Below are 54553 nucleotides of genomic sequence, written 5' to 3'. Positions count from 1 at the left end.
CTTGATCTCGGACAGCGGGAGCTGGCGCAGGTAGTTGAGCGAGGAGTAGCCGGTGCCGAAATCGTCGATGGAAATGACGAACCCCATGTCGGCCAGGGTGTTCAGGGTTTCGAACACGCGCGGCGGGTTGGACATCATGGCGGTCTCGGTGACCTCGAGGCACAGGCGGTGGGTGCGGGCGTCGGAGTTTTCGGCGCGGTAGCGCTCGACGTGGCGGATCAGCTGGTCGTTCTCGAGGTCGTGCATGGACAGATTGACGGCGATGCCGAGCTCGATCCCGTCCAGTTCCCAGGCGTACATCTGGCGCATCGCCTCCTCGATCACCCAGGCGGTGAGCACACCGGTGATGCCGTAGCGCTCGGCGATCGCGATGAACTCGGCCGGCGGGATCGACCCGCGCTCGGGGTGATTCCAGCGCAGCAACGCCTCCACGCCGGTAACGCAATGGGTGCGGAGGTCCACCTTGGGTTGATAGTGCAGCATCAGCTGGTCGGTGCCGATCGCCCGGCGCAGGTCTCCCAGCAGCTTGAGCGCCTGCGCGTTCTGCTCGTCCTGTTCCGGGCTGTAAAAGTCGTAGCCGATGCGGCGGCGCTTGGCCGCGTACATGGCGGTGTCCGCGCACTGCAGGAGATTGACATCGTCCCGTCCATGGGTCGGATAGAGCGCGATTCCGATGCTGGCCCCGATGGTGTACGTGTGCTCCTCCAGTTTGAACGGCTCCTCCAGTGACTGGTTGATACGCTCCGCGATCCGGGCCGCGGACTCGGCGTCGGAACGGGGCAGCACGAGGGCGAATTCATCGCCGCCCAGGCGTGCTACCGTATCCGAGGCGCGCATCAGCGGAGGCAGGCGGGCCGCCACTTGCTGCAGCAGCAGGTCGCCCTGCAGGTGCCCGAGGGTGTCGTTGATTTCCTTGAAGCGGTTGAGGTCCATGATCATCAGCGCCAGCGGTTCCCCGCTGCGGTCGGCGGCGCGGATCGCCTGGCGCAGGCGGTCCGACAGCAGGGCGCGGTTGGGCAGGTCGGTGAGCGGGTCGTGCAGCGCCTGATGCTCGATCGTGGCGAGCTGGGCCTTGCGTTCCGTGATGTCGCGCACGACCGCGATGAGGCGGCGCTTGTCTTCCAGCCGGTAGGCATTGAGGCTGACCTCCACCGGCGGACGCGTCCCGTCACGGCGCAGCGCCGTCGATTCCCAGCGCTGCCCCGGCCACGCGCGTGACGCCGTATTTCCCTGTGCGTCAGCAGAATCGGCAGGGTAACGTTTTGCGATGTCCGGAATCAGCAGGGCGATATTCTGTCCGATCAGATGCTCCGGCGTATCACCGAACATTATCCCGGCGGCGCGATTGGCCGTGATGATGCGGCCCTGTTCATTGCACGTCAGCAGGGCGTCGGGCACGTTGTCGGTGACCGCCAGCAATTGCCCCTGCAGGCGATTGAAGGCGCAGGCCACCTGTCCCACCTCGTCCTCGCGGGCGATGTCGAGGCGCGCCGCCTGGCGGTTTTCTCCGATATCGACGATGGCCTTCCTCAGTCTCGCCAGCGGTGTCAGCACGGTCCATTGCACGGCGCCCGTCAGGACGAGGCTCGAAAACAGCAGCAGGACGATAATTCCCGTGGTCGCGCGGCGCTGCAGTTGCGCCGCCCATTGCTCGATGTCCGCGGTGGAGAGCCCGAGCCGAAGCACGCCGCGCAGGGATGCCGGATCGTATCCGTGGCAGCCCAGGCATTCCTCCCGCGTGGGGATCGGCAGGTAGAGCGTCATGCGCCCGGGGATGGACCAGTCGATGCCATTCTCGCCCCGCAGTGCCTGTTCGAAGGCGGGCGGGTGCAGCGGTTCACCGCGGTGGTGGCCCTCGACCGGCTCGCGCTCGAAGCGCAGGGCGCCGAGATAGCCGTTGACGGCGGAGACGGTGGCGAGATCGGTGAAGGCCTCCTTGCCGTCCTGGCGGAGCACCTCGATGTCGAGGATGCCGGCGATGCCGTGCATCCGGTTGATCCAGTCGCGGGCGAGCGTCCCCTCCCCGTTGAGCATCAGGGTCTGCAGGGTCGACAACAGGGTGTTGGCATGCGTCCTGGCCTGACGCGCCTCCCACTGGCGGACCATCTCGTCGAGACGGTCGTTGAGCCATTGGCTGCCGCCGAGCAGGAGAATGGCCAGCAGGCCGGTCATCAGCAGGGTGATGCGGGTGCCAATGTGTCGCCGGAGTGCGCGCATTGCCTTCCTATATTTATTACGGGTGCCCATCGACCGGCGTTGAGCCGGGGTTGTGTGGGCTCTTACTTCATGGCTTCTTATGTAACGTCTGCGCGGGATGATTTCTTAAGAAATATATCCCTAATAAGTTAAGACTTATTCCGAGTGTTCCGGGCCGCCCATTCCTGATTGATTTACTCAGGTATTGGGGCGAAGATGGATGCCTTGTCGGGGCAGGATGTCCGGTCGTGTTCACGAGGGCGTGCGCTCATGAATGAAGATTTCATCAGCTGCTGGAACGAGATCCTGGTCCCCAAATGGTTCCGGTTCCGCCACCTGCTGGCGGGCAACGGCGCGATCCACAGCGCGATCGCCTATCCCTGGTATGCCTTCCGTCCCGGTGAGCGCGTCCTCGACATCGGCTGTGGCTGCGGCGAGACCTGTCTGGATATCGCGCGTCAGGTGACGCCGTCCGGTGAAGTGGTCGGTCTGGATTGCACCGAGGCCTTCGTGCGCACCGCGCGCGAGGACGCGGTCCGGGACGGTTGCGCGCACGTGCGCTATGAGCAGGGCGACGCGCAGACCCACCCGCTTCCGCCGGAGTACTTCGACGCCGTGTTCTCGCGCTTCGGCGTGATGTTCTTCGAGAGCGTGGTGATGGCGTTGCGCAACGCGCGCCGCGCCCTGAAGCCGGACGGGCGGCTGTGTCTCATCGTGTGGCGCACGATACAGGACAACCCCTGCTGGGGCAGCGCCAAGGAGATCGCGCTCCGACACTTGCCGCCACCCGGAGATCAGGCCAGGACCTGCGGGCCGGGACCGTTTTCGATGGCGGACGAGGAGACCGATCGCGCGATGCTGACGGCCGCGGGTTTCGACCGTGTCGAGATGTTCCGGCGCGTCGACGCCGAGATCTGCATCGGCACCGACGTCGAGGAGGCGATCGATTACCAGATGCTCGTCGGCCCCGCCGGCGAGATCGTGCGCGAGGCGGGCGAGGAAGGCAGCCGCAAGCTGGAGCGGATCCGCGCCGATCTGGGCGCTATGCTGGCGGAGTTCCAGCGCGCCGACGGGAGTGTCTGGATGCCGTCCAGCACCTGGGCCATCATGGCGCGCAAGACCCAGGGCTAAGGGCTAAGGGCTAAGGGCTAAGGGCTAAGGGCTAAGGGCTAAGGGCTAAGGACTAAGGACTAAGGACTAAGGACTAAGGACTAAGGACTAAGGACGGGGAGGGTACTGGTGACCTGGTAAATTACTGATTCAAAAAAGCGACGGCAAATTTATAGATTTTCCTTCTTATCCCATCCGCCCGGATTTTTGTCTTTACTCAGTCCTAAGTCCTCAGTCCTTAGTCCTGGTTTTCCTCTAGAGCAAACCGGACAGCAGGGTCGCGATGCCGAGGAAGGTGAGGAACCCGATGATGTCCGTGATCGTGGTCAGGATGATGGAGGAGGATTGCGCGGGATCCTGTCCGGCGGCGGACAGCAGGATCGGCACGATCACCCCGGAAAATCCCGCCGCGACCATGGAGATCACCATCGAGGTGCCGATCACCAGCGCGAGTCCTCCGGATCCGCTCCACACCATCACCCCGATCGAGGTGACCACCGCGACGGCGACGCCGTTGATGAAGCCGGCGCCGATTTCCTTGCGCGCGACGCGCAACCAGTGGCTGATGCTGATCTCGCGCAGCGCCAGGCCGCGCATGGTGACGGCGAGCGCCTGCGCGCCGGTGTTGCCCGCCTGACCCGCCACTACCGGCAGCAGCACGGCGAGGGCGGTGAACTGCGCGATGGTGGATTCGAACAGGCCGACGACCGCGGCGGCGAGAAAGGCGGTGAGCAGGTTGATCTGCAGCCAGGGCAGCCGCTTGCGGACGACGAAGCCGATCTTCGACAAGGCGCGTTCTTCGCGGCTCGCGCCCACCATGGTCAGCAGGTCCGCACTGCTGTCCTCACGCACCGCGCTTACCAGCGCGTCGTAATGTATCACCCCGACGAGTTCTCCGTGGACGTCGGTCACCGGCAGCTCCGCCAGCTTGTGGCGGTCGAACTGTTCGACGATATCCTCCTGGTTCGCGGTCGGCGTGACCGCGGTCGGCGCCGGCCGGGCGAGGTCGATCAGGCGGCTGCGCGGATCCGCGAAGGCAAGCTCCTGGATCTCGAGCAGGTAGAGCCGCGGCGGCTCGTCCTCGCTGGTGATATAGAACTGCTGCGCGGAACGGCTGCGGCGCCGGCGCAGACGGGTGAGCGCCTCGCGCGCGCTCATCGCGGGGGTGAGCAGGGGGAAATTGGTATCCATGAGCGCCCCGGCGCTGTTGGCCGGAAAGTGCATCAGGCGCTCGAATTCGCGCAGGCGGGAGGCGGTGATCCGCTCGTGCAGGCGCTCGCGTCGTGCCTCGCGCAGGCGTGCGTAGGCGCGCGCCGACCTCACCGCATCGGCGCGGTTCAGCAGCCGGCTCGCCAGTTCGTCGTCGAGACGGTGCAGGGTCTCGGCCGCGAGATCGAGCGGCAACTGCTGCCACACGGCGATCGCGCGCATCACCGGCTGGGCCGCCAGCAGTTCGGCGATATCGTCCGGGTGCATGTCCGCCACCGCGCGCGCGGCCTCGGCGGGATAACGCCGGAGATAGTCCTCGTTCAGCGCGGTGACCGCGTGCCTGACGTCGTACGCCATGCCCGTCCCGTCGCGTTATTTCCCGCCCCGGGTGCCGTGGGCGCGGAGGGTGGCGAGGTTATGGAGGAGTTCGGCCAGCGCAGTCCAGAAGATCTGGGCCAGGTTGAGCACGCTGTCGACGAAATCGGCGTTCGCGGGCGGATGGGCGCCGATCAGTTGCGTGGCTTCGATCACGGTCCGGTAACTGATCGCGCCGGCAAGGACGCCATCGCCCTCGATGACCGGGAGCAGGCGCTGGTTCTGCCATGCCGGATGCGCGCGCGTCATCGTGAGGGTGGTGCGCACCGACAGGCGCGCGGGCACGGGCCGGACCAGGGTCTGCAGCGGCGTGCGCCCGTCACCCCGGATCAGGGCAACGCTGTCGACGATGCCAACCAGCCGCTGATTGCGATCGACCACGAAGATCTCGTTGGCGGCCGGTGTAAAGGCTCGCACCCGCCGCAGCGCCTCGCCGATGCTGAGATCGGAGGCGAGCGTGAACGGCACGGTTTCCATATGGGAGCCGACGGTGTCGAGCGGGTAGTACAGCAGGCGTTCGATGTGCATCCGGTCGCGCAGCCGCAGTCGCGCCAGCAGCGTGCGCGTCTGTTCCGGCGGCACGACCTTGAGGATGTGCGCCATGGCGACGGGCGGGACGGCGTGCTGGATGCGCGTGCCGAGGAATTCCGGGATCTCGTGCAGGCAGGCGCCCGCGGTCTTGGGCGACATCGCCGCGAGCAGGCGGGCGGCCAGTTCGGACGGGATCGCCTCGAGCAGGCGCGCGCTGGTCGGCGCCGGCAGTCGCTCGAGGGTGTGCGCGGCGTCGAGCGGGTGGGATTCGAGGTAACTCAGCGTGAGATGGTTATTGGGCTTCACGATCCGTCCGCTCGGGCAGCTCCGCCACCGCCTCCTCGAACAGCCTGGCGGGGATGATCACCCGTCCCCTGTCCGTTCCCAGGATCACCTTGGTGGAGGAAAGTTCGATGATGGTGCCTTCGACGCCGCCGATGCGCAGGCGGTCGCCGATGTGGTAGATCTGTTTGAGCTGGTGCCCGGCGATGACGTTGCTCATGTAGGTCTGCGCACCGATACCGAAGGCCAGCGCCACGCTGCCGAAGGTGGCGGCGAGCGCGATGCCGACGATGATGGACAGGAAGGAGATGTTGATTCCGATCTGGTCGACGCCGATCGCGGTCGCCGTCAGCAGGACGGCGATCTGGGCCAGGCGGCCGAGCAGATCGCTGCGCTGGATCCCCGCGCGCTCCGCGCCCGATACGACCAGCTCGCGCAGCAGGCTGCTCAGGATGATGCCGGCGATGATGATGAGCAGGCCGGTCAGCAGGATCGGGATATAGGTCGTCAGCTTGGAGATCCAGGCGACGAAGGTGCCGAGCCCGAGTATCGACGCGGCGCCGGCCATGAAGAACAGGACGACGAACCAGAACAGGAATTCGCCCGCGATGCGCGCCGGCGGCAGGCGCGGCTGCAGCCGCTCCAGTCCCTTGTGGGAGACGAGCCGCTGCCAGAGCAGGTCGAGCCCCAGCAGCAGGCGCACGCTGAGCGCGCGCACCAGTCGCGCGACCAGCCAGCCGAGCACCATGACGGCGATGGCGAGCAGCAGCCGCGGCAGATAGGTCGCCACCTGGAAGAAGAGATCGGTGAATTCGGTGCGGAACGCCTTGAGCCAGGCCGTCGTGTCCATGAAAAATCCGTTCCCGCAGGGTTGTCCATGCCCCGTGCTTGCGGGGGAGCAGGTTGCTGGCGCATAAGGTAACGCGAATCGGTGGCGAAGTCATTACGCCGCGCGCCGCTATTGACCGGGCTGGGGCGGAATCCCAAGATAGAGCCTGCGACCGCGCGTGGAACATGCGGCTGACCGCATGCGTCGCGGCGCTGTGGAGCGAAGATGGAACGGCAGGCAAACGAAACCTCGGGAATCGCCTGCGCGGCGCGCGCCTTGCTGGCCGCGGGCGCGCTGGCGGCGGCGCTGGCGGTGATCATGGGCGCCTTCGGGGCCCATGCCCTGAAGGGTCGGCTCGGTATGGAACTGGGGGCGGTCTACCGCACCGCGGTCGACTACCATTTTTATCACGCGCTCGGCCTGCTCGCGGCGGGCCTGCTGGCGGCCCGGCTGCCGGAGGCACGGATCCTGCGCTGGGCCGGCGTGCTGCTGGGCGCGGGCATCGTGCTGTTCTCGGGCAGTCTCTATCTGCTCAGCCTCGGCGGGCCGGGCTGGCTCGGCGCGGTGACGCCCTTCGGCGGACTGGCCTTCATCGGCGGCTGGGTGCTGCTGGCCTGGGGAGCGCTGCGCGGCGGCGCGCGCGGGTAGGGCGCCATGTCCGGGCGAGACCGTGCGTATCCGCGGAGACCGCGCGCCGTCCTGTTCGCGTCGATCTGCGTCCTGGCGCTGTGCGCGGGTTGCGCCGGCGGGCCGCAGCTCTCGGCGACGGTGCATCATCACACGCTCGGCCTCGATGCCGGCGCGCTGGAGGCGGGCGGGCTCGCCTTCGTTACGCCGTCCGTCGCCCTGGGCAAGGAAGAGGACAAGCAGGTCGTCGCGCTCATCTTCAGCGAGGCGCTGGTCGCGCGGCGGCCGGGGATCGCCGTCGTCACCTTGCCGGAAACGCTCGGCATGATCAACAGCAACGGCTACGCCGACGATTACCGGCGCATGTACGAGGACTATCACGATACCGGCATCTTCCGTCGTGACTACCTGGCCCAGGTCGGGCGGCTCACCGGAGTACGTTACGTGGCGCAGCTCAACCTGGCCGCGTTCTCCCAGGACTCGGTCGGACGCCTGAGCCTGCTGGGCCTGCGCCTGCTGGAGACCAAGCGGGCGAGCGCGCGGCTGTTTTTCCAGATCTGGGACAGTGAGAGCGGCAAGATCGCGTGGGAGGGTGTGCAGGAAATGAACTATGCCTACGATACCTCCAAGGAAACGCCGGTGACCTTTCGCAGCGTCATCGAGGCCTCGGCGCTGAGGCTGATCGAGGCCCTGCCGCCGCCGGAGGGCGCATGAGGGCGCCGGCGCGTCACCGCCTGTTCTGTTACGGCACGCTGGAATTCCCGCCCATTATGGAGGCCGTCGCGGGCCGGCGTTTTCCGGGCCGGGCGGCGGTCCTGCCCGGTTATCGCCGGCGCGCCGTCAAGGGGCAGGTTTTTCCCGGCATCGTCGCGCAGGCCGGCGCCGAGGTCGGCGGAACGGTGTACCGGGGTTTGAGCAACGCGCATCTGCGCCGGCTCGATGCCTACGAGAACGCGTTCTACCGCCGCCGGCCGCTGCGCGTGCGCGACGCCGCCGGCGGTCGCTCGCGTCTGGCGTGGACCTACGTCGTGCCGGCGCTGTACCGGCACCGGCTGGCGGCGGCGGACTGGGATCCGGCGGTTTTTTTGCGGCGCCATTACGCGCGCTATCTGCGGCGCCTGCGGCGGTGACCGCGCAGGGCATGGTGCCTGGACGGCATCTGGGATAAATTTGTCACCAATTCAGATCAGTCGCCGCCGAGGAGGGAGCCGTGGAAGATTACGAGGATATACGTCGCGATCTCGTGAACAAGCGCGAAGAGATGCTGGGCCGCTTGACCGCCATTACGCGGGACCTGGGGCATCAAAGCCAGCCGCTCGATCCTGATTTCGAAGAGCAGGCGGTGGAGCGCCAGAATGAGGAAGTGCTGGATGCGCTGGATGCGGCGGCGCGCAAGGAGCTGGCCCAGATCGAGCGCGCGCTGGAGCGCATGGAGCGGGGCGAATATGCCGTCTGCGTGCTGTGCGGCGAGACCATCCCGCGCGCGCGCCTGCGCGCGGTGCCCTACACCGATCGTTGCGTGGACTGCGCCGAACTCGAGCCGGCGTGAAGCCGCGGCCGCCGGCTAGGAATTCGCATCGGCCTTCAGTTCGGGTTCATCCCGCCGCGCCGGGTCGGGTTGTTCCCGGCTCAGGCGGGAGTTGAGCGGCATTACCGCGGGCATGCGTTCGCTCAATTTGCGCGGCGGCAGTTCCAGTCGGATGTCGTAGATGGATGCGAAGTAGATCACGTTCTGGACATAGCCGCGCGTTTCCGCGAACGGCAGGGTTTCCGCCCACTGATCCGACCCCGCGACGGCATCTTGCGGCAGCCAGCGGTCGACGCGGCTGACGCCGGCGTTGTAGGCCGCCACGGCCACCAGTGCGTTGTTGTAGCGGTCGATGAGCTGGCGCAGGTGCGCGATACCGAAGCGCAGATTGGTGGAGACGTTGAGCAGGTCCGCGTGTCCCGGTTCGGGCAGGCGGAGGTAGCCGGCCATCTTGCGCGCGGTCTGCGGCAGCAACTGCATCAGGCCCAGCGCGCCGGCCGGTGAGCGCGCGTCCACCGCGAAGGCGCTCTCCTGGCGTATCACCGCGAAGGCGAGCGCGGGATCGACACCCCGTGCGCGCGCCTCGGACAGCACCTCTTCACGGTGGACGACAGGGAAGCGCAGCTCCATGTCGTCGAGCCGCGAGGTGCGGCCCATGGTGACAATGGCGCGATCGTACCACCCCCGGCGCTGCGCCAGCAGCGCGGCCGACTGGAGCTGCCAGTCCGTCATTTCCCGGGTGGTGTAATACCATTCGCGCCGCGCATCGACCAGGCGGTCGAGCGCGAACAGTTCCAGCGCCCGTGCCACGCCCGGATAGGTCTCCGCGCTGACGCTGTGTGTCGTGGCCGCGTCGAGCGGGTCGTGATTCATCTGATAGGGGCGCCCCAGTCGGTCCGCGGCCAGAAAGCCGTAATAGCCCCGATTCAGCGCCAGGCCCAGAAAGATCTCGTCGGCCTGCTGGCGCTGGGCGAGCCCGTCCAGCGCGCGCGCCTGCCAGTAGCGCCAGCGCGCCGCCGCCTGTTCCTGTTCGGGCATCTGGTAGATCGCCGCGAGCACGGCGCGCCAGTCCTGCTGGCTGACCGCGGCCCGTGCGCGCCATTCGCGCAGCGTGGTGTCGGTGTTTCCCGCCTCGACCTGGGAAAGCCAGGCGAGGGATTCCTTGCGTCCGCGCAGGGCCAGGGTCATGCCCAGGCTGCGCTGAACCTCCGCGGTTTCCTCCGGGGTGAATTCGTGGCGCGTGCTGAGTGTTTCCGTCCACACCGCGATCGCCCGGTCGATATCTTTGCGCGCGAGGCGTTTGATTCCGTGGATCAGGATGCTGGCGGACACCGGCCGTCCGCCGCGCGGCAACGACAGGATGAGCGCGGGATCGGCGTGGACGCGCAGCCACAGTTCCGCGTCTTCCCGGTATTCGCCGTCCAGCTGGCGCGCGAGATAGCGCGCCAGCTGGACCTCGTTGTTGTTCATCGCGAGCGCGAAGCGGCGCCAGACCAGCTCCGGTTCAAGCCCCCCCGCGCTGCGCCAGAGCGCGAAGACGCGGTCGCAGGCGGCGGGCTGGGAGCGATCCACCAGCCACAGCCGTTCCATCCCGGCCAGGGCGGAGGCTGTATCGCCAGCCCGATGCAGGGCCCAGCGGCGCTGGCAATCCAGTTCCACATCACCGCTGTCGGCGGGGGCATGCCGCAGCAAGGTCTGCCAGCGGCCGCTGCGGGCGAGACTGTCGAGCCAGGCGCTCTGCAGGCGGACGGCCAGCGGGCTGTCCGCGTAGCGCCGGATGAATTCCGTTATCTCATCCTCGCCCGTCGACTGCAGACGCGGGAGCAGATACTGAAAGCGCAGATACGGGTAGAGCGGGTAGTCGCCCAGTCCCGCGAGCAGTGCGCGGTAACGGGCGAGATCGCCGCCGCGCAGGGCGCCCTCCGCCGCCAGGAAATCGGCGCGCAGGCGGCGAAGCTCCGCCGCTTCGTCCGCCGCGGCGGCGTTTCCCGGGAGGCAGAACGCCGGCAGCAGGCAGAGCAGGAACAGGATGCGTGTCATGCCGTCTCTAATGAAAAAATCGTACCAGGCCGTGATGCATGGCGGGCTGGCCGGAGGCGGCGGTCATGGAGGCGGCGGGTGGTTGAATGCGGGACGGGGGATATCAGGGCGGAATATTCGGAAACGCGGGGCGGGAAACTCCCGCCCCGTGTTGCACTGCCTTACGGCCGCGCGTGCGCCCGGCGCGACGCCGGGCGCACGCGCATGCGCAATCAGGCCATGTCCTTCAGCGACTTCAACGCCTGGATCTTGACCACGTTCCGCGCGGGCTTGGCCTTGAACATCATCTCCTGGCCGGTGAACGGGTTGACGCCTTTGCGGGCCTTGGTGGCCGGCTTGCGCGTGACCTTGACCTTGAACAGGCCGGGCAGGGTGAAGATCTTGCCCGCCTTCACGTGCGCTTCGACCACCGCCTTCAGGCTGTCGATCACGGTGGAGACGTCCTTCTTGGTGATGCCGGTGCTATCGGCGATATGGGACAGGGTCGAGGAACGGGTGAAGGAACTGGAAACCTTGGGGCGGGCGATTGCTTTCTTGGCAGCGACTTTCTTGGTGGCCGCTTTTTTCTTGGTTCCCGCTTTCTTTTTTGCAACCATGGAATTCTCCTTGCTGTTGGTTGGCTGTTGGTTGGTCGAGGTAAAAAACTGTATTTCCCGCTTGTATTACAGTACGCGCAGCATAGCAACGTATTTTCCGCCGTGCAATCCATTTCTTGTTAAAATCGGTCACCATGAGCGCACCCCGGTTTTTGCCGGGCGCGGCGCGTATCGCGGCAATTTTTTCACGACCAGGCGAGAGCGGCATGCAAGGCGCAAAACCCTATTACCAGCGGCATCCGCTGCGTTTTCGCTGTACCGGATGCGGCGCGTGCTGCAGCGGCGGCGGCGATTACCATGTCTTCGTCGGGCGCGCGGAGGCCAGGAGGATCTGCGCGCACCTCGGCCTGAGCTGGCCGTGGTTCCGGCGGCGCTATCTGGCGCGCACCGCGCAGGGCGCGCGCGTGCTGCGGCTGGAGCGCGACGGCCGCTGCACGTTCCTCGGTGTCGACGGGCGCTGCAGGGTGTACGCCGCGCGCCCGCGCCAGTGCGTGAGTTATCCGTTCTGGCCCGAGGTGATCGGCAGCCGGACGGCGTGGCTGCGCGAGGCGCGTCGCTGCGAAGGCATCGGTGACGGGGTCAGGATACCGTTGGGCCGGATCGAGCGCATGCTGAAGTACGGCGAAAGCGGAGGCGATGATGACTGAGGCGGGAGAGGTCACCTTCGTGCTGAACATTTCGTCGGACGAGTACCTGCGTTACTACCAGGGCGCCGCGCGTCATGTGGTCGTGCGCGGGCGTGACGGACGCACGATCCAGTTTCCCGCCGGCCTGCTGCGCCGTTTCGTCACCCGCGACGGCGTGCATGGCGAGTTCCGGCTGTGTTTCGACGCCGGCAACAAGCTGGTCAGTCTGGACCGCATCGGGCAGGCGCGGCAGGAGGGACCGTGAACGGAGTGGATGAGCTGCTCGAGATCATGCGCCGCCTGCGCGCCGAGGAAAGCGGCTGCCCGTGGGATCGCGCCCAGACTTTCCGCTCCCTGTTGCCGCACACCCTGGAGGAGGCCTACGAGGTCGCGGATGCGATCGAGCGCGGCGACGATGCCGGACTGCGCGACGAACTGGGCGACCTGCTGTTCCAGATCGTGTTCTACGCCCGCATCGCCGAGGAGCAGGGCCTGTTCGGTTTCCGCGAGGTGGCGGAGGGGATCGCGGCCAAGCTGGTCCGGCGCCACCCGCATGTGTTCGGCGCCGGGCGCGGCGCCGATGCCCGGGACCAGGCCGCGGACTGGGAAGGACACAAGGCGCGCGAGCGCGACGAAAGCGGCCTGCGCGGCACGCTGGCGGGCGTTGCGCATGCCCTGCCCGCCCTGACGCGGGCGGTGAAGCTGCAGAACCGCGCCGCGCGCGACGGGTTCGACTGGCCCGACGTCGAGCGCGTGTTCGACAAGATCGCGGAAGAGATCGCGGAGTTGCGCGCCGAGCTCGGCACCCCGGCGGGCTCGCCGCAGCGGGTGCACGAGGTCGGCGACCTGCTGCTCGCGGTGAGCAACCTGGCCCGGCACCTCGGCGTCGATCCCGAGGCGGCGCTGCGGCAGGCCAACCGGCGCTTCGAGCGGCGCTACGCCCGCATGGAGGCGATCGCCGCGGACGGCGGGCGCCGTTTCGGCGATCTCGCACTGGACGAGCAGGAGGCGCTGTGGCGGCAGGCCAAGGCGGACGAGTCCGCCGGGTGAGCCGCGCGCACGCCATATTTCGGTGCGTCGGGTGGCGCGGATTCCCGGTCGCCGGGCCTCCGCGCGGGCCGGGTTTCAATGTTGACAAGGCACGGATACACCAGCAAAATAGGCGGCTTGCTTTGGGAGGGGTTCCCGAGCGGCCAAAGGGATCAGACTGTAAATCTGACGGCTCTGCCTTCGGAGGTTCGAATCCTCCCCCCTCCACCAGGAATCGCCGTTGTAGAGCGGACGTGATGAGGGACCGGGCATCTGCCGGGTCTATAGCTGAGCAGGCGGGTGTAGTTCAATGGTAGAACCTCAGCCTTCCAAGCTGATGGTGTGGGTTCGATTCCCATCACCCGCTCCAGAAGATCCTAGGCCCATATAGCTCAGGCGGTAGAGCACTTCCTTGGTAAGGAAGAGGTCACCGGTTCAAATCCGGTTATGGGCTCCACCTCAGGCATCTGGCGCAGGTCCTGGGGTCTTCGGGGATTTTAGGGAATGAGCGCTCCGGCGTGTTAGGCAACCAGAATTTTTGGGAGACAGTCCAATGTCCAAGGGAAAATTTGAGCGTACGAAGCCGCACGTGAACGTGGGAACGATCGGTCACGTGGACCACGGTAAGACGACGTTGACGGCGGCGCTGACGAAGGTGCTGGCGGAGAAATTTGGCGGCGAGGTGCTGAACTACGACCAGATCGACAAGGCACCGGAAGAGAAGGCGCGCGGTATTACGATTTCGACGTCGCACGTGGAGTACGAGTCGACGGCGCGGCACTACGCGCACGTGGACTGCCCGGGACACGCGGACTACGTGAAGAACATGATTACGGGCGCGGCGCAGATGGACGGCGCGATCCTGGTGGTGTCGGCGGCGGACGGCCCGATGCCGCAGACGCGCGAGCACATTCTGCTGGCGCGGCAGGTGGGCGTGCCGTACATCGTGGTGTTCCTGAACAAGGCGGACATGGTGGACGATCCGGAGCTGCTGGAGCTGGTGGAGATGGAAGTCCGCGAGCTGCTGACGACGTACAAGTTCCCGGGGGACGACACGCCGATCGTGACGGGCTCGGCGCTGAAGGCGCTGGAGGGCGACAGCTCGCCGATCGGGATGCCGGCGGTGATCAAGCTGGTGGAAGAGATGGACCGGTACATACCGGTGCCGGAGCGTCCGAAGGACAAGCCGTTCCTGATGCCGATCGAGGACGTGTTCTCGATCTCGGGCCGCGGCACGGTGGTGACGGGCCGCATCGAGCGCGGCCTGGTGAAGGTGGGCGACGAAATCGAGATCGTGGGCATCAAGCCGACGACGAAGACGACGTGCACGGGCGTGGAGATGTTCCGCAAGCTGCTGGACCAGGGCGAGGCGGGGGACAACGTGGGCGTGCTGCTGCGCGGCACGAAGCGCGAGGAAGTGGAGCGCGGCCAGGTGCTGTGCAAGCCGGGTTCGATCACGCCGCACACGAAGTTCGAGTGCGAGGTGTACATTCTGGGCAAGGAAGAGGGCGGCCGTCACACGCCGTTCTTCAACGGCTACCGCCCGCAGTTCTACTTCCGGACGACGGACGTGACGGGCGCGTGCGACCTGCCGTCGGGTGTTGAGATGGTGATGCCGGGCGACAACGTGAAGATGACGGTGTCGCTGATCAACCCGATCGCGATGGAAGAAGGCCTGCGCTTCGCGATCCGCGAAGGCGGCCGCACCGTCGGCGCCGGCGTGGTGTCGAAAGTACTCGAGTAAATGCAGAGCGGGGACGGACTGAAGTCCGTCCCCGGATTTAATTTAAAGTTTAGGGCCAGTAGCTCAATTGGCAGAGCGGCGGTCTCCAAAACCGCAGGTTGGGGGTTCGATTCCCTCCTGGCCTGCCAATTGAACGGGTGGGAAGTGGGGGAGTCACGGATTGTCGGACTCCTGATTTTTTCACTTCATACATTTTGGTGTTTGAGGTTATGGGCGACAAGATCAAGTTCCTGTTGGCCGCGCTGATCGTGGCGGGGGCGCTCGGGGCTTTCTATTATTACGGGGAGGACACCTCCCTGCTGCTGCGGGTGCTGGGCCTGCTGGTGGCGATCGGCGTCGCCAGTGCCGTGTTCTTTCAGACCGCGGCCGGCCAGCACACCTGGGCCTTCATCGGCGAGGCCCGCACCGAGGTGCGCAAGGTCGTCTGGCCCACGCGCAAGGAAACCATCCAGACCACGCTGGTGGTCATGGGGATGGTGTTGGTGACGGCGGTCATCCTGTGGATCTTCGATTCGTTCCTGACGTGGTTGGTAAAGCTATTTACGGGCCAAGGGGGCTGATGGCACATGGCTAAGCGGTGGTACGTGGTGCATGTCTATTCCGGCTTCGAACAGCAGGCGGTGCGCTCCCTGAAGGAACGCATTTCGCACAGCGGCGTGGCCGAGCTGTTCGGCGATATCCTGGTCCCCACCGAGGAAGTCATCGAGATGCGCGGCGGCCAGAAGCGCAAGAGCGACCGCAAGTTCTTCCCCGGCTACGTGCTGATCCAGATGGAGATGAACGACACCACCTGGCACCTGGTGAAGGAAGTGCCCAAGGTCATGGGTTTCATCGGCGGCACTTCCGACCGGCCGGCGCCGATCTCCGACAAGGAGGCGCAGCAGATCATCGACCGCATCCAGGAAGGCGTCGAGAAGCCGAAGCCGAAGGTGCTGTTCGAGCCCGGCGAGGTCGTGCGCGTCATCGAGGGTCCGTTCGCGGACTTCAGCGGCGTCGTCGAAGAGGTCAATTACGAGAAGAGCCGCCTGCGCGTGGCGGTGACCATCTTCGGCCGTTCCACCCCGCTGGAGCTGGAATTCGGGCAGGTGGAGAAGGGATAAGGACTAAGGACTAAGGACTAAGGATGATCTGGACGACGGGGTTGTGGGTTTGACTCAGTCCTTAGTCCTAAGTCCTTAGTCCTGGAGTTTTATTAATAGAGCGGGGAGCCGCGAGGCGCTTGCACCCGGGAGTGAGCAATGGCAAAGAAAGTCGACAAGTACATCAAGCTGCAGGTGGCCGCCGGGCAGGCCAATCCGAGCCCGCCGGTCGGTCCGGCGCTCGGCCAGGCCGGCGTCAACATCATGGAGTTCTGCAAGGCGTTCAACGCCCAGACCCAGAAGATGGAGCAGGGCATGCCCCTGCCGGTGGTGATCACCGTTTACAGTGATCGCAGCTTCACCTTCGTCATCAAGACCCCGCCGGCCTCGGTGCTGCTGAAGAAGGCCGTCGGCATCGCCTCGGGCAGCGCCACGCCGAACACCGTCAAGGTGGGCAAGGTGACGCGCGCGCAGCTCGAGGAGATCGCCAAGACCAAGATGCCCGACCTGACCGCCGCGGATCTGGATGCCGCCGTGCGCACCATCGCCGGCAGCGCGCGCAGCATGGGCCTCGACTCGGAGGGGGTGTGACATGGCGCTGTCCAAACGCAACAAACTGATCCGCGGGAAGACCGTGCCCGGCAAGCAGTACCCGCTCGATGAGGCGCTCGCGCTGTTGAAGGAACTGGCGACCGCGAAGTTCGATGAGACGGTCGACGTCGCCGTGAATCTCGGCGTCGATACCCGCAAGTCGGACCAGATGGTGCGCGGCTCGACCGTGCTGCCGAACGGCACGGGCAAGTCGATGCGCGTCGCGGTGTTCGCCCAGGGCGAGAAGGCCGAGGCCGCCAAGGCGGCGGGCGCCGACATCGTCGGGTTCGACGACCTCGCCGCGTCCATCAAGGCCGGGAACCTGGATTTCGATGTGGCGATCGCCACCCCCGACGCGATGCGCGTCGTCGGCCAGCTGGGCCAGATCCTCGGTCCCCGCGGCCTGATGCCGAACCCCAAGGTGGGGACGGTGACGCCCGATGTGGTCACGGCGGTGAAGAATGCGAAGGCGGGTCAGGTGCAGTACCGCACCGACAAGGCCGGCATCGTGCACTGCGTGATCGGCAAGGCGAGCTTCACCGTGCCGGCGCTGCGCGAGAACCTGTCCGCGCTGCTGGGCGCGCTCAACAAGGCCAAGCCGGGCACCGCCAAGGGCATCTACATGAAGAAGATCTCGGTCTCGAGCACCATGGGGCCGGGCCTGATCATCGATCAATCGACCCTGGCCGAATAGGCCTGGGTCGCGCGACAGACTTTGGGCATCCCCGCCGGGCCAACGGCCGCGGGCGGAGGACGTCGAAGACCGCAGGCGCCGCGCCGCATCCCTGACAGGGGGGCGTGGACGGCCTAAGCTGAATCCCCGGGGAACCGGGTCTTCTGCCTGCGTAGACGGTGAGACCCGCACAGGATTTCCTCCTGCAAGGTCGCCGTGGGTGGGCGTGCGCAGTGTGCGCGCCCGTGGCGTAAACGACGCCATGCGGACCCGGAACGGGAGGGCATGGCGAACTGGGAGGTGAACGCTTGTTATCGCTTGAAGACAAGAAGGCAATCGTCGCCGACGTGGCCCGTGAGGCCAGCACTGCGCAATCCGCCATCGCGGCGGAATACAGCGGTCTCACGGTCGAGGCTTTGACCGATCTGCGGCGCAAGGCCCGTCAGTCCGGTGTCTACCTGCGCGTGGTCAAGAACACGCTCGCGCGCAAGGCGGTCTCGGAGACGGAATTCGCGTGCATGCAGGAGGGCTTCGTCGGGCCGCTGATCCTCGCCTTATCGAAGGAAGATCCGGCCGCCGCCGCGCGGGTCCTGACCGACTTCGCGAAGACGAACGAGAAGCTCATCATCAAGGTCGTGGCATTGCGCGGCAAGCTGCTGGCGCCGGAAGACGCCAAAAGATTGGCGCAGATGCCGACCAAGAGCGAGGCGATCAGCCAGCTGATGGCCGTGATGAAGGCGCCGATCGGGAAGTTTGTGCGTACGCTGGCCGAGCCGGCGAACAAACTGGCCCGTACCGTGGCCGCCGTCCGCGATCAGAAACAGGCCGCGGCCTGAGTGCCGCCGGGCTTACTTATCAACTGATTACATTCAAGATTTAGGAGCATAGACCATGTCAGTCAGCACCAACGATATTCTGGATGCCATTTCCAAGATGACGGTCCTCGAGGTCGTCGACCTGATCAAGGCGATGGAAGACAAGTTCGGCGTCTCCGCCGCGGCCGCGACCGTGGCCGTTGCCGCGCCCGCCGCCGGTGGTGCCGCCGCCGCCGAGGAGAAGACCGAATTTACTGTCATTTTGAAGGCTTTCGGTGATAATAAGGTCAACGTCATCAAGGTCATCCGCGCCATAACCGGCCTGGGTCTGAAAGAGGCCAAGGATCTGGTCGAGGGCGCGCCGTCCCCGGTCAAGGAAGGCGTGTCGAAGGCGGATGCGGACAGCATCAAAAAGCAGCTTGAGGAGGCCGGCGCGACGGTTGAAATCAAGTAAGCGAACTTCCCGCTGTACGGAAAGTCCCAAGAAGACCTTTGCCCCGCATTCGCCTCCGGCGGATGCGGGGTACGGGTTTTCTTTTCTTTTCCGTCCGGCATGCGTTCGCCCGGCAAGTGCAGTTATGAAGACCGCTGATTGAATATCTATTCTCGAGGAACTCCGATGCCATACTCGTATACAGAGAAGAAATGCATCCGCAAGGATTTTGGCAAGCGCCCCAGCGTCCTGAAGGTTCCGTATCTGCTCGCGACCCAGATCGATTCCTATCAGACCTTCCTGCAGGCGGAGGCGGCGCCGGACCAGCGCGCCAACCTGGGCCTGGAGGCGGCGTTCCGTTCGGTGTTCCCCATCCTCAGCTACTCGGGCAACGCGGCCCTTGATTACGTGAGCTATGAGCTCGGCACGCCGGTATTCGACGTCAAGGAATGCCAGATGCGCGGCGTCACCTACTCGGCGCCGCTCAAGGTGAAGGTGCGCCTGGTGATCTACGACAAGGACGCGCCGGCGAACGCGCGTTCCGTCAAGGACATCAAGGAACAGGAGGTCTACATGGGCGAGATCCCGCTCATGACCTCCAACGGCACCTTCGTCATCAACGGCACCGAGCGTGTGGTGGTGTCCCAGCTGCACCGTTCGCCCGGTGTGTTCTACGATCACGACAAGGGCAAGACGCACTCCTCAGGCAAGGTGCTCTACTCCGCCCGCATCATCCCCTACCGCGGTTCCTGGCTCGATTTCGAATTCGATCCGATGGACTGCGTGTTCGTGCGCATCGACCGCCGCCGCAAGCTGCCGGCGACCGTGCTGCTGCGCGCGCTCGGTTACAGCAGCCAGCAGATCCTCGAGCTGTTCTTCGACGTCAACACCTTCCGCATCGCCAAAGACGGCATCAAGCTCGACCTGGTGCCCGACCGCCTGCGCGGCGAGACCCTGCTGTTCGATCTGAAGGGTCCCAAGGGCAAGGTCATCGTCGAGGCCGGCCGCCGCATCACCGCGCGTCACGTGCGCGAGATGGAGAGCCAGCAGCTCAGCGCCATCCCGGTGCCGAAGGAGTACCTGATCGGCAAGACGCTGGCGCACGATGTCGTCGACGAGCTGACCGGCGAGGTGCTGGCCGAGGCCAACACCGTGCTCACCGCCGAGCAGATCGACAAATTCGTCGACGCCGGCCTGAAGGAACTGCGCACGCTCTACACCAACGAACTCGACCGCGGTCCCTACATGTCCGACACGCTGCGCATCGACCAGACGCGCACGCAGCTCGAGGCGCTGGTGGACATCTACCGCATGATGCGCCCGGGTGAGCCGCCGACGAAGGAAGCGGCCGAAGTGCTGTTCCGCAACCTGTTCTTCAATTCCGACCGTTACGACCTGTCGGCGGTCGGCCGCATGAAGTTCAACCGCCGGGTGCAGAACGACACCATCGTCGGCCCGGGCATCCTGATCGACAACGTCTATTTTGCCAGCCTGCTGGAAGATACCCTGAAGCCGAAGGGCGACGGCGACGCGGTTTCGCTCGCGCAGCTCAAGCTGTTCGAGTCGTCCCTGCTCGACCTGCCGGAGCTGCACGGCAAGGGCGAGAACGACAAGGCCACCTGGGGCGACCTGCGGTCGGCCCTGGATAACTGGGGTTCGGACATCATCGACAGCCTGCGCGTGCTGGTCGACATCAAGAACGGCAAGGGCGCGGTGGACGACATCGACCACCTCGGCAACCGCCGCATCCGCTGCGTCGGCGAGATGGTGGAGAACCAGTTCCGCGTCGGCCTGGTGCGCGTCGAGCGCGCCGTGCGCGAGCGCCTGGCGCTGGCCGAGTCCGAGGGCCTGATGCCGCAGGAGATGATCAACGCCAAGCCGGTGACGGCCGTGATCAAGGAATTCTTCGGCTCCAGCCAGCTGTCGCAGTTCATGGACCAGAACAACCCGCTCTCCGAGGTGACGCACAAGCGTCGCGTCTCGGCCCTGGGGCCGGGCGGCCTGACGCGCGAGCGCGCGGGCTTCGAGGTGCGCGACGTGCATCCGACCCATTACGGCCGCGTGTGCCCGATCGAGACGCCGGAAGGCCCGAACATCGGCCTGATCAACTCGATGTCGGTCTACGCCCGCACCAACGAATACGGCTTCCTCGAGACGCCGTACCGCAAGGTGGTGGACGGCCGCGTCACCGACGAGATCGAATACCTGTCGGCCATCGAGGAAGGCCAGTATGTGATCGCCCAGGCCGGCGCCGGCCTGGACAAGAGCGGAAAGCTCACCGAGGAGCTGATCTCGTGCCGGCACGAGAACGAGTTCACGATGATGACGCCGGATCGCGCCCAGTACATGGACGTGTCGCCCAAGCAGATCGTCTCGGTGGCCGCCTCGCTGATCCCGTTCCTCGAGCACGATGACGCCAACCGCGCGCTGATGGGTTCCAACATGCAGCGCCAGGCGGTGCCCTCGCTGCGCGCCGAGAAGCCCCTGGTGGGCACCGGCATGGAGCGCACCGTGGCGATCGACTCCGGCACCGCGGTGGTGTCGCAGCGCGGCGGCGTGGTGGACCTGGTGGATGCCGGCCGTATCGTGGTGCGGGTGCACGACGAGGAGACCGCCACCGGCGAGCCCGGCGTCGACATCTACAACATGACCAAGTACACGCGTTCCAACCAGAACACCTGTATCAACCAGAAGCCGCTGGTCAACCCGGGCGACGTGATCGCCAAGGGCGACGTGCTGGCCGACGGCTCCTCCACCGAGACCGGCGAGCTGGCGCTGGGGCAGAACCTGCTGGTGGCGTTCATGCCCTGGAACGGCTACAACTTCGAGGACTCGATCCTGATCTCCGAGCGCGTGGTGGAGGAGGACCGCTACACCTCGATCCACATCGAGGAGATCACCTGCGTTGCGCGCGACACCAAGCTCGGACCGGAAGAGATCACCTGCGACATCCCCAATGTCGGCGAGACCGCGCTGGCGAAGCTCGACGAGTCCGGCATCGTCTACATCGGCGCCGAGGTCGGCCCGGGCGACATCCTGGTCGGCAAGGTGACGCCGAAGGGCGAGACCCAGCTGACGCCGGAAGAGAAGCTGCTGCGCGCGATCTTCGGCGAGAAGGCCTCGGACGTGAAGGACACCTCGGCGCGCGTGCCCTCGGGCATGGCGGGCACCGTCATCGACGTGCGCGTGTTCACGCGCGACGGCGTCGAGAAGGACAAGCGCGCGCTGCAGATCGAGAAGACCGAGCTCGAGCGCATCAAGAAGGACCTCAACGACGAGTACCGCATCCTGGAGGAGGACATCTACCTGCGCGTCGAGAAGCTGCTCGTCGGCAAGACCTCCGAGGGCGGCCCCAAGGCGCTCAAGAGCGGCGTCAAGATCACCAAGGCGTTGCTGGACGAAGTGCCGCGCGAGAAGTGGTTCGAGGTGCGGCTCAAGAACGAGGCCAACGTCAAGGAGCTCGAGGGCCTGAACGCCCAGCGCGCGCGCCTGCGGAAGGCCTTCGACGACAAGTTCGAGCATCAGCGCGGCAAGCTGAGCCAGGGCGATGACCTCGCCCCGGGCGTGCTGAAGATGGTGAAGGTCTACCTCGCGGTCAAGCGCCGCGTGCAGCCGGGCGACAAGATGGCCGGCCGCCACGGTAACAAGGGCGTGATCTCGATGATCGTGCCGGTGGAGGACATGCCCTACATGGCCGACGGCACCCCGGTCGACATCGTGCTGAATCCGCTCGGCGTGCCCTCGCGTATGAACGTCGGCCAGGTGCTCGAGACGCACCTGGGCTGGGCCGCCAAGGGCGTGGGCAAGCGCATCGGCGAGATGCTCGACGCGCAGCGCAAGGCCGCCGACGTGCGCGGCCTGCTCAACAAGATCTACAACACCAGCGGCAAGAAAGAGGACCTCACCACGCTCAGCGACGACGAGGTGATGGCGCTTGCCGAGAACCTCCGCGGCGGCGTGCCGATGGCGACGCCGGTGTTCGACGGCGCCACCGAGGGTGAGATCAAGGGCATGCTGGAACTGGCCGGCCTGCCGACCTCGGGCCAGACCACGCTGTACGACGGCCGCACCGGCAACGCCTTCGAGCGCCAGGTCACGGTGGGCTATATGTACATGCTGAAGCTGAACCACCTGGTCGACGACAAGATGCACGCGCGCTCGACGGGCCCGTACTCGCTCGTCACCCAGCAGCCGCTGGGCGGCAAGGCCCAGTTTGGCGGCCAGCGTTTCGGCGAGATGGAAGTGTGGGCGCTGGAGGCCTACGGCGCGGCCTACACGCTGCAGGAGATGCTGACGGTGAAGTCCGACGACGTCCACGGGCGCACGGCGATGTACAAGAACATCGTCGATGGCGACCATCACATGGAGCCGGGCATGCCGGAGTCGTTCAATGTGTTGCTGAAGGAAATCCGCGCGCTCGGCATCGACGTCGAGCTGGAGTAAGGCGGGATTGCACAGCGGGCGGACGCGCGGCGTCCGCCGGGTTACAAGCGAATCTGATCGGGAGAGACGGCTTTGAAAAACCTACTCAACATGTTCAAGCAGCAGGGGCAGATCGACGAATTCGACGCCATCCGCATCGGGCTGGCCTCGCCGGCGAAGATCCGGTCCTGGTCCTTCGGCGAGGTGAAGAAGCCCGAGACGATCAACTACCGTACCTTCAAGCCGGAGCGCGACGGCCTGTTCTGCGCCAAGATCTTCGGCCCGGTGAAGGACTATGAGTGCCTGTGCGGCAAGTACAAGCGCCTCAAGCACCGCGGCGTCATCTGCGAGAAGTGCGGCGTCGAGGTCACCGTGACCAAGGTGCGGCGCGAGCGCATGGGCCACATCGAGCTGGCCAGCCCGGTGGCGCACATCTGGTTCCTCAAGTCGCTGCCCTCGCGCATGGGCCTGCTGCTCGACATGACGCTGCGCGACATCGAGCGCGTGCTGTATTTCGAGGCCTTCGTCGTCATCGATCCGGGCATGACCCAGCTCGAGCGCGGCCAGCTGCTGACGGACGAGGCCTACCTCGACGCCATCGAGGAGCACGGCGACGAGTTCGACGCCCGCATGGGCGCCGAGGCCATCCAGGAGCTGCTCTCCACGCTGGACATGAAGGCCGAGGTGGAGAAGCTGCGCGAGGAGATCGCCAGCACCAACTCCGACACCAAGCTGAAGAAGCTGTCCAAGCGGCTCAAGCTGATCGAGGCCTTCCTGGACTCCGGCAACCGCCCGGAATGGATGGTCATGTCGGTGCTGCCGGTGCTGCCGCCGGAGCTGCGCCCGCTGGTGCCGCTCGACGGCGGCCGCTTCGCGACCTCGGACCTGAACGACCTCTACCGCCGGGTGATCAACCGCAACAACCGCCTGAAGCGCCTGCTCGACCTCAACGCGCCGGATATCATCGTGCGCAATGAGAAGCGCATGCTGCAGGAGGCGGTCGACGCGCTGCTCGACAACGGCCGCCGCGGCAAGGCCATCACCGGCACCAGCAAGCGCCCGCTGAAGTCGCTCGCCGACATGATCAAGGGCAAGCAGGGCCGCTTCCGCCAGAACCTGCTCGGCAAGCGCGTCGACTACTCCGGCCGCTCCGTCATCGTGGTCGGTCCGGCGCTGCGCCTGCATCAGTGCGGCCTGCCGAAGAAGATGGCGCTGGAACTGTTCAAGCCGTTCATCTTCAGCAAGATCGAGCGCCGCGGCCTCGCCACCACCATCAAGGCGGCCAAGAAGATGGTCGAGCGCGAGGGCCCGGAGGTGTGGGACATCCTCGAGGAGGTCATCCGCGAGCATCCCATCCTGCTCAACCGCGCGCCCACGCTGCACCGCCTCGGCATCCAGGCCTTCGAGCCGACGCTGATCGAGGGCAAGGCGATCCAGCTGCATCCGCTCGTCTGCACCGCCTTCAACGCCGACTTCGACGGCGACCAGATGGCCGTGCACGTGCCGCTGTCGCTGGAGGCCCAGCTCGAGGCGCGCGCGCTGATGATGTCGTCGAACAACATCCTGTCGCCCGCCAACGGCGAGCCGATCATCGTGCCGTCGCAGGACGTCGTGCTCGGCCTCTATTACATGACGCGCGAGAAGGTGAACGTGCCCGGCGAGGGTATGGTGTTCGCCGACCTCACCGAGGTGCATCGCGCCCATGAGACGCGCCAGGTCGACATCCACGCCCGCATCAAGGTGCGCATCGATGAGGTGCTGTTCGACGAGGACGGCACGCGGCGCGAGGTCCGGCGCCTGGTGTCGACCACCGTCGGCCGCGCGCTGCTGTTCGAGATCGTGCCCGAGGGCATGTCGTTCGATCTCATCAACCGCGACATGAACAAGAAGGCGATCTCCAGCCTGGTCAACATCTGCTACCGCCGCGTCGGCCTCAAGGAGACCGTGATCTTCGCCGACCGCCTGATGTACACCGGCTTCAGCTACGCCACCCGCGCCGGCGTCTCCATCGGCGTCGACGACATGGTGATCCCGCAGGAAAAGACCGGCATCATCGAGGCCGCCGAGCAGGAGGTGAAGGACATCGAGGCGCAGTACACCTCGGGTCTGGTCACCAACGGCGAGCGCTACAACAAGGTGGTCGACATCTGGTCGCACACCAACGACAAGGTCGCCAAGGCGATGATGGAGAAGCTCGGCACCGACGTCACCATCGACAGCGAGGGCAAGCAGATCCGCCAGCCTTCGTTCAACTCGATCTTCATGATGGCCGATTCGGGCGCGCGCGGTTCGGCCGCCCAGATCCGCCAGCTCGCCGGCATGCGCGGCCTGATGGCGAAGCCGGATGGCTCGATCATCGAGACCCCGATCACGGCGAACTTCCGCGAAGGCCTCGACGTGCTGCAGTACTTCATCTCGACCCACGGCGCCCGCAAGGGTCTGGCCGATACCGCGCTGAAGACCGCGAACTCCGGTTACCTGACCCGCCGTCTGGTCGACGTCGCGCAGGACCTGGTCATCACGGACATCGACTGCGGCACCACCGACGGCGTCCAGATGACCGCGCTGATCGAGGGCGGCGACGTGGTGGAGGCGCTCGGCTCGCTGGTGCTCGGCCGCGTTCTGGCCGAGGACGTCAAGCTGGGCGGCGAGGTGGTCCCGGCCGGCACCCTGCTCGACGAGCAGTGGGTCGAGCGGCTGGAGCAGGAAGGCGTCGACCACCTGAAGGTGCGTTCCGCCATCACCTGCCGCAACCGCCACGGCATCTGCGCCTCCTGCTACGGGCGCGACCTGGCGCGCGGTCACCTGGTCAATATCGGCGAGGCGGTGGGCGTCATCGCCGCGCAGTCGATCGGCGAGCCCGGCACGCAGCTCACCATGCGCACCTTCCACATCGGCGGCGCCGCGTCGCGCGCCGTGACCGTCAATTCGGTCGAGGCGAAGGTCAGCGGCAACGTGCGGCTCGACAACATCAAGCTGGTGCAGAACAGCGGCGGCGTGAATGTCGCGGTGTCCCGCTCCGGTGAACTGGTCGTCATCGACGGCGGCGGCCGCGAGCGTGAGCGCTACAAGATCCCCTACGGCGCGCTCATCTCGGTCAATGACGGCGACAAGATCAGCGCCGGCCAGCAGCTGGCCAACTGGGATCCGCACACCCATCCGGTCGTCACCGAGGTGGGCGGGCGCCTGAGCTACTCGGACATCATCGACGGCGTCACCGTGCAGCGCCATACCGACGAGTTCACCGGCCTGTCCAGCATGGTGGTGACCGATCCCAAGGCGCGCGGCCTCAGCACCAAGGACCTGCGTCCGATGGTGAAGATCGTGGACGAGAAGGGCGGCGAGCGGCACTTCGCCGGCACCGACATCCCGGCCGTGTATTACCTGCCGGCCGGCGCCATTATCACCCTTGAGGACGGGGCCGAGGTGATGGTCGGCGACGTCATCGCGCGTATCCCGCAGGAATCGTCCAAGACCCGCGACATCACCGGCGGTCTGCCGCGCGTGGCCGACCTGTTCGAGGCGCGCAAGCCGAAGGACCCGGCCATCCTGGCCGAGATCTCCGGCACCGTGGCCTTCGGCAAGGACACCAAGGGCAAGCAGCGCCTGATCATCGTCGGCGAGAACGGCGAGCGCTTCGAGGGGCTGATCCCCAAGTGGCGCCACATCACCGTGTTCGAGGGCGAGCACGTGGAGAAGGGCGAGGTCATCGCCGACGGTCCGCCCTCGCCGCACGACATCCTGCGCCTGCTCGGGGTCGAGCCGCTGGCCAAGTACATCGTCAAGGAAGTGCAGGACGTCTACCGGCTGCAGGGCGTGAAGATCAACGACAAGCACATCGAGGTGATCGTGCGCCAGATGCTGCGCAAGATCGAGGTCTCCGCGCCGGGCGAGACGGCCTTCCTGGCCGGCGAGCAGATCGAGCGCGCGCGCGTGATGGAGGAGAACGACAAGGCGGCGAGCGAGGGCAAGGTGCCGGCGCAGTTCGTCCCGGTCCTGCTCGGCATCACCAAGGCCTCGCTCGCGACCGAGTCCTTCATCTCCGCGGCCTCCTTCCAGGAGACCACCCGCGTGCTGACCGAGGCCGCGGTGAGCGGCAAGGTGGACAGCCTGCGCGGCCTGAAGGAGAACGTGATCGTGGGCCGCCTGATCCCGGCGGGCACCGGTCTCGCCTACCACCTGGACCGCCAGCGTCGGGCGACCGAGCCGGAAGCCCCGGCGGAGGAGAAGCAGCCGACCACCAGCGAGGTGGAAGAGGCGCTGCGGCAGGCCCTCAACGTCACCTGAAACCAGGGCGGGGGGACGGACTGCCCGTCTGTCCCCCCGCCTTCTATCTCTATCCCGGGGACGGAATTGCATTCCGTCCCCGTTTTTTTTCGGGGGTACATCTGGCCGGAGGTCCGGGGACGGACTGAAGTCCGTCCCCGCCCCGTTGGGATGGTTTCGTTATGGGGGATCTGACGTCGCCGAGTTCCGCCCCGCTGGGGTGTATTACCCGGACCGAGGGGGCAGGCGTCAGCCCGTCCCCCCTTCAATTTTGGGTGCCGCGTCGGGGCCTTGGCGCAGTGTTTTCCGCCGCGCGATTACTTGACAGCCGCGGATTATCACCCTAAACTTTCGCGTCTTTGCAGAAGCGATCTGCTTCTCTCAAGTAAGGCACTCAATAATAAGCGTTCAACCGTTGGCGGCTGCGTCCTAGGCGCCCCGTCCCACTGGCTGGACGCTTAACGTTTATGAGGGGTGGGGTAAGTCGGAATGGCGACAGTCAATCAATTGGTTAGAAAGCCGCGGTCACGTAAAACCGCCAAGAGCACGGTGCCCGCGCTGGAAGGGTGCCCGCAGAAGCGTGGGGTGTGTACGCGTGTCTACACCACGACCCCCAAGAAGCCGAACTCGGCGCTGCGCAAGGTCGCCCGCGTACGCCTGACCAACGGGATGGAGGTCACCTCATATATAGGTGGCGAAGGGCACAACCTGCAGGAACACTCCGTGGTGCTGATCCGCGGCGGACGTGTCAAGGACCTGCCGGGTGTGCGTTACCACACCGTGCGCGGCAGCCTGGATACCTCCGGCGTGGACGGACGGCGCCAGGGCCGCTCGAAGTACGGCGCCAAGCGCCCCAAGGGTTGATCAGCCGACAAGCTTGATGGATTAAACGACGATGGCGAGACGTAGAGTAGCAGCGAAGCGGGAACGGATGCCGGATCCGAAGTACGGAAACCGGAATCTGGCGAAGTTCATCAACATGATCATGACCAGCGGCAAGAAGTCGATCGCCGAGCGCATCGTCTACGGCGCGCTGGACCAGGTCGCCTCGAAGAACAAGGGCGATCCGCTGGACAGCCTGATCAAGGCGCTGGAGAACATCCGCCCGCTGGTCGAGGTCAAGTCCCGCCGCGTCGGCGGCGCCACCTACCAGGTGCCGATGGAAGTGCGCGGCGACCGCGGCCAGGCGCTGGCCATGCGCTGGCTGGTCGACACCGCGCGCAACCGCAGCGAGAAGACCATGGGTCTGCGCCTGGCGGCGGAAATCCTCGACGCCTGCGAGAACCGCGGCGCGGCGGTGAAGAAGCGCGAGGATACGCATCGCATGGCGGAGGCCAACAAGGCCTTCTCGCATTACCGCTGGTAACAGATTCAGGAGCGGGGACGGACCTAAGTCCGTCCCCATTAAACCGGACAGTAGGCAGGACGAGACGTGGCAAGAAAGACCCCCATAGACCGCTACCGCAACATCGGCATCATGGCGCACATTGATGCCGGTAAGACCACGACGTCGGAGCGTGTCCTGTTCTATACCGGTCGTTCGCACAAGATCGGCGAGGTGCACGACGGCGCTGCCACCATGGACTGGATGGAGCAGGAGCAGGAGCGCGGCATCACCATCACCTCCGCCGCCACCACCTGTTTCTGGAGCGGCATGGACAAGCAGTTCCCGGAGCACCGCATCAATATCATCGACACCCCGGGACACGTGGACTTCACCATCGAGGTGGAGCGTTCGCTGCGCGTGCTGGACGGCGCCTGCGCGGTGTTCTGCGCGGTCGGCGGCGTCGAGCCGCAGTCCGAGACGGTATGGCGCCAGGCCAACAAGTACGGCGTTCCGCGTCTCGCCTTCGTCAACAAGATGGACCGCGCCGGCGCCAACTTCCTGCGCGTGATCAAGCAGATCAAGGATCGCTTGGGCGCCAATCCGGTGCCCGTGGTGCTGCCGATCGGCGCCGAGGACCAGTTCAAGGGGCTGGTCGACCTGATGCGCATGAAGGCCATCTACTGGAACGAGGAAGACCAGGGCATGACCTACCGGCTGGAAGACATCCCGGCCGACATGAAGGACCTGTGCGCCGAGTGGCGTGAAAAGATGATCGAGTCCGCCGCCGAGGCCAGCGAGGACCTGATGGAGAAGTATCTCGAGGGCAGCGAGCTGTCCATCGAGGAGATCAAGAAGGGGCTGCGCGTGCGCACGCTGGCGGGCGAGATCGTCCCCGCGCTGTGCGGCTCGGCCTTCAAGAACAAGGGCGTGCAGGCCATGCTGGACGCGGTGATCGAGTTCCTGCCCGCGCCGACCGACGTGGTCGCGATCAGGGGCCATCTCGACGATGCCGCCGAGACCGAGGCCGAGCGCCACAGCTCGGACGAAGAGCCGTTCGCCGCGCTCGCGTTCAAGATCGCGACCGACCCCTACGTCGGCACGCTGACCTTCTTCCGCGTCTATTCCGGCGTGGTGAACTCCGGCGACACGGTGTTCAACTCGGTCAAGGGCAAGAAGGAGCGCCTCGGCCGCATCGTGCAGATGCACGCGAACTCGCGCGAGGAGATCAAGGAAGTGCGCGCGGGCGACATCGCCGCCGCGGTGGGCCTGAAGGACGTCACCACGGGCGACACGCTGTGCGACCTGAACAACGTCATCGTGCTCGAGCGCATGGAGTTCCCGGAGCCGGTGATTTCGGTGGCGGTGGAGCCGAAGACCAAGGCCGACCAGGAGAAGATGGGCATCGCGCTGAACAAGCTCGCGGCCGAGGATCCCTCGTTCCGCGTGCGCACCGACGAGGAGTCGGGCCAGACCATCATCTCCGGCATGGGCGAGCTGCACCTCGAGATCATCGTCGACCGCATGAAGCGCGAGTTCGGCGTCGAGGCCAACGTGGGCGCGCCGCAGGTGGCCTACCGCGAGGCGATCCGCAAGTCGGTGGAGCAGGAAGGCAAGTTCGTGCGTCAGTCGGGCGGCCGCGGCCAGTACGGCCACGTCTGGCTCCGCCTGGAGCCGCTCGAGCGCGGCAAGGGTTACGAGTTCGTCAACGGCATCGTGGGCGGCGTGGTGCCGCGCGAGTACATCGCGCCGGTGGACAAGGGCGTCAAGGAACAGATGGACAACGGCGTCATCGCGGGCTTCCCCATGGTTGACGTGCGCGTCACCATCTTCGACGGCTCCTATCACGACGTCGACTCGAACGAAATGGCGTTCAAGATCGCCGGCTCCATGGCCTTCAAGGACGGCGTGCGCAAGGCGGACCCCGTCATCCTCGAGCCGATCATGAAGGTCGAGGTCGTGACCCCCGAGGACTACATGGGCGACGTGATGGGCGATCTCAACCGCCGGCGCGGCATCGTGCAGGGCATGGATGATTCGCCCGCGGGCAAGATCGTCCGCGCCGAGGTCCCGCTGGCCGAGATGTTCGGTTACGCCACCTCGCTGCGTTCCGCGACCCAGGGTCGCGCGACCTACGCCATGGAATTCACCCGCTACGCCGAGGCTCCCGCGAGCATCGCCGAGGCGGTGATCAAGAAGGCCTCCTGACGAATTGCCATCAACAGAGCTGAAATAGAGAACAAGGGGAACTCCGATGTCCAAGGGAAAATTTGAGCGTACGAAGCCGCACGTGAACGTGGGAACGATCGGTCACGTGGACCACGGCAAGACGACGTTGACGGCGGCGCTGACGAAGGTGCTGGCGGAGAAATTTGGCGGCGAGGTGCTGAACTACGACCAGATCGACAAGGCGCCGGAAGAGAAGGCGCGCGGTATTACGATTTCGACGTCGCACGTGGAGTACGAGTCGACGGCGCGGCACTACGCGCACGTGGACTGCCCGGGACACGCGGACTATGTGAAGAACATGATCACGGGCGCGGCGCAGATGGACGGTGCGATCCTGGTGGTGTCGGCGGCGGACGGCCCGATGCCGCAGACGCGGGAGCACATTCTGCTGGCGCGGCAGGTGGGCGTGCCGTACATCGTGGTGTTCCTGAACAAGGCGGACATGGTGGACGATCCGGAGCTGCTGGAGCTGGTGGAGATGGAAGTCCGCGAGCTGCTGACGACGTACAAGTTCCCGGGCGACGACACGCCGATCGTGACGGGCTCGGCGCTGAAGGCGCTGGAAGGCGACACGTCGCCGATCGGGATGCCGGCGGTGATCAAGCTGGTGGAAGAGATGGACCGGTACATACCGGTGCCGGAGCGTCCGAAGGACAAGCCGTTCCTGATGCCGATCGAGGACGTGTTCTCGATCTCGGGCCGCGGGACGGTGGTGACGGGGCGCATCGAGCGCGGGATTGTGAAGGTGGGCGACGAAATCGAGATCGTGGGCATCAAGCCGACGACGAAGACGACGTGCACGGGCGTGGAGATGTTCCGCAAGCTGCTGGACCAGGGCGAGGCGGGGGACAACGTGGGCGTGCTGCTGCGCGGCACGAAGCGCGAGGAAGTGGAGCGCGGGCAGGTGCTGTGCAAGCCGGGCTCGATCACGCCGCACACGAAGTTCGAGTGCGAGGTGTACATTCTGGGCAAGGAAGAGGGCGGCCGCCATACGCCGTTCTTCAACGGGTACCGCCCGCAGTTCTATTTCCGGACGACGGACGTGACGGGCGCGTGCGACCTGCCGTCGGGTGTTGAGATGGTGATGCCGGGCGACAACGTGAAGATGACGGTGTCGCTGATCAACCCGATCGCGATGGAAGAAGGCCTGCGCTTCGCGATCCGCGAAGGCGGCCGCACCGTCGGCGCCGGCGTGGTGTCGAAAGTACTCGAGTAATCCGTCATGCAGAGCGGGGACGGACTGAAGTCCGTCCCCGAACATCCGGTTCAACAGCACCGGAAAAGGACAAAGGCAAGGGGACGGACTTCAGTCCGTCCCCGGTTAAGCAAGGAACAGGATCAGGAAACCGCAATGGCCACAAGTCAAAGGATACGGATACGGTTGAAGGCGTTCGATCACCGGCTGATCGACCGTTCGGCGCGCGAGATCGTGGAGACCGCCAAGCGCACCGGCGCGCACGTGAAGGGGCCGATTCCGCTCCCGACGCGCAAGGAGCGCTTCACCATCCTGATCTCGCCGCACGCCAACAAGGATGCGCGCGACCAGTACGAGATCCGCACGCACAAGCGCCTGCTCGACATCGTCGACCCCACCGACAAGACGGTGGACGCGCTGATGAAGCTGGATCTCGCCGCGGGCGTCGATGTGCAGATCAAGCTGCACTAGCGGACGAATTGAGGAATCGGTGTCATGACATTAGGCATAGTCGGACGTAAGCACGGGATGACGCGCATCTTCACCGAAGACGGCACCACCGTGCCGGTCACGGTGATCGAGGTTGCGCCCAACCGCATCACGCAGGTCAAGACGGTCGAGAACGACGGCTATCGCGCCGTGCAGGTCACCACTGGCGCGCGCCGCGCGACGCGGGTGACCAAGCCGCAGGCGGGCCACTACGCCAAGGCCAGCGTCGAGGCCGGGCGCGGCCTGTGGGAGTTCCGTCTGGGTGACGGTGAAGGCGACGCACTCGCCGTCGGTGGCGAGATCAAGGCGGACATCTTCGAAGCCGGGCAGAAGGTCGATGTCAGCGGCGTCACCAAGGGCAAGGGCTTCGCCGGCACGATCAAGCGCCACAACTTCACCATGGGCGACGCCACCCACGGTAACTCGCTGTCGCATCGCGCGCCGGGCTCCATCGGCCAGCGCCAGTCGCCGGGCCGCGTGTTCAAGGGCAAGCGCATGGCGGGCCACATGGGCGACGTGCAGCGCAGCATCCAGAATCTGGAAGTGGTGCGCGTGGACGTCGAGCGCAACCTGCTGCTGGTGCGGGGCGCCGTGCCCGGCGCCGCTGGCGGCGACGTCATCGTGCGTCCTTCGGTCAAGGCGCGCTGAGGAATCGGTTCATGGATATCACGCTGAAAAGTTCGACGGGCAAGTCCGGGGGCGCGCTGCAGGTTGCCGACGCCACCTTCGGCTGCGAATTCAACGAGGCGCTGGTGCACCAGGTGGTGACCGCGTATCTGGCCGCCGGCCGCGCCGGCACCCATGCCCAGAAGACGCGCTCCCAGGTCAGCGGCGGCGGCATCAAGCCCTGGAAGCAGAAGGGCGGCGGCCGCGCCCGCGCCGGCAGCATCCGCAGCCCGCTGTGGCGCGGCGGCGGCAAGACCTTCGCGGCGGTCCCCGCGGATTATTCGCAGAAGGTCAACCGCAAGATGTATCGCGCGGCGATCCGCTCCATCCTGTCCGAGCTGCTGCGGCAGGACCGGCTGGTGGTGGTGGACAGCTTCGGAGTCGAGGACGCCAGGACGAAGTCGCTGGTGGAGAAGCTGAAGGGGCTCGGTCTCGACAGCGTGCTGGTGGTCACCGACAGCAACGACGACAAGCTGATGCTGTCCGCGCGCAACCTGCACAAGGTCGAGGTGATGAACGCCGCCGCGGTGGATCCGGTCAGCCTGATCCGTTTCGAGAAGGTATTGATGACGGCGGCCGCGGTGAAGAAATTCGAGGAGCAGCTCGCATGAACCAGGAACGCCTGATGAAGATCCTGCTGTCCCCCCACGTCTCCGAGAAGGCGACCGTGGTGGCCGACAAGCACAAGCAGTTCGTGTTCCGCGTCGCCCCCGATGCCACCAAGCCCGAGATCAAGCAGGCGGTCGAGCACATGTTCAACGTGCAGGTCGAGCAGGTTCGGGTGGTCAACTGCGGCGGCAAGACCAAGCGCTTCGGCGCTTCGTTCGGCAAGCGCGCCGATTTCAGGAAGGCCTATGTGGCCCTCAAGCCCGGCTTCGACATCGATTTCGCCGGGCAGCACTAAAGGACAGTGACGGGACGATAGAGACATGGCACTCGTAAAGACCAAACCGACTTCGGCCGGGCGCCGCTTCGTAGTGAAGGTGGTGCATCCCGATCTGCACAAGGGCGATCCGCATCCGGCGCTGATCGAGAGCATGACCCGTGGCAGCGGCCGCAACAACAACGGTCATATCACGGTGCGCCATGTCGGCGGCGCCCACAAGCGCTATTACCGTATCATCGATTTCAAGCGCGACAAGGACGGCATCCCGGCCCGCGTCGAGCGCATCGAGTACGACCCGAACCGCAGCGCGCACATCGCCCTGCTGCTGTACGCCGACGGCGAACGCCGCTACATCGTCGCGCCCAAGGGCGTCAGCGCGGGTGACGAACTGCTGTCGGGCAGCGATGCGCCGATCCGCCGCGGCAACTGCCTGCCGATCCGCCACATCCCGGTCGGCACCGAGATCCACTGCGTGGAGATGAAGCCCGGGAAGGGCGCGCAGCTGGCGCGCAGCGCCGGCGCCTCCACCCAGCTCATCGCGAAGGAAGGTGCCTACGCCATCCTGCGCCTGCGCTCGGGCGAGATGCGCCGCATCATGGTCGACTGCCGCGCCGTCATCGGCGAGGTCAGCAACTCCGAGAATTCGCTGCGCTCGCTCGGCAAGGCCGGCGCGAAGCGCTGGCGCGGCATCCGCCCGACCGTGCGCGGCACGGCGATGAACCCGGTGGATCACCCGCACGGCGGCGGCGAGGGCCGTAACTTCGGCAAGCACCCGGTGACGCCGTGGGGCCAGCCGACCAAGGGATACAAGACGCGGAAGAACAAGCGCACCGGCAACATGATCGTGCGCGACCGCAGGACGAAGTAAGGATAGCCGGACAGAATCGAGCCGCAGAGGGTAGCAATGCCACGTTCAATCAAAAAAGGGGCCGTTCATCGACCTGCACCTGATCAAGAAGGTGGACCAGGCGGTCGCGGAGAACAGCAAGCGTCCGATCAAGACCTGGTCGCGGCGTTCCATGATCCTGCCCGACATGGTGGGCCTGACCATCGCCGTGCACAACGGGCGCCAGCACGTGCCCGTCCTGGTGACCGAGAACATGGTCGGACACAAGCTGGGCGAATTTGCCGCGACGCGCACCTTCAAGGGTCACGCGGCGGACAAGAAGACCAAATAGTCACGGGTGGCGAAGATGGAAGTTTACGCTAAGCGCAGATACGCGGGCATATCGGCCCAGAAATGCCGGTTGGTGGCGGACCAGATCCGCGGCCTGCCGGTCGACCGGGCCCTGAACATGCTCGCCTTCAGCCCCAAGGACGCGGCGGTGGCCGTGCGGAAGCTGTTGCTTTCGGCCATTGCCAATGCCGAACACAACGAGGGCGCCGACATCGACGAACTCAAGGTATCGCGCATCTTCGTGGATGAGGGTCCGCAGCAGAAGCGCTTTAGCCCGCGCGCGCGCGGCCGCACCAACCGGATTTTGAAGCGCAGCAGCCACATCACCGTGGCGGTGAGCGACAAGTAGAGCTATTTAGAGAGCGGACATCATGGGCCAGAAAGTACATCCGACCGGCATCCGTCTTGGCATCGTCAAGGACTGGACCTCCAAGTGGTACGCCGATTCGAAGAACTACGCCGACTACCTGCTCACCGACCTGCGCGTGCGCGAGTTTCTCAAGAAGAAGCTGGCCCAGGCCTCGGTGAGCCGCATCCAGATCGAGCGTCCGGCGCGCACCGCGCACATCACCATCCAGACCGCGCGTCCGGGCATGGTGATCGGCAAGAAGGGCGAGGATATCGAGGTCCTGCGCAAGGAAGTCGCCGAGATGATGAAGGTGCCCGTGCACATCAACATCGAGGAGATCCGCAAGCCCGAGCTCGATGCCCAGCTGGTGGCCGAGAGCATCGCGCAGCAGATCGAGCGCCGCATCATGTACCGCCGCGCCATGAAGCGCGCGGTGACCAACACGATGCGCCTGGGCGCCCTCGGCATCCGCGTGAACGTGGCCGGCCGCCTGAACGGCGCCGAGATCGCGCGCAGCGAGTGGTATCGCGAAGGCCGTGTGCCGCTGCACACCCTGCGCGCCGACATCGATTACGGCTTCACCGAGGCGCGCACCGCGTCGGGCGCGATCGGCGTCAAGGTATGGGTCTTCAAGGGCGAGGTGTTCGACCGCGACGCGCACGAGGCCGATGGCGGCGCCGACAAGGTCGAGTCCGCCTAACTTTCAGGATAGGGATGTAAGATGCTGCAGCCAAAGAGAACCAAATTCCGCAAGCAGATGAAGGGGCGCAACCGCGGCGTTGCGACCTGCGGCAACAAGGTGAGTTTCGGCGAGTACGGCCTGCAGGCGGTCGCGCGCGGCCGCATCACGGCGCGCCAGATCGAGGCCGCCCGCCGCGCCATGACCCGCTTTGTGAAGCGCGGCGGCAAGGTCTGGATCCGCGTGTTCCCCGATACCCCGGTGACCAAGAAGCCGCTCGAGGTTCGTATGGGAAGCGGCAAGGGTAACGTCGAGTTCTGGGTCGCGGTGACGCACCCGGGCAAGATGCTGTACGAGATGGAAGGCGTGACCGAGGATGTCGCGCGCGAGGCATTCAAGCTGGCGGCCGCGAAGCTGCCGATCAAGACGGCGTTCGTGGTCAGGACGGTGATGTGATGAAAGCGAAAGAATTGAGAGGCAAGGGCGTCCCCGAGCTGAAGCAGGATCTGCTCGGCCTGCTGCGCGAGCAGTTCAATCTGCGCATGCAGAAGGGCACCGGCCAGCTGGGCCAGAGCCACCGCATTCGTAACGTGCGGCGCGACATCGCGCGGCTGTACACGGTGCTGAACGAGAAAACCAAGGGCGGATCCCAATGAGCGAACAGATGAAGGCGACGCGCAGCATCACGGGCCGCGTCATCAGCAACAAGATGGACAAGACCATCACCGTCATGGTCGAGCGCAGACTGCCGCATCCGGTCTACAAGAAATACGTGCGCAGCTCCTCCAAGCTGCACGCGCATGACGAGAACAACGAATGCAGGGAAGGCGACATGGTGATCATCGAGCAGTCGCGCCCCCTGTCGAAGACCAAGGCGTGGCGCCTGGTCAAGGTCGTCGGACGGGCGGAATAACCGCTGCCGGCCGCTTGAAGGAGACGGAAAAATGATTCAGATGCAGACAAGGCTGGACGTCGCGGACAACAGCGGCGCGCGCGAACTGATGTGTATCAAGGTGCTGGGCGGGTCGCATCGCCGCTATGCCGGCATCGGCGACATCATCAAGGTCAGCATCAAGGACGCGATACCGCGCGGCAAGGTCAAGAAGGGCGAGGTGTACGACGCGGTCGTGGTGCGTACCCGCAAGGGTATTCGCCGCCCCGACGGTTCCATCATCCGCTTCGACACCAACGCGGCGGTGCTGCTCAACAACCAGAAGCAGCCGATCGGCACGCGCATCTTCGGGCCGGTAACGCGCGAACTGCGCACCGAGCAGTTCATGAAGATCATATCGCTGGCGCCGGAAGTTCTCTGAGGCGCGGCGGGGCACAACGAGGTTCGAGATGAGCAAGATCAGGAAGAACGACGATGTGATCGTGATCGCCGGCAGGGACAAGGGCCGGCGCGGCACGGTCGTCCGCGTGGTGGACAGCGAGCGGGTGATCGTGGAGAACGTCAACATGGTGAAGCGTCACACCAAGCCGAATCCCACGCGCGGCATCGCGGGCGGGATCGTGGAGAAGGAGGCGCCGATTCATGTCTCCAACGTGATGCTGTTCAACCCGTTGACGAAGAAAGGCGATCGGGTCGGCTACCGCACGCTGGAAGACGGGCGCAAGGTGCGCTTCTTCAAGTCGAATAACGAAGTTCTGGACAGTTGAATCGGGCAGGCTGAACGTCATGGCAAGATTGAAGGAATTCTATCAGGACAAGGTGGTGCCGCAGCTGATGCAGCGCTTCTCCTACAAGAGCGTGATGGAGGTGCCCCGCCTGCTGAAGATCACGATCAACATGGGCGTGGGCGAGGCGATCGCCGACAAGAAGGTGATCGAGAACGCCGTCGCCGACATGGAGAAGATCAGCGGCCAGAAGCCGGTGGTCACCGAGGCGCGCAAGTCCATCGCCGGCTTCAAGGTGCGCGAGGGCTGGCCTGTCGGCTGCAAGGTGACGCTGCGCCGCGATCGCATGTATGAATTCCTGGATCGCCTGATCAGCATTTCGATTCCGCGCATCCGCGATTTCCGCGGCGTGAACGGGCGTGCCTTCGACGGCCGCGGCAACTACACCCTGGGCGTGCGTGAGCAGATCATTTTCCCCGAGATCGAATACGACAAGATCGACGCGATCCGCGGGATGGACATTACGCTGACGACCAGCGCGAAGACCGACGAAGAGGCCCGCGCCCTGCTCGAATCGTTCAGCTTTCCGTTCAGAAACTGAGGAACAGGAATTATGGCAAAGACGTCCATGGTCAACCGGGAGATCCGCCGTCAGCGCGTGATCCGCAAGTATGCCGGCAAGCGGGCCGAGCTGAAGAACCAGCTGCGTGATCCCAAGCTGGGCCTGGAGGAGAAGGCCGAGCTGCGCCGCAAGTTCCAGTCGTTGCCGCGCGACGCCAGCCCCAGCCGGCTGCGCAACCGCTGCCGCCTGACGGGTCGCCCGCACGGCTATTACCGCAAGTTCGGTCTCGCCCGCAACAAGCTGCGCGAAGCCGCCATGCGCGGAGATATCCCGGGCCTGGTCAAGGCGAGCTGGTAGTTCACAACGGTACAGGACAATCTTATGAGTATGACGGATCCAATAGCAGACATGCTGACCCGCATTCGCAACGCGCAGCAGAACGGCGTTGCGACGGTGACGATGCCCGCCTCGAAGCTGAAGGCGGCGATCGCGGGCGTGTTGAAGGACGAGGGCTACATCGCCGACTGCGTAGTGACGCAGGAGGGTGGCAAGAACTCGATGACGATCACCCTCAAGTACTTCGAGGGCAAGCCGGTGATCTCGACCCTCAAGCGCGCGAGCCGTCCCGGCCTGCGCACCTATCATGGCCGCGACGAGCTGCCCAAGGTCATGGGCGGACTCGGCATCGCCATCGTGAGCACCTCGGCCGGTGTCATGACCGACCGCGCCGCGCGCGCCAAGGGTCAGGGCGGCGAAGTCATCTGCCTGGTTTCGTGAGTGAGGAGCCATGTCAAGAATAGCTAAACAACCCATCACGCTGCCCTCCGGGGTCGCCGTTACCGTGAACCCGGGCACGGTCGCCATCAAGGGCGCCAAGGGCGAGCTGCGGCGCGACATCCCGGCGGCGATCCGGCTGGTGCAGGAGGACGGCGAGCTCAAGGTCCAGCTCGACGACGAAAGCGGGCTGTTCCATGCCATGTCCGGCACGGTGCGCGCGCTGCTGAAGAACATGGTGACCGGTGTAAGCAAGGGCTTCGAGCGCAAGCTCACCCTGGTCGGCGTGGGTTATCGCGCCCAGGTGCAGGGCAAGGCCCTTAACCTGACGCTCGGTTTCTCACATCCGGTCAATTACCCGATCCCCGAGGGGATCACGATCGAGACCCCGAGCCAGACCGAGATCGTGGTCAAGGGCATCGACAAACAGAAGGTCGGTCAGGTGGCCGCCGATATCCGCGCCTACCGTCCGCCGGAGCCCTACAAGGGCAAGGGCGTGCGTTACGCGGATGAACAGGTGGTCCTCAAAGAGGCCAAGAAGAAATAAGGTTGGCAAAACACATGGACAAGAAACTGACACGCTTGCGGCGCGCGCGTCGTGGACGCGCCAAGATGAGGGAGCTGGAAGCCTATCGTCTGAGCGTTTTCCGCACGCCCCGGCACATTTACGCGCAGGTACACACGCCGGATGCTTCCAGCGTCGTCGCCAGCGCGTCCACGCTGGACGCCGACGTCAAGGCGGCGCTCGAGGGTTACACCGGCAATGCCTCGGCGGCGGCCGTGGTCGGCAAGATGATCGCGGAGCGGGCCAAGGCGGCCGGCCTGACCCGGGTCGCTTTCGACCGGTCGGGATACAAATATCACGGGCGCGTGAAGGCGCTGGCCGATGCCGCGCGTGAACACGGGCTGGAATTCTAAGCAAGGGTCGATACGATGGCGAGATTCGAGGCAAGCGAAAGCAGCGATGAGCTGCAGGAGAAACTGGTCGCGGTACGGCGCGTGTCCAAGACCGTCAAGGGCGGACGCCAGTTCGGTTTCTCCGCGCTGACCGTGGTCGGCGACGGCAACGGCAAGATCGGTTTCGGCAGCGGCAAGGCCCGCGAGGTGCCGGCGGCGATCCAGAAGGCGATGGACAACGCGCGCCGCAACATGAAGCAGGTCAAGCTCAACGGCGGCACGCTGCAGTATCCGATCATGGCCACGCACGGCGCGGCTAAGGTCTTCATGCAGCCGGCGTCGGCGGGTACCGGCATCATCGCCGGCGGCGCCATGCGCGCGGTGTTCGAGGTGCTCGGCGTGCACGACGTGCTGGCCAAGTGCATCGGCTCCTCGAATTCGGTCAACGTCGTCCGCGCCACCATCAAGGGGCTGCAGGAAATGACGAACCCCGAGGAAGTCGCACGCAAGCGCGGCAAGAAGGTCGAGGAGATCCTGTGATGGCCGCGGGAAAGAAAACCCTCAAGGTGACGCTGGTCCGCAGCCTGCACGGGCGCCTGGCCGCGCACAAGGCCTGCGCGCAGGGACTCGGTCTGCGCCGACTGCACCAGTCCGCCACGGTCGAGGACACGCCGTGCACGCGCGGGATGATCAACAAGATCTCCTACATGATCAAATGCGAGGAAGTAGGCTGATGATGCGCTTGAACACACTCAAGCCGGCGCCGGGCGCCAAGCGGGTGGCCCGCCGCGTCGGACGCGGGGTCGGTTCCGGGCTGGGCAAGACCGCCGGACGCGGCCACAAGGGCCAGTACGCGCGCGCGGGCGGTTATCACAAGCTCGGTTTCGAGGGCGGCCAGATGCCGCTGCACCGCCGCCTGCCCAAGGTCGGTTTCGTCTCGCGCATGGCGCGCGACCGCGCCGAGGTGCGCCTGTCGGAACTCGCCAAGGTGAAGGCGGACGTGATCGACCTCGCCGCGCTCAAGCAGGCCAACGTCATCAACGGCCGCGTCGAGCGCGCCAAGGTGATCGCCTCGGGCGAGATCGGCGTGGCGGTTACCCTGCGCGGCATCGCGGTCACCAAGGGTGCCCGCGCCGCCATCGAGGCCGCGGGCGGCAAAATCGAGGAATAAGTGGCGGGTAACAGATCAGCTGCGGCCGGCGGGCTCGGTGGACTGGCGGGGCTGACCGAGCTGCGGCGGCGTCTGCTGTTCCTGCTCGGCGCGCTGCTGGTGTTCCGTGTCGGGGCGTTCATCCCGGTGCCGGGCATCGATCCGGTCGCGCTCGCCGCGCTGTTCGATCAGCAGCGCGGCACCATCCTCGACATGTTCAACATGTTCTCGGGCGGCGCCCTGGGTCGCTTCTCGGTGTTCGCGCTCGGCGTGATGCCGTATATCTCGGCGGCCATCATCATCCAGCTGCTGAGCGCGGTGCTCCCCTCGCTGGAGCAGATCAAGAAGGAAGGCGAGGCCGGCCGGCGCAAGCTGACCGAGTACACGCGCTACCTGACGGTCGCGCTGGCGGCGTTCCAGGCCGTGAGCATCACCATCGCGCTGGAGAGCCAGCGCATCGGGCCCGTGCCGGTGGTGATCGAGGCGGGCTGGGTGTTCCGCGTGACCGCCGCGGCGACGCTGGTGACGGGCACCATGTTCCTGATGTGGCTGGGCGAGCAGGTCACCGAGCGCGGCATCGGCAACGGCATCTCGATGATCATCTTCGCCGGCATCGTCGTCGGCCTGCCGCGGGCCGTGGGCGGGACCCTGGAACTGGCGCGCACCGGTGAGTTGCACGTCTTCACCGTGCTGATGCTGCTGGTGCTGGCGATCGCGGTGACGGCCGCGGTGGTGTTCGTGGAGCGGGGCCAGCGCCGCATCACGGTGAATTACGCCAAGCGGCAGCAGGGCCGGCGGATGATCGCCGGGCAGGTCAGCCACCTGCCGCTGAAGCTGAACATGGCGGGCGTGATCCCGCCGATCTTCGCCTCGTCGATCATCCTGTTCCCGGCCACGGCCGCGAGCTGGTTCGGCAACAGCGAAGGGATGGAATGGCTGAAGGATATCGCGGGCACCCTGTCGCCGGGGCAGCCGGTCTACGTGATGCTGTTCGCGGTGGCGATCATATTCTTCGCCTTTTTCTATACCGCGCTGCAGTTCAATCCGAACGACACGGCGGAGAACCTGAAGAAGTCGGGCGCGTTCATCCCGGGGATCCGGCCGGGCGAGCAGACCGCGCGCTACATCGACAGCGTGATGACGCGACTGACCCTGATCGGCGCGATCTACATCACCCTGGTCTGCCTGCTGCCGGAGTTTTTGATCGTGTACTGGAACGTGCCGTTCTATTTCGGCGGCACCTCCCTGCTGATCATCGTGGTCGTGGTCATGGACCTGATGGCGCAGATACAGGCGCACCTGATGTCGCATCAGTATGACAGCCTGCTCAAGAAGGCCAACCTGAAGGGTGGCCGGCCGGGCTCCGGCCTCCTGCGCTGAGCGGGTATTGTCGGCAATATCAATTCGTTATCTGGAGTAGTGGCATGAAAGTACAAGCATCCGTGAAGAGAGTCTGCCGTAACTGCAAGGTGGTGCGCCGCCGCGGCGTGGTCCGCATCATCTGCAAGGACGCCCGCCACAAGCAGCGCCAGGGCTGAGGGCGGACCCCCGGGCGCCGGCTGCCGGCCGGCGCCCATTGATTTGTCGTTTGTTTGGGCATAAAATTGCCCGTTTTCGTTATCAGACAGGAGCAGCGCCCGGTCGGCGCGTGGAGTGGCTGAATGGCTCGTATTGCAGGCATCAATATCCCGGTTAACAAGCACGCCTCGATCGCGTTGTGCTCAATATATGGTATCGGGAGAACGCGCGCGCGCGAGATCTGCGCCGCCTCTAACGTCGAACCCAACAGGAAAATCAAGGACTTGACGGAGGGCGAGATCGAAGCCCTGCGTGCCGAGGTTGGCAAGATGAAGGTCGAGGGCGACCTCCGTCGTGAAATCTCCATGAACATCAAGCGCCTGATGGATCTGGGCACCTATCGCGGCCTGCGCCATCGCCGCGGCCTGCCCGTGAACGGGCAGCGCACCAAGACCAACGCGCGCACCCGCAAGGGCCCCCGCAAGGGCGTGAAGAAGTAAACCTCATTTATCTTTAAGGATCGATCGCTTATGGCAAAAGGCAGCGCACGGCCCCGGAAACGGGTCAAGAAGAACGTCGTCGACGGTGTCGCGCACGTTCATGCCTCGTTCAACAACACCATCGTGACCATCACCGACATGCAGGGCAACACCCTGGCGTGGGTGTCCGCCGGTGCCTCCGGATTCAAGGGTTCGCGCAAGAGCACGCCGTTCGCCGCCCAGGTGGCCGCCGAGCGCGCGGGCGAGAAGGTGAAGGAATTCGGCCTGAAGAATCTGGAAGTCCAGGTCAAGGGTCCGGGTCCGGGCCGCGACTCCGCCGTGCGTGCGCTGCACAACGCCGGCTTCAAGATCAACAATATATCCGACGTGACGCCGATCCCGCACAACGGCTGCCGTCCCCCCAAGAAACGTAGAGTCTGAGCGAGAACGCCGTGGCCAAATATACCGATGCAAAGTGCCGTCTGTGCCGCCGTCAGGGTGAGAAGCTGTTCCTGAAGGGCGAGAAATGTTTCGGCGCCAAATGCGCCATCGAGAAGCGCGGTTTCCCCCCGGGCCAGCACGGCAAGCGCCGCTCGCGCGTGACCGACTACGCCGTTCAGCTGCGCGAGAAGCAGAAGGTGCGCCGCATCTACGGCATCCTCGAGCGCCAGTTCCGCCGTTATTACTCGAATGCCGCGCGCAAGAAGTCGTCGACCGGCGAGACCCTGCTGCAGATCCTGGAGAGCCGTCTCGACAACGTGCTCTACCGCATGGGCGCCGGCGCCTCGCGTTCCGAGGCGCGCCAGCTGGTGCGTCACAACGCCGTGACCGTGAACGGCGCCAAGGTGAATATCCCGAGTTACCAGGTCAAGGCGAACGACGTCATCGCCCTGACCGAAGAGGCCAAGAAGCAGTTGCGCGTACAGGCCTCGATGCAGTTTTCGCTGCAGCAGGGAGGCTGTGAATGGCTGGACGTCGACGCCGACAAGATGCAGGCCGTGTTCAAGGGTCCGCCCGAGCGGAGTGATCTGCCGGCGGAGATCAACGAACATCTCATCGTCGAGTTGTACTCGAAGTAAACGGCTGTCGTCACAGCAGTTCATGCTCATCAACATTGGAGAGGAAATCGCATGAAGAACTCTGCGACAGAGTTTCTCAAACCGCGCGTGGTGGATGTCCAGGTCGTCAACGACCGCCATGCGAAGATTACCCTGGAGCCGCTCGAGCGCGGTTTCGGCCACACCCTGGGTAACGCCCTGCGCCGCATCATGCTGTCTTCGATCCCCGGTTGCGCCATCACCGAGGTCGAGATCGACGGCGTGCTGCACGAGTACAGCTCCATCGAGGGCGTGCAGGAAGACGTCATCGACATCCTGCTCAACCTGAAGGGTCTGTCGATCCGCATGAGCGGCCGCAACGAGGCCACCCTGACCCTGAAGAAGAAGGGCGCCGGACCGGTGCTGGCCAGCGACCTCGAACTGGTCGGCGACGTGGTGATCGTCAATCCCGACCATGTCATCGCCCATCTGACCGAGAAAGGCGAGCTCAACATGACGCTGAAGGTCGAGCGCGGCCGCGGCTACCAGCCGGCGGCGGCGCGCAAGGATGAGAACGCGGAGACCAGCCGGCCGATCGGCCGCCTGATGCTGGACGCCTCGTTCAGCCCGATCCGCCGCATCAGCTACGTGGTCGACACCGCCCGCGTCGAGCAGCGCACCGACCTCGACAAGCTGATCATCGACCTCGAGACCAACGGCAGCGTCGATCCGGAGGAGACCATCCGCCGCGCCGCCAGGATCCTGCAGGATCAGCTCACCGTGTTCATCGACCTCGAAGGGCCGGAGCTCGAAGAGCCCGCGCCGGTGGTCGAGGACATCGACCCGATCCTGCTGCGCCCGGTCGACGATCTGGAGCTGACCGTGCGTTCCGCCAACTGCCTCAAGGCGGAGAACATCTACTACATCGGCGACCTGATCCAGCGCACCGAGGTCGAGCTGCTGAAGACGCCCAACCTGGGCAAGAAGTCGCTGACCGAGATCAAGGACGTGCTGGCCTCGCACGGCCTGTCGCTGGGCCTGCGGCTGGAAAACTGGCCGCCGGCCAACCTGAAGCAGCGCGAGAAGCAGGGCGAGGACAAGGCGGAGACCGCCTCGGCGTGAGGCGCGGCCGCGTCGACGGCGCGGCTTCAAACGAACACAGTATGAAGGGTCGGGAACATGCGTCACCGTAAAAGTGGAAGGAAACTGAACCGCAACAGCAGCCATCGCAAGGCGATGTACCGCAACATGGCCGCTTCGCTGATGCAGCATGAGATCATCCGCACCACCCTGCCCAAGGCCAAGGAACTGCGCCGGGTCGTGGAGCCGTTGATCACCTACGCGAAGACCGACGGCGCGACGCGCCGCCGCCTCGCCTTCGACCGCATCCGCGACCGCGACATGGTGGCCAAGCTGTTCAACGAGCTGGGCCCGCGCTACAAGGACCGTCCCGGCGGCTATCTGCGCATCCTGAAGTGCGGCTTCCGCCCCGGCGACAACGCCCCGATGGCCTACGTCGAGCTGCTCGACCGTCCCGCGGCGGAAACGACCGCCGCCTGAGGCAGTCCTGCAATCCCGCAGTGAAAAGACCGGGTGATGCCCGGTCTTTTCGTTTGCGGGCCTCGTTCATTCAGTGATTCCCCGGATTCCGCTACGCTCCATCCGGGCTACGATGCGGAATCGCCCAAATCAGCCTTTGGGACAGATTTCAAATCTGTCCCCCTTCCGGGCGAAAATCCGTCCCCGGGCTGAGTCCTTTGGCATCGCGGCGGAATTTTCCTATAGTGTCGCCATGATCGTGCTGTTCACGGATTTCGGGCCGGCCGGGCCCTACGTCGGGCAGATGCGGGCGGTGCTGCATGGCATCGCGCCGCAGGCCGCCGTGATCGAACTGCTGTCCGACGCGCCGGCCGGCGATCCGCGCGCCGCCGCCTATCTGCTCGCGGCCTACGCGGGCGATTTCCCGCCCGACGCCGTGTTTCTCTGCGTGGTGGATCCCGGCGTCGGCGGCGACCGCGCCGCGGTGGCGCTGCGGGCGGACGGGCGCTGGTTCGTCGGTCCGGACAACGGACTGTTCAACGTGATCGCGCTGAACGCGCGTGAGCTGGAGTGGTGGGAGATTACCTGGCGCCCACAGCGGCTGTCGGCGACCTTCCACGGCCGTGACCTGTTCGCCCCGGTCGCCGCCCGCCTTGCGCGCGGCGAGGCACCGCCAGGCGAACGCCGCGACCCGGCGTCGCGCATCGACCGCGGCTGGGCAACGGACTACGCGCGCGTCATCTACGTCGATCACTTCGGCAACGTCATCACCGGCATCCGCGCGGCGGGCGTCGACCCGGGCCGCCGTCTCCACGCCGGCGGCAGGAGCCTGGACGCGGCGCGCACCTTCTCCGACGTGGCGCCGGGCGCGGCCTTCTGGTACCCGAACGCCAACGGCCTGGTGGAGATCGCCGTCAACCGCAGCAGCGCGGCCGCAATGCTTGGGCTTGGCGTCGGTGATCCGGTGGCCTGGGGCTGAATAAAATAGGACTAAGAGCTAAGGACAAAGCATTAAAAAACCGGGGACAGGCGCGCGCGTGTTATAGGTAGCCCGGATGGAGGCGCGTAGCGCCGGAATCCGGGGAAATCGATTTCCCCGGATTCCGCTGCGATCCATCCGGGCTACAGTAAGGCTCTCTCGGCCTCAATCCCCCAGGGCCGTGATCGCCTCGAGCACCTCGTCGACGTGTCCCTCGACCTTGACGCCGCGCCACTCGCGGCGCAGCACGCCCTCGGCGTCGATCAGAAAGGTGCTGCGCTCGATGCCGCGCACCTGCTTGCCGTACATGTTCTTCATCTTCATGACGCCGAACAGCTCGCACAGCTTCTCGTCGGCGTCGGACAGCAGGTCGAAGGGGAATTCCTGCTCGCCCTTGAACTTCTCGTGCGACTTCAGGCTGTCGCGCGATACGCCCAGTACGACGGTGTTGCGGCGCTTCAGCTTCGCGTACTGATCGCGGAAATCCTGCCCCTCCAGCGTGCAGCCGGGGGTGTTGTCCTTGGGATAGAAATAGACCACGACGGTCTTGCCCTTGAGATCCGACAGCCGGATCTGCTTGTCGCCGGTGGCGGGCAGCTCGAAATCCGGCACGGCTTTGTTGAGTTCGACGGTTTTCACGGGTCCTCCTGCGGGAATGCGGATAGTGCGGGGCGGTACGGCCGTTCCCCGCCGGCTATCTTACTCGATTTGCCCGCGCCGGCGCATTGTCATCGCCGGGCCGGAAACGTAATATGAGCGCCTGAAGATGCACGGAGATTTCTGATGTTTCACGGCAGTATTGTGGCCCTGGTGACCCCCATGACGATGGAGGGCGGGATCGACTACGCGTCCCTGCAGCAGCTGGTCGAGTTCCACATCGAGAACGGCACCAGCGCCATCGTCGCGGTCGGTACGACCGGCGAATCCGCGACCCTCGACGAGCAGGAGCACTGCGAGGTGATGCGGCGGGTCGTGCAGATGGCGCGCGGACGCGTCCCGGTGATCGGCGGCACCGGCGCCAACTCCACGCGCGAGGCCATCGCGCTGACGCGCTGCGCGATGGAGGGCGGCGCCGATGCCTGTCTGCTCGTCACCCCCTATTACAACAAGCCGACCCAGGAAGGGCTCTACCTGCACCACAAGGCCGTCGCGGAGGCGGTGCCCATCCCCCAGATCCTCTACAACGTGCCCGGCCGCACCGCCTGCGACATGCTGCCGGAGACGGTCGCGCGCCTGGCGCAGGTCCCGAACATCGTCGGCCTCAAGGAGGCGACCGGCGACCTCGACCGCCTGCGCCGCATCCGCGAACTGTGCGGCGATGCGATCGATCTCTTCAGCGGCGACGATGAGACCGCCCTGGACTTCATGCTCGGCGGCGGTCGCGGGGTGATCTCGGTGACCGCCAACGTGGCGCCGCGCGCGATGAGCGAGCTGTGCGCCGCCGCCCTGCGCGGCGACCGCGCCGCGGCGATGGCCATCAACGACCGCCTGATGGCCCTGCACCGCGACCTGTTCGTCGAGGCCAACCCGATTCCCGTCAAATGGGCCCTGCACGAGATGGGCCTGATCCCGGCCGGGATCAGGCTGCCGCTGACCCCGCTGTCGCCGCGCCATCACGACACGGTACGGCAGGCCCTGCGTCAGGCGGGCGTGCTGTGAGCGGCGCGCGCACCGCGCGGTCGGCCGCGGCCGGGCTGGCGCTGGGCGTCCTCGTCCTCGCGCTGGCCGCCTGCGGGATGATGAACAAGGAGGACCTGCGCTATCGCGACAGCCGGCTGTTGCCCGCGCTCACCGTCCCGGAGGGCGTGGCCGCCCCGACCTATTCCAGCACCATGGAGATCCCCGCCGCGGGCACGCCCGGCCCCATCGAGGGGGATATCGAACTGCCCCCCGATCTGCGCGGCGGTGACACCGGCGCCGGCACGGCCTCCGCACAGGATTCGACGGGGGAAACTCCAGGAGAATCCACCGGGGATTCCCCGGCGCAATCCGGGGTGGCGGACAGCGGCGGGCTGTAAGCCGGCGCGCCCCGTCCCGCGCTATGGACGCCCCGGCGGTTCGGCCGTATCCTAGTGACGCACGCCGCCCGCGCCCGCGGATTGTCGCGGCGACCCAGCGGTCCGCATGACGACTTCCCAGGCCCGGCCCGCGCCGCGACACGTGGCGTAGTCATCCTTCGGGCCGCCCGGGCGGGCGCCGGCACACACAACGAGGTAAAGCATGCAAATCGTGAAGGAACTCTATTCGGGCAAGGCGAAATCGGTCTATACCACGGACGACCCGGACCGGCTCGTGCTGCGTTTCCGCGACGACACCTCGGCCTTCGACGGCCGCAAGATCGAGCAGCTCGCGCACAAGGGGATGATCAACAACAAGACCAACGCCTTCGTCATGACGCAGATCGAGCGCGCCGGCATTCCCACGCACTTCGAGCGCCTGCTGTCCGACACCGATTCGCTGGTCAAGCGCCTGGAGATGATCCCGGTCGAATGCGTGGTGCGCAACATCACCGCCGGCAGCATCTGCCGCCGCCTCGGCGTGGCCGAGAACATGGACCTGGATCCGCCCACCTTCGAGTTCTTCCTCAAGAACGACGAACTGCACGACCCGATGGTCAACGAGTACCATATCCGCTCCTTCGGCTGGGCCACCGACGAGGAGGTCGCCACGATGAAGCGGCTGACCTTCGAGGTCAACGACGTGCTGAAGCGGATGTTCCTGGACGTCGGCATCCTGCTCGTGGACTACAAGCTGGAGTTCGGCCGCTACCACGGCGAGGTCATGCTGGGCGACGAGTTCAGCGCCGACGGCTGCCGGCTGTGGGATGCCGAGACGCGCAAGAAGCTCGACAAGGACCGCTTCCGCCAGGGCCTGGGCGGCGTGATCGAGGCCTACCAGGAAGTGGCGGCCCGCCTGGGGATCGAGCTGGGCTAGATCCTCCACGGACGCGCGCCGCGTCTTGAGAAATTACGGGCCTCCAACCCAATGAAAATTTGGGGTCAGAGTAAAAACTCAAGAACGCAGTGTTGATACGTCGGAGTGATGGATCGAGTTTTTACTCTGACCCCGAATATTGAGTCAGTCAGTTAGACGCTCCAAGGAATTTGCCTGACATGCTACGTATACCCGGCCGCGCCGCGCTGTCCCGTTTCCGCCTCGACAAGCTGCGCGCCGAGATCGACCGGCGGGCGCCGGGCCTCGCCGCGCTGAGCACCGAATACCTCCACTTCGTCGAACTCGAACAGCCGCTCGAACCCGCCGCGCGCGCCGTGCTCGAACGCCTGCTCGATTACGGTCCGCGCGACGCCGGGCCGATCCGCCGTGACGGCCAGCTGCTGCTGGTGATGCCGCGCGCGGGCACCATGACGCCGTGGTCGAGCAAGGCGACCGACATCGCGCGCATCTGCGGGCTGGAGAACGTCGCGCGCATCGAGCGCGGCATCGCCTACTACCTGGCGCGGGAGGGCAGGGCGCGCTTCAGCGACGCCGAGCTCGCGCGCATCGCGCCGCTACTGCACGACCGCATGGCGCAGACCGTGGCCACCTCCGAGGAAGAGGCCGAGGGCCTGTTTCTGCATGCCGCGCCGCGCCCGCTCGAGACGATCGACGTGCTGCTCGGCGGGCGTCCCGCGCTGGAGGGGGCCGACCGCCGCCTCGGGCTCGCGCTCAGCCCGGACGAGATCGATTATCTGGTGGAGAGCTTCGGCGCGCTGGGGCGCAACCCCACCGACGTCGAGCTGATGATGTTCGCGCAGGCGAACTCCGAGCACTGCCGCCACAAGATCTTCAACGCCGACTGGATCATCGACGGCCAGGCGCGCGACCGCAGCCTGTTCGGCATGATCCGCACCACCTCGCAGCGTTCTCCGGCCGGCCTGCTCAGCGCCTACAGCGACAACGCCGCTGTGATCGAAGGCGCGGTCGGCCGCCGCTTCTATCCCGACGCGGCGAGCGGACGCTACCGCCGCGTCGAGGCGCCCGCGCACATCAACATCAAGGTCGAGACGCACAACCACCCGACGGCCATCTCGCCCTATCCGGGCGCCGCGACCGGCGCCGGCGGCGAGATCCGCGACGAGGGCGCGACCGGCCGCGGCGCCAAGCCGAAGGCGGGGCTGTGCGGCTTCTCGGTGTCGAACCTGCGCCTGCCCGGCGCGGCGCAGCCGTGGGAAGAGGATCACGGCAAGCCGGAGCGCATCGCCTCGGCGCTCGACATCATGCTGGAAGGCCCGATCGGCGCGGCCGCGTTCAACAACGAGTTCGGCCGTCCCAACATCAGCGGATATTTCCGCACCTACGAGGAGCGCGTGCCCGGCCCCGGCGGTGCGCAGCTGCGCGGCTACCACAAGCCGATCATGCTCGCCGGCGGGCTCGGCAACATCGACGCGGACCACATCGGCAAGCAGGATCTCGCGCCGACCACGCAGTTGGTGGTGCTGGGCGGGCCGGCGCTGCTGATCGGCCTCGGCGGCGGCGCGGCGTCCTCGATGACCAGCGGCACGAGCACGGCCGACCTGGACTTCGCTTCGGTGCAGCGCGACAACGCCGAGATGCAGCGCCGCTGCCAGGAAGTGATTGACCGCTGCTGGCAGCTCGGCGCCGACAATCCGATCCTGTCCATCCACGACGTCGGCGCGGGCGGGCTGTCCAACGCCTTGCCGGAGATCGTGCACGGCGCCGAGCGCGGCGCGCGCATCGAGCTGCGCGCCGTGCCCTGCGACGACCCCGGCCTGTCGCCGATGCAGATCTGGTGCAACGAGGCGCAGGAGCGTTACGTGCTGGCGGTTTCCGCCGCGCGCATCGCGGAGTTCCAGGCCCTGTGTGAGCGCGAGCGCTGCCCCTGCGCGGTGGTCGGCGAGGTGATCGCGGACGAGCATCTCACCGTCGGCGACGGCCACTTCGACAACCTGCCGGTCGACCTGCCGATGCAGCTCTTGTTCGGCAAGCCGCCGAAGACGCTGCGCGACGTCCATCACGTCACGTTCGCCAAGCCGGAATTCACCACCCGCGGCATCGACGCGCAGGAGGCGGCGCAACGCGTGCTGCGGCTGCCGACGGTGGCCGACAAGACCTTCCTGATCACGATCGGCGACCGCACCGTCGGCGGCCTGATCGCGCGCGACCAGATGGTCGGCCCGTGGCAGGTGCCGGTGGCCGACGCGGCGGTCACGCTGAACGACTTCGACGGCTACGCCGGCGAGGCGATGGCGCTCGGCGAGCGCGCGCCGCTCGCGCTGATCCATCCCGCTGCCTCCGGCCGCATGGCGGTGGGCGAGGCGCTGACCAACATCGTCGGCACGCCGATCCGCGCGTTGGCGGACGTCAAGCTGTCCGCCAACTGGATGGCCGCCGCCGGCTACCCGGGTGAGGATGCCGCCCTGTTCGACACCGTGGAGGCGGTGGCGCTGGAGCTGTGTCCCGCGCTCGGCATCGCGATCCCGGTCGGTAAGGACTCACTCTCGATGCGGACGCGCTGGGACGAGCGCGGCGAGGCGCGCGACATGGCCGCGCCGCTGTCGCTGATCATCAGCGCCTTCGCGCCGGTCACCGACGCGCGCCGCGCGCTGACGCCGCAGCTGCAACTCGACGCCGGCGACACTGACCTGATCCTGATCGATCTCGGCAAGGGGCGGAACCGGCTCGGCGCCTCGGCGCTGGCACAGGTCTACCGCCAGGTCGGCCACCACGGCCCCGATCTCGACGACCCGCAGGCGCTGAAGGCCTTTTTCACGGCGATCCAGGAACTCAACGCCGAGGGCCTGCTGCTGGCCTATCACGACCGTTCCGACGGCGGCCTGTTCGTCACCGTCTGCGAGATGGCCTTTGCCGCCCATGCCGGCGTCAGCGTCGCGCTGGAGGAACTCGGCGACGACCCGATCGCGGCGCTGTTCAGCGAGGAACTGGGCGCGGTGGTCCAGGTGCGCCACAGCGACACCGACGCGGTGCTGGAATGGCTGCACGGGGCCGGTCTCGGCCACCATGCCCACGTCATCGGCACCGTCAACGACGAAGACCGCCTGGTCTTCACGCACGGCTCGCGCGCGGTGCTGGCGGAGAGCCGGGTCGCCCTGCAGCGCACCTGGTCGGAGACGACCTGGCGCATGCAGTCGCTGCGCGACAATCCCGCCGCCGCGCAGGAGGAATACGACCGCCTGCTCGACCACGGCGACCCGGGCCTGAACGCCGCGCCGACCTTCGATCCGGACGAGGACGTCGCCGCCCCCTATATCCGTACCGGGACGCGGCCGCGCGTGGCCATCCTGCGCGAGCAGGGGGTGAACGGGCAGGTCGAGATGGCCGCCGCCTTCGACCGCGCCGGCTTCGACTGCTTCGACGTCCACATGAGCGACATCCTGTCCGGGCGGACCCGCCTCACCGGTTTCCAGGGCATCGCCGCCTGCGGCGGCTTCTCCTACGGCGACGTGCTCGGCGCCGGCGGCGGCTGGGCCAAGGCGATCCTGTTCAATCCGCGCGCCCGCGACGAGTTCGCGGCCTTCTTCGCCCGCCCGGATTCCTTCGGCCTCGGGGTGTGCAACGGCTGCCAGATGATGTCCCAGCTCCACGAGCTGATCCCGGGCGCCGAGCTGTGGCCGCGCTTCGTCCGCAACGCCTCCGAGCAGTTCGAGGCGCGTCTCGCGCGGGTCGAGGTGCTGGACTCGCCCTCGCTGTTCTTCGCCGGCATGGCCGGCTCGCGCCTGCCCATCGCGGTCGCCCACGGCGAGGGCCGGGTGGAGTTCCGGGAGGGGCAGACCGAGGCGGCTGTACGCCAGGCCGGGCTCGTCTCGCTGCGCTATGTCGAGAACCGTGGCGAGGCGGCGACGCGCTATCCGGCGAACCCCAACGGTTCGCCCGGCGGTCTGACCGGCTTCACGACGCGCGACGGGCGTTTCACGATCATGATGCCGCACCCGGAGCGCGTGTTCCGCGCCGTGCAGCATTCCTGGTACCCGCGCGAGTGGGGCGAAGACGGTCCCTGGCTGCGCCTGTTCCGCAACGCCCGCGTCCGGCTGGGTTAGCGCGACCCAAGAAAATAATAATAAAAATAATAAGTTAACAATATATTATGGGCGCGGGCCGGTTCGGCTATAATAGCGCCCATGCACGCGTGGGGTCATTCACTCGTCAAGCTCGCCGCCCTCGGCGTCCCGCTCGCCATCGCCGTCATGCTGGGGTGGTGGGGACAGACGCCGCGGCAGGAGTCCGTCCATGAACCGTGGAGCGACTACCTGCACCCCGTCGCCGTCAGCGACGTCTCCGATCTGCAGCGCCTGTTCGACGAGCTCGACTACACCTGGCCGCCGGCGCCGGGCCGTTCCGTGCCCCGCATCGCGGTGGAGCCGCTCCCGGAGGACTACGACCGCATCGGCGACGCCCAGACCCGGAAGTCGGTGTTCTTCCGCGTCCTGTTGCCGCTGGTGCTGGCCGAGAACGCGCGCATCCTGCAGCAGCGGGAGCGGCTTCAGCATATCCTGCGCCAGCGTACCCCGCCCGACGAGGCCAGCCCGGGTGGCGAGTTCCTGCACGAGCTGATGCGCGAATACCGCCTGAAGGGCGATCCCGCCGACCCCGGCCTGCGCGCGGAGCTGCTGCGCCGGGTGGACATGATCCCGGCCGCGCTGGTGCTGGCCCAGGCCGCCAACGAGAGCGGCTGGGGGACCTCGCGCTTCGCGCGCGAGGGCAACAACCTGTTCGGGGTGTGGACCTATCGCGTCGGGAGCGGCCTGATCCCGATGGCCCGGCCCGAGGGCGAGACGCACTCCCTGCGCGTGTTCGGCACCCTGCGCGACTCCGTGCGCTATTACCTGCACAACCTGAACGTCGGCCACGCCTATGGCGAGCTGCGCCTGTTGCGCGCCCAGCTGCGCGCCCAGGGCGGCTCGCTCGATTCCCTCGTCCTCGCCGGCGGCCTGACGCGCTATTCCAGCCGCGGGCTCGACTACATCGGCGAGATCCAGTCGATCATCCGCGCCAACCACCTGCGCGCGGTGCGCGCCGCGGACCTGCGC

Annotated in this window: 62 protein-coding genes and 4 tRNA genes (2 of these 66 only partly in view); 58 read left to right on the top strand and 8 right to left on the bottom strand. The window is 66.1% G+C overall.

Translation table 11 applies throughout. The annotated features are described in order from the left end of the window. Positions 1-2217: the 5' portion of an EAL domain-containing protein gene (locus IPM20_07165; protein MBK9131401.1), read on the bottom strand. It extends 267 nt beyond the left edge of the window; the window shows 2217 of its 2484 coding nt (coding positions 1-2217); its start codon is at positions 2215-2217; its stop codon lies beyond the left edge, outside the window. Positions 2218-2466: 249 nt separating this feature from the next. On the opposite strand from IPM20_07165, the gene IPM20_07160 reads away from it, so the two are divergent. After that, positions 2467-3327: a class I SAM-dependent methyltransferase gene (locus IPM20_07160; protein ID MBK9131400.1), complete on the top strand. Its 861-nt coding sequence runs from the start codon at positions 2467-2469 to the stop codon at positions 3325-3327. Between the two features lie 234 nt (positions 3328-3561). Here IPM20_07160 and IPM20_07155 read toward each other — a convergent pair whose 3' ends face one another. From IPM20_07155 to IPM20_07145, 3 genes are read right to left on the bottom strand one after another with little or no spacing between them, the layout of a single operon-like run. Then, a complete protein-coding gene (locus tag IPM20_07155; protein ID MBK9131399.1) occupies positions 3562-4872 on the bottom strand; it encodes a magnesium transporter in 1311 nt (436 codons plus the stop codon). A 15-nt stretch (positions 4873-4887) separates the two neighbouring features. Next, positions 4888-5727 (bottom strand): magnesium transporter, encoded by an 840-nt coding sequence (locus tag IPM20_07150; GenBank protein MBK9131398.1) that lies wholly within the window; start codon positions 5725-5727, stop codon positions 4888-4890. Continuing rightward, entirely contained in the window at positions 5714-6553 is an 840-nt protein-coding gene (locus IPM20_07145; GenBank protein MBK9131397.1) for a mechanosensitive ion channel, read from the bottom strand. The genes IPM20_07150 and IPM20_07145 overlap by 14 nt, the downstream gene beginning before the upstream one ends. Positions 6554-6757: 204 nt before the next feature. Here IPM20_07145 and IPM20_07140 point away from each other — a divergent pair, with 204 nt between their 5' ends. From IPM20_07140 to IPM20_07125, 4 genes are all read left to right on the top strand, one after another. Next, positions 6758-7180: a DUF423 domain-containing protein gene (locus IPM20_07140; GenBank protein ID MBK9131396.1), complete on the top strand. Its 423-nt coding sequence runs from the start codon at positions 6758-6760 to the stop codon at positions 7178-7180. A gap of 6 nt (positions 7181-7186) precedes the next feature. Beyond that, on the top strand, positions 7187-7873 hold the full coding sequence (locus IPM20_07135) for a hypothetical protein (GenBank protein MBK9131395.1): 687 nt from the start codon (positions 7187-7189) through the stop codon (positions 7871-7873). Then, positions 7870-8289, top strand: coding sequence for a gamma-glutamylcyclotransferase (locus IPM20_07130; GenBank protein MBK9131394.1), 420 nt, complete (start codon positions 7870-7872; stop codon positions 8287-8289). The genes IPM20_07135 and IPM20_07130 overlap by 4 nt, the downstream gene beginning before the upstream one ends. A 131-nt stretch (positions 8290-8420) precedes the next feature. Further along, the gene (locus IPM20_07125) at positions 8421-8708 is read left to right on the top strand and encodes a TraR/DksA family transcriptional regulator (protein ID MBK9131393.1); all 288 of its coding nucleotides are present in this window, start codon (positions 8421-8423) and stop codon (positions 8706-8708) included. A 15-nt stretch (positions 8709-8723) separates the two neighbouring features. On the opposite strand, the gene IPM20_07120 is transcribed toward IPM20_07125, so the two are convergent. Both IPM20_07120 and IPM20_07115 read right to left on the bottom strand, forming a co-directional pair. Then, positions 8724-10727: a transglycosylase SLT domain-containing protein gene (locus tag IPM20_07120; GenBank protein ID MBK9131392.1), complete on the bottom strand. Its 2004-nt coding sequence runs from the start codon at positions 10725-10727 to the stop codon at positions 8724-8726. A 212-nt stretch (positions 10728-10939) separates the two neighbouring features. Continuing rightward, complete coding sequence (locus IPM20_07115) at positions 10940-11323, bottom strand: HU family DNA-binding protein (GenBank protein ID MBK9131391.1); 384 nt, start codon at positions 11321-11323, stop codon at positions 10940-10942. Positions 11324-11529: 206 nt separating this feature from the next. On the opposite strand from IPM20_07115, the gene IPM20_07110 reads away from it, so the two are divergent. The 49 genes from IPM20_07110 (at position 11530) to IPM20_06870 (ending at position 46547) form a co-directional block, all read left to right on the top strand. Next, positions 11530-11970, top strand: a complete 441-nt coding sequence (locus IPM20_07110) for a YkgJ family cysteine cluster protein (protein ID MBK9131390.1) — start codon at positions 11530-11532, stop codon at positions 11968-11970. Next, positions 11963-12214: a DUF2835 domain-containing protein gene (locus IPM20_07105; GenBank protein ID MBK9131389.1), complete on the top strand. Its 252-nt coding sequence runs from the start codon at positions 11963-11965 to the stop codon at positions 12212-12214. Before IPM20_07110 ends, IPM20_07105 begins: the two co-directional genes overlap by 8 nt. Before the next feature lie 26 nt (positions 12215-12240). After that, the gene (gene mazG / locus IPM20_07100) at positions 12241-12999 is read left to right on the top strand and encodes a nucleoside triphosphate pyrophosphohydrolase (GenBank protein MBK9131388.1); all 759 of its coding nucleotides are present in this window, start codon (positions 12241-12243) and stop codon (positions 12997-12999) included. A gap of 125 nt (positions 13000-13124) precedes the next feature. Then, positions 13125-13209, top strand: a tRNA-Tyr gene (locus IPM20_07095). A 65-nt stretch (positions 13210-13274) separates the two neighbouring features. Next, positions 13275-13348, top strand: a tRNA-Gly gene (locus IPM20_07090). Positions 13349-13359: 11 nt separating this feature from the next. Further along, positions 13360-13435 (top strand) — tRNA-Thr (locus IPM20_07085). Between the two features lie 96 nt (positions 13436-13531). After that, the gene (tuf, locus tag IPM20_07080; GenBank protein MBK9131387.1) at positions 13532-14722 is read left to right on the top strand and encodes an elongation factor Tu; all 1191 of its coding nucleotides are present in this window, start codon (positions 13532-13534) and stop codon (positions 14720-14722) included. A 52-nt stretch (positions 14723-14774) separates the two neighbouring features. Further along, positions 14775-14850 (top strand) — tRNA-Trp (locus IPM20_07075). Positions 14851-14931: 81 nt separating this feature from the next. Then, positions 14932-15282, top strand: a complete 351-nt coding sequence (gene secE, locus IPM20_07070; protein MBK9131386.1) for a preprotein translocase subunit SecE — start codon at positions 14932-14934, stop codon at positions 15280-15282. A 6-nt stretch (positions 15283-15288) separates the two neighbouring features. Further along, the gene (gene nusG, locus IPM20_07065) at positions 15289-15822 is read left to right on the top strand and encodes a transcription termination/antitermination protein NusG (protein ID MBK9131385.1); all 534 of its coding nucleotides are present in this window, start codon (positions 15289-15291) and stop codon (positions 15820-15822) included. A 138-nt stretch (positions 15823-15960) separates the two neighbouring features. Next, entirely contained in the window at positions 15961-16392 is a 432-nt protein-coding gene (gene rplK, locus IPM20_07060) for a 50S ribosomal protein L11 (protein ID MBK9131384.1), read from the top strand. 1 nt (position 16393) lies between these two features. Then, positions 16394-17086: a 50S ribosomal protein L1 gene (gene rplA, locus IPM20_07055; protein MBK9131383.1), complete on the top strand. Its 693-nt coding sequence runs from the start codon at positions 16394-16396 to the stop codon at positions 17084-17086. 287 nt (positions 17087-17373) lie between these two features. Next, the gene (gene rplJ, locus IPM20_07050) at positions 17374-17901 is read left to right on the top strand and encodes a 50S ribosomal protein L10 (protein ID MBK9131382.1); all 528 of its coding nucleotides are present in this window, start codon (positions 17374-17376) and stop codon (positions 17899-17901) included. 55 nt (positions 17902-17956) lie between these two features. Continuing rightward, on the top strand, positions 17957-18334 hold the full coding sequence (gene rplL / locus IPM20_07045) for a 50S ribosomal protein L7/L12 (protein MBK9131381.1): 378 nt from the start codon (positions 17957-17959) through the stop codon (positions 18332-18334). A gap of 165 nt (positions 18335-18499) precedes the next feature. Then, the gene (gene rpoB, locus IPM20_07040; protein ID MBK9131380.1) at positions 18500-22756 is read left to right on the top strand and encodes a DNA-directed RNA polymerase subunit beta; all 4257 of its coding nucleotides are present in this window, start codon (positions 18500-18502) and stop codon (positions 22754-22756) included. 72 nt (positions 22757-22828) lie between these two features. Then, positions 22829-27022: a DNA-directed RNA polymerase subunit beta' gene (gene rpoC, locus IPM20_07035; GenBank protein ID MBK9131379.1), complete on the top strand. Its 4194-nt coding sequence runs from the start codon at positions 22829-22831 to the stop codon at positions 27020-27022. Between the two features lie 468 nt (positions 27023-27490). Then, the gene (rpsL, locus tag IPM20_07030) at positions 27491-27865 is read left to right on the top strand and encodes a 30S ribosomal protein S12 (GenBank protein ID MBK9131378.1); all 375 of its coding nucleotides are present in this window, start codon (positions 27491-27493) and stop codon (positions 27863-27865) included. A 31-nt stretch (positions 27866-27896) separates the two neighbouring features. Continuing rightward, positions 27897-28367, top strand: coding sequence for a 30S ribosomal protein S7 (gene rpsG, locus IPM20_07025; protein ID MBK9131377.1), 471 nt, complete (start codon positions 27897-27899; stop codon positions 28365-28367). A gap of 66 nt (positions 28368-28433) precedes the next feature. After that, complete coding sequence (gene fusA, locus IPM20_07020; protein ID MBK9131376.1) at positions 28434-30533, top strand: elongation factor G; 2100 nt, start codon at positions 28434-28436, stop codon at positions 30531-30533. A gap of 46 nt (positions 30534-30579) precedes the next feature. Then, positions 30580-31770, top strand: coding sequence for an elongation factor Tu (tuf, locus tag IPM20_07015; GenBank protein MBK9131375.1), 1191 nt, complete (start codon positions 30580-30582; stop codon positions 31768-31770). Positions 31771-31905: 135 nt separating this feature from the next. After that, complete coding sequence (gene rpsJ, locus IPM20_07010; protein MBK9131374.1) at positions 31906-32220, top strand: 30S ribosomal protein S10; 315 nt, start codon at positions 31906-31908, stop codon at positions 32218-32220. A 24-nt stretch (positions 32221-32244) separates the two neighbouring features. Further along, positions 32245-32886 (top strand): 50S ribosomal protein L3, encoded by a 642-nt coding sequence (gene rplC, locus IPM20_07005; protein MBK9131373.1) that lies wholly within the window; start codon positions 32245-32247, stop codon positions 32884-32886. An 11-nt stretch (positions 32887-32897) separates the two neighbouring features. Beyond that, entirely contained in the window at positions 32898-33515 is a 618-nt protein-coding gene (rplD, locus tag IPM20_07000) for a 50S ribosomal protein L4 (GenBank protein ID MBK9131372.1), read from the top strand. Beyond that, positions 33512-33808, top strand: coding sequence for a 50S ribosomal protein L23 (gene rplW / locus IPM20_06995; GenBank protein MBK9131371.1), 297 nt, complete (start codon positions 33512-33514; stop codon positions 33806-33808). Before rplD ends, rplW begins: the two co-directional genes overlap by 4 nt. Positions 33809-33833: 25 nt before the next feature. Further along, the gene (gene rplB, locus IPM20_06990) at positions 33834-34658 is read left to right on the top strand and encodes a 50S ribosomal protein L2 (GenBank protein MBK9131370.1); all 825 of its coding nucleotides are present in this window, start codon (positions 33834-33836) and stop codon (positions 34656-34658) included. A 67-nt stretch (positions 34659-34725) separates the two neighbouring features. Then, complete coding sequence (gene rpsS / locus IPM20_06985; protein MBK9131369.1) at positions 34726-34968, top strand: 30S ribosomal protein S19; 243 nt, start codon at positions 34726-34728, stop codon at positions 34966-34968. A 15-nt stretch (positions 34969-34983) separates the two neighbouring features. Beyond that, positions 34984-35316: a 50S ribosomal protein L22 gene (rplV, locus tag IPM20_06980; GenBank protein ID MBK9131368.1), complete on the top strand. Its 333-nt coding sequence runs from the start codon at positions 34984-34986 to the stop codon at positions 35314-35316. A gap of 22 nt (positions 35317-35338) precedes the next feature. Next, complete coding sequence (gene rpsC, locus IPM20_06975) at positions 35339-36016, top strand: 30S ribosomal protein S3 (GenBank protein ID MBK9131367.1); 678 nt, start codon at positions 35339-35341, stop codon at positions 36014-36016. Between the two features lie 21 nt (positions 36017-36037). Then, positions 36038-36451: a 50S ribosomal protein L16 gene (rplP, locus tag IPM20_06970; GenBank protein ID MBK9131366.1), complete on the top strand. Its 414-nt coding sequence runs from the start codon at positions 36038-36040 to the stop codon at positions 36449-36451. Further along, entirely contained in the window at positions 36451-36651 is a 201-nt protein-coding gene (gene rpmC, locus IPM20_06965; GenBank protein MBK9131365.1) for a 50S ribosomal protein L29, read from the top strand. Before rplP ends, rpmC begins: the two co-directional genes overlap by 1 nt. Continuing rightward, a complete protein-coding gene (rpsQ, locus tag IPM20_06960) occupies positions 36648-36908 on the top strand; it encodes a 30S ribosomal protein S17 (GenBank protein MBK9131364.1) in 261 nt (86 codons plus the stop codon). Before rpmC ends, rpsQ begins: the two co-directional genes overlap by 4 nt. Before the next feature lie 31 nt (positions 36909-36939). After that, the gene (gene rplN, locus IPM20_06955; protein MBK9131363.1) at positions 36940-37308 is read left to right on the top strand and encodes a 50S ribosomal protein L14; all 369 of its coding nucleotides are present in this window, start codon (positions 36940-36942) and stop codon (positions 37306-37308) included. Between the two features lie 28 nt (positions 37309-37336). After that, positions 37337-37654, top strand: a complete 318-nt coding sequence (gene rplX, locus IPM20_06950; GenBank protein ID MBK9131362.1) for a 50S ribosomal protein L24 — start codon at positions 37337-37339, stop codon at positions 37652-37654. A 19-nt stretch (positions 37655-37673) separates the two neighbouring features. After that, positions 37674-38213: a 50S ribosomal protein L5 gene (gene rplE, locus IPM20_06945; protein MBK9131361.1), complete on the top strand. Its 540-nt coding sequence runs from the start codon at positions 37674-37676 to the stop codon at positions 38211-38213. 12 nt (positions 38214-38225) lie between these two features. Continuing rightward, a complete protein-coding gene (rpsN, locus tag IPM20_06940) occupies positions 38226-38531 on the top strand; it encodes a 30S ribosomal protein S14 (GenBank protein MBK9131360.1) in 306 nt (101 codons plus the stop codon). 24 nt (positions 38532-38555) lie between these two features. Then, positions 38556-38951: a 30S ribosomal protein S8 gene (gene rpsH, locus IPM20_06935; GenBank protein ID MBK9131359.1), complete on the top strand. Its 396-nt coding sequence runs from the start codon at positions 38556-38558 to the stop codon at positions 38949-38951. Positions 38952-38961: 10 nt separating this feature from the next. Continuing rightward, complete coding sequence (gene rplF, locus IPM20_06930; GenBank protein ID MBK9131358.1) at positions 38962-39495, top strand: 50S ribosomal protein L6; 534 nt, start codon at positions 38962-38964, stop codon at positions 39493-39495. 14 nt (positions 39496-39509) lie between these two features. Beyond that, complete coding sequence (gene rplR / locus IPM20_06925; protein MBK9131357.1) at positions 39510-39866, top strand: 50S ribosomal protein L18; 357 nt, start codon at positions 39510-39512, stop codon at positions 39864-39866. A gap of 15 nt (positions 39867-39881) precedes the next feature. Beyond that, positions 39882-40385 (top strand): 30S ribosomal protein S5, encoded by a 504-nt coding sequence (gene rpsE, locus IPM20_06920; protein MBK9131356.1) that lies wholly within the window; start codon positions 39882-39884, stop codon positions 40383-40385. Next, positions 40385-40579 (top strand): 50S ribosomal protein L30, encoded by a 195-nt coding sequence (gene rpmD / locus IPM20_06915; GenBank protein ID MBK9131355.1) that lies wholly within the window; start codon positions 40385-40387, stop codon positions 40577-40579. The genes rpsE and rpmD overlap by 1 nt, the downstream gene beginning before the upstream one ends. A gap of 2 nt (positions 40580-40581) precedes the next feature. Then, positions 40582-41016 (top strand): 50S ribosomal protein L15, encoded by a 435-nt coding sequence (gene rplO, locus IPM20_06910; protein ID MBK9131354.1) that lies wholly within the window; start codon positions 40582-40584, stop codon positions 41014-41016. After that, on the top strand, positions 41017-42375 hold the full coding sequence (secY, locus tag IPM20_06905; protein ID MBK9131353.1) for a preprotein translocase subunit SecY: 1359 nt from the start codon (positions 41017-41019) through the stop codon (positions 42373-42375). A 44-nt stretch (positions 42376-42419) separates the two neighbouring features. Continuing rightward, entirely contained in the window at positions 42420-42533 is a 114-nt protein-coding gene (rpmJ, locus tag IPM20_06900) for a 50S ribosomal protein L36 (GenBank protein ID MBK9131352.1), read from the top strand. A gap of 123 nt (positions 42534-42656) precedes the next feature. Then, positions 42657-43013 carry a 30S ribosomal protein S13 gene (gene rpsM, locus IPM20_06895; protein MBK9131351.1) on the top strand — a complete coding sequence of 119 codons (357 nt, stop codon included), beginning with the start codon at positions 42657-42659 and terminating at the stop codon, positions 43011-43013. A 30-nt stretch (positions 43014-43043) separates the two neighbouring features. Further along, positions 43044-43433 carry a 30S ribosomal protein S11 gene (gene rpsK, locus IPM20_06890; GenBank protein ID MBK9131350.1) on the top strand — a complete coding sequence of 130 codons (390 nt, stop codon included), beginning with the start codon at positions 43044-43046 and terminating at the stop codon, positions 43431-43433. An 11-nt stretch (positions 43434-43444) separates the two neighbouring features. Continuing rightward, the gene (gene rpsD, locus IPM20_06885) at positions 43445-44071 is read left to right on the top strand and encodes a 30S ribosomal protein S4 (protein MBK9131349.1); all 627 of its coding nucleotides are present in this window, start codon (positions 43445-43447) and stop codon (positions 44069-44071) included. A gap of 51 nt (positions 44072-44122) precedes the next feature. Continuing rightward, positions 44123-45151, top strand: a complete 1029-nt coding sequence (gene rpoA, locus IPM20_06880; protein MBK9131348.1) for a DNA-directed RNA polymerase subunit alpha — start codon at positions 44123-44125, stop codon at positions 45149-45151. Between the two features lie 57 nt (positions 45152-45208). Beyond that, positions 45209-45589: a 50S ribosomal protein L17 gene (gene rplQ / locus IPM20_06875; protein ID MBK9131347.1), complete on the top strand. Its 381-nt coding sequence runs from the start codon at positions 45209-45211 to the stop codon at positions 45587-45589. A gap of 232 nt (positions 45590-45821) precedes the next feature. Further along, positions 45822-46547: an SAM-dependent chlorinase/fluorinase gene (locus IPM20_06870; GenBank protein ID MBK9131346.1), complete on the top strand. Its 726-nt coding sequence runs from the start codon at positions 45822-45824 to the stop codon at positions 46545-46547. 165 nt (positions 46548-46712) lie between these two features. On the opposite strand, the gene IPM20_06865 is transcribed toward IPM20_06870, so the two are convergent. After that, a complete protein-coding gene (locus tag IPM20_06865) occupies positions 46713-47186 on the bottom strand; it encodes a peroxiredoxin (protein ID MBK9131345.1) in 474 nt (157 codons plus the stop codon). 144 nt (positions 47187-47330) lie between these two features. Between IPM20_06865 and IPM20_06860 the strand changes: the two genes are divergently transcribed. The 4 genes from IPM20_06860 (at position 47331) to purL (ending at position 53563) form a co-directional block, all read left to right on the top strand. Beyond that, complete coding sequence (locus tag IPM20_06860; GenBank protein MBK9131344.1) at positions 47331-48206, top strand: 4-hydroxy-tetrahydrodipicolinate synthase; 876 nt, start codon at positions 47331-47333, stop codon at positions 48204-48206. Continuing rightward, entirely contained in the window at positions 48203-48565 is a 363-nt protein-coding gene (locus tag IPM20_06855; GenBank protein MBK9131343.1) for a hypothetical protein, read from the top strand. The genes IPM20_06860 and IPM20_06855 overlap by 4 nt, the downstream gene beginning before the upstream one ends. A 202-nt stretch (positions 48566-48767) precedes the next feature. Continuing rightward, positions 48768-49481, top strand: a complete 714-nt coding sequence (purC, locus tag IPM20_06850; protein MBK9131342.1) for a phosphoribosylaminoimidazolesuccinocarboxamide synthase — start codon at positions 48768-48770, stop codon at positions 49479-49481. Between the two features lie 179 nt (positions 49482-49660). Next, a complete protein-coding gene (purL, locus tag IPM20_06845) occupies positions 49661-53563 on the top strand; it encodes a phosphoribosylformylglycinamidine synthase (protein ID MBK9131341.1) in 3903 nt (1300 codons plus the stop codon). A 920-nt stretch (positions 53564-54483) separates the two neighbouring features. Here the strand turns inward: purL and IPM20_06840 are convergent. Beyond that, positions 54484-54553, bottom strand: partial view of a polysaccharide deacetylase family protein gene (locus tag IPM20_06840; protein ID MBK9131340.1) — the final stretch only. The gene runs 1136 nt beyond the window's last position; 70 of the gene's 1206 nt are visible here — the last part of the coding sequence; its start codon lies off the right edge, out of view; the stop codon is at positions 54484-54486.

The organism is Gammaproteobacteria bacterium, from assembly GCA_016716465.1.
GTDB lineage: Bacteria > Pseudomonadota > Gammaproteobacteria > SZUA-140 > SZUA-140 > JADJWH01.
Note: the sequence above shows the minus strand (reverse complement) of the source record. Positions and strands in the feature narration are given on the sequence as shown.

What these genes read in the sequence shown, in the direction of transcription:
- IPM20_07160 (MBK9131400.1), top strand. Translation starts at nt 2,467, where the DNA reads ATGAATGAAGATTTCATCAGCTGCTGGAACGAGATCCTGGTCCCCAAA.
- IPM20_07155 (MBK9131399.1), bottom strand. Translation starts at nt 4,872, where the DNA reads ATGGCGTACGACGTCAGGCACGCGGTCACCGCGCTGAACGAGGACTAT.
- IPM20_07145 (MBK9131397.1), bottom strand. Translation starts at nt 6,553, where the DNA reads ATGGACACGACGGCCTGGCTCAAGGCGTTCCGCACCGAATTCACCGAT.
- IPM20_07140 (MBK9131396.1), top strand. Translation starts at nt 6,758, where the DNA reads ATGGAACGGCAGGCAAACGAAACCTCGGGAATCGCCTGCGCGGCGCGC.
- IPM20_07135 (MBK9131395.1), top strand. Translation starts at nt 7,187, where the DNA reads ATGTCCGGGCGAGACCGTGCGTATCCGCGGAGACCGCGCGCCGTCCTG.
- IPM20_07130 (MBK9131394.1), top strand. Translation starts at nt 7,870, where the DNA reads ATGAGGGCGCCGGCGCGTCACCGCCTGTTCTGTTACGGCACGCTGGAA.
- IPM20_07125 (MBK9131393.1), top strand. Translation starts at nt 8,421, where the DNA reads ATGCTGGGCCGCTTGACCGCCATTACGCGGGACCTGGGGCATCAAAGC.
- IPM20_07120 (MBK9131392.1), bottom strand. Translation starts at nt 10,727, where the DNA reads ATGACACGCATCCTGTTCCTGCTCTGCCTGCTGCCGGCGTTCTGCCTC.
- IPM20_07115 (MBK9131391.1), bottom strand. Translation starts at nt 11,323, where the DNA reads ATGGTTGCAAAAAAGAAAGCGGGAACCAAGAAAAAAGCGGCCACCAAG.
- IPM20_07110 (MBK9131390.1), top strand. Translation starts at nt 11,530, where the DNA reads ATGCAAGGCGCAAAACCCTATTACCAGCGGCATCCGCTGCGTTTTCGC.
- IPM20_07105 (MBK9131389.1), top strand. Translation starts at nt 11,963, where the DNA reads ATGACTGAGGCGGGAGAGGTCACCTTCGTGCTGAACATTTCGTCGGAC.
- mazG (MBK9131388.1), top strand. Translation starts at nt 12,241, where the DNA reads ATGCGCCGCCTGCGCGCCGAGGAAAGCGGCTGCCCGTGGGATCGCGCC.
- tuf (MBK9131387.1), top strand. Translation starts at nt 13,532, where the DNA reads ATGTCCAAGGGAAAATTTGAGCGTACGAAGCCGCACGTGAACGTGGGA.
- secE (MBK9131386.1), top strand. Translation starts at nt 14,932, where the DNA reads ATGGGCGACAAGATCAAGTTCCTGTTGGCCGCGCTGATCGTGGCGGGG.
- nusG (MBK9131385.1), top strand. Translation starts at nt 15,289, where the DNA reads ATGGCTAAGCGGTGGTACGTGGTGCATGTCTATTCCGGCTTCGAACAG.
- rplK (MBK9131384.1), top strand. Translation starts at nt 15,961, where the DNA reads ATGGCAAAGAAAGTCGACAAGTACATCAAGCTGCAGGTGGCCGCCGGG.
- rplA (MBK9131383.1), top strand. Translation starts at nt 16,394, where the DNA reads ATGGCGCTGTCCAAACGCAACAAACTGATCCGCGGGAAGACCGTGCCC.
- rplL (MBK9131381.1), top strand. Translation starts at nt 17,957, where the DNA reads ATGTCAGTCAGCACCAACGATATTCTGGATGCCATTTCCAAGATGACG.
- rpoB (MBK9131380.1), top strand. Translation starts at nt 18,500, where the DNA reads ATGCCATACTCGTATACAGAGAAGAAATGCATCCGCAAGGATTTTGGC.
- rpsL (MBK9131378.1), top strand. Translation starts at nt 27,491, where the DNA reads ATGGCGACAGTCAATCAATTGGTTAGAAAGCCGCGGTCACGTAAAACC.
- rpsG (MBK9131377.1), top strand. Translation starts at nt 27,897, where the DNA reads ATGGCGAGACGTAGAGTAGCAGCGAAGCGGGAACGGATGCCGGATCCG.
- tuf (MBK9131375.1), top strand. Translation starts at nt 30,580, where the DNA reads ATGTCCAAGGGAAAATTTGAGCGTACGAAGCCGCACGTGAACGTGGGA.
- rpsJ (MBK9131374.1), top strand. Translation starts at nt 31,906, where the DNA reads ATGGCCACAAGTCAAAGGATACGGATACGGTTGAAGGCGTTCGATCAC.
- rplC (MBK9131373.1), top strand. Translation starts at nt 32,245, where the DNA reads ATGACATTAGGCATAGTCGGACGTAAGCACGGGATGACGCGCATCTTC.
- rplD (MBK9131372.1), top strand. Translation starts at nt 32,898, where the DNA reads ATGGATATCACGCTGAAAAGTTCGACGGGCAAGTCCGGGGGCGCGCTG.
- rplW (MBK9131371.1), top strand. Translation starts at nt 33,512, where the DNA reads ATGAACCAGGAACGCCTGATGAAGATCCTGCTGTCCCCCCACGTCTCC.
- rplB (MBK9131370.1), top strand. Translation starts at nt 33,834, where the DNA reads ATGGCACTCGTAAAGACCAAACCGACTTCGGCCGGGCGCCGCTTCGTA.
- rplV (MBK9131368.1), top strand. Translation starts at nt 34,984, where the DNA reads ATGGAAGTTTACGCTAAGCGCAGATACGCGGGCATATCGGCCCAGAAA.
- rpsC (MBK9131367.1), top strand. Translation starts at nt 35,339, where the DNA reads ATGGGCCAGAAAGTACATCCGACCGGCATCCGTCTTGGCATCGTCAAG.
- rplP (MBK9131366.1), top strand. Translation starts at nt 36,038, where the DNA reads ATGCTGCAGCCAAAGAGAACCAAATTCCGCAAGCAGATGAAGGGGCGC.
- rpmC (MBK9131365.1), top strand. Translation starts at nt 36,451, where the DNA reads ATGAAAGCGAAAGAATTGAGAGGCAAGGGCGTCCCCGAGCTGAAGCAG.
- rpsQ (MBK9131364.1), top strand. Translation starts at nt 36,648, where the DNA reads ATGAGCGAACAGATGAAGGCGACGCGCAGCATCACGGGCCGCGTCATC.
- rplN (MBK9131363.1), top strand. Translation starts at nt 36,940, where the DNA reads ATGATTCAGATGCAGACAAGGCTGGACGTCGCGGACAACAGCGGCGCG.
- rplX (MBK9131362.1), top strand. Translation starts at nt 37,337, where the DNA reads ATGAGCAAGATCAGGAAGAACGACGATGTGATCGTGATCGCCGGCAGG.
- rplE (MBK9131361.1), top strand. Translation starts at nt 37,674, where the DNA reads ATGGCAAGATTGAAGGAATTCTATCAGGACAAGGTGGTGCCGCAGCTG.
- rpsN (MBK9131360.1), top strand. Translation starts at nt 38,226, where the DNA reads ATGGCAAAGACGTCCATGGTCAACCGGGAGATCCGCCGTCAGCGCGTG.
- rpsH (MBK9131359.1), top strand. Translation starts at nt 38,556, where the DNA reads ATGAGTATGACGGATCCAATAGCAGACATGCTGACCCGCATTCGCAAC.
- rplF (MBK9131358.1), top strand. Translation starts at nt 38,962, where the DNA reads ATGTCAAGAATAGCTAAACAACCCATCACGCTGCCCTCCGGGGTCGCC.
- rplR (MBK9131357.1), top strand. Translation starts at nt 39,510, where the DNA reads ATGGACAAGAAACTGACACGCTTGCGGCGCGCGCGTCGTGGACGCGCC.
- rpsE (MBK9131356.1), top strand. Translation starts at nt 39,882, where the DNA reads ATGGCGAGATTCGAGGCAAGCGAAAGCAGCGATGAGCTGCAGGAGAAA.
- rpmD (MBK9131355.1), top strand. Translation starts at nt 40,385, where the DNA reads ATGGCCGCGGGAAAGAAAACCCTCAAGGTGACGCTGGTCCGCAGCCTG.
- rplO (MBK9131354.1), top strand. Translation starts at nt 40,582, where the DNA reads ATGCGCTTGAACACACTCAAGCCGGCGCCGGGCGCCAAGCGGGTGGCC.
- rpmJ (MBK9131352.1), top strand. Translation starts at nt 42,420, where the DNA reads ATGAAAGTACAAGCATCCGTGAAGAGAGTCTGCCGTAACTGCAAGGTG.
- rpsM (MBK9131351.1), top strand. Translation starts at nt 42,657, where the DNA reads ATGGCTCGTATTGCAGGCATCAATATCCCGGTTAACAAGCACGCCTCG.
- rpsK (MBK9131350.1), top strand. Translation starts at nt 43,044, where the DNA reads ATGGCAAAAGGCAGCGCACGGCCCCGGAAACGGGTCAAGAAGAACGTC.
- rpoA (MBK9131348.1), top strand. Translation starts at nt 44,123, where the DNA reads ATGAAGAACTCTGCGACAGAGTTTCTCAAACCGCGCGTGGTGGATGTC.
- rplQ (MBK9131347.1), top strand. Translation starts at nt 45,209, where the DNA reads ATGCGTCACCGTAAAAGTGGAAGGAAACTGAACCGCAACAGCAGCCAT.
- IPM20_06870 (MBK9131346.1), top strand. Translation starts at nt 45,822, where the DNA reads ATGATCGTGCTGTTCACGGATTTCGGGCCGGCCGGGCCCTACGTCGGG.
- IPM20_06860 (MBK9131344.1), top strand. Translation starts at nt 47,331, where the DNA reads ATGTTTCACGGCAGTATTGTGGCCCTGGTGACCCCCATGACGATGGAG.
- purC (MBK9131342.1), top strand. Translation starts at nt 48,768, where the DNA reads ATGCAAATCGTGAAGGAACTCTATTCGGGCAAGGCGAAATCGGTCTAT.
- purL (MBK9131341.1), top strand. Translation starts at nt 49,661, where the DNA reads ATGCTACGTATACCCGGCCGCGCCGCGCTGTCCCGTTTCCGCCTCGAC.